We start from the raw sequence: 54,020 nt of genomic DNA on the forward strand, positions 1-54,020 counted from the left end.
GTCGCACCCGGTGTCGACCTGGCCGCGCACGAGAAGTTCGACACCCCGCCGGCCCTGCTCGACGCTGCGTGGCGACGGCGCTGACGCCCGGCGCGCGTCTGGTTACAGCGGCGGGCCGGCGTGCCCGGGCGGCTCGGTGCGGGCGGTGATCCCGGTCAGGATGAAGTCGATGCCAGCCCACCCGTCCCCGGGGCACGTAGAAGGGAGCGCGGGCGAGTCCGGCGTACTGCTCTGGCGGACTCGCCCGCGCCCGCGACCCCTTGGAACGGCTTGACGGGCGCGGCCTTGCGCGGCTACCAGCGCAGCTGCCCGTGTTCGTCCTGAAGGGTGCCGGTGGGGCCGTGCTCGTCGAGCGTGGCCAGGCGCACGACGGTCCTGGCTAGGCGGGCAAGTTCCAGGCGGCCGTCGAGGCTGGGTGCCAGAGGCGACCGCGACCTCGGTGCGTAAGCCGATCCCACCGCCGGGCAGGTTCTGCCCGTACAGGTTGGTGACCGGCGCGAGCGCGGGCACGGTAAACGTGAACGGCACCGACTGACTCGACCCGCCGAGCACCCGCAGCCCACCGGCGACCTGCTGGCGGGCCAGCTCGGTCTCCCCGAACGGGGTGCTGGCGACCAGCAGTAACCAGATCATGGTGATGTCGGTGTCGGACTTCGCACGCAGGTTGACCTGCCCGCCCAGCTGCCCGCCCAGGGTGGGTTTCCGCACCAGCCCTGACTTGATCAACGACCGGTATGGCTGCGGGCCCGATTGTTGGCCCTACGGCGGACCTCTGAGGCATGGGAGTGCCCACCGTCCGAAGGCCACATGTGACCACGACTCGGCAGTGTGCTCCGGTCCGATCGGCTGGAATCACTCGTTCGGCGATGCGGACAACGTGGCGTAATGGTGGTGTAGTGCTCGCTGTGCGTGGCGCTCGCGGCCGTTCCCCGCGTCCATGACCGAGTTGGCGACCAGCGCCGCGAGGGCTGCTTTCCATCCGGCAACGCCGACTACGATCGCCCCGGTAGTCCAACCGACCGCCATGGGCACGGTGAACTTGGCCAGCAGACTTCTGGAGCTGAGTTGGTCAACCTCTTCGGCGGCGGCCTGCATTTCCTGCCTGTACATTCGCCGGGCGTGCGCATCGTTGCCGTCGCCGACGACGGCAAGGGCTGTGCGCTGGCGCGACCGAAACCGAGCGAACACCTCCTCGTGCCTGACTTCGACCATGTGACGGATGTCGATTCCGTCGCTGGCGGGGAGCGCCAGGCCCGCGAGGCGGCGGATGAACCGGCTCTCATCGGCGCGCACCAGGCCCTCGAGCAGGCCGGCAGCCTCGGTAAAGGATGCCTCCTCCGCAGGCGAGGTGAACAGCGGCACCGCCGAGCCGCCGGTGAGGAGCCGGGGGTAGCGCGGATTCGCGCCTCCCCGGCGGCGTTGCTGCCAGCGTGGTGACGGAGTCACCTGTAGGCCACTGATTGTCATGCGGTCCCCGTGGGCATGCTGGATGTGGCTAGTCTGCGGCAAGGGTAGGTCCTGGCAGCATTCCTGTATCCGGATGGGACGGTGTGAAACTTGACTACCTATGGTGATGATGAGCCGGTCATCGGCCGGGCGCGGCCGCCCGCGCTGTCGGCGACCGGCCGGGCCGAGGCCCCCCGAGCCGACGCCCCGGCCCCGGTATCGGGTAGGGAGCAGGCGTCCCGAGCCGGCGTCGCGTCCCCGGCGGGCCGGGCTGGCGGGACGGCGCAGCCCGTGGCCAAGAAGAAGCGCAGCCCGCGGCGTCGGCGGGCGCTGATCGCGGGCATGATCGGCGTCGCCGTCATGCTGTCCGGCGTCGGGCTGATCGCGGGCACCTGGTTCTACAGCAGCGTGCCCCGCCCGGAGCAGCTGCCGCTGAAGGAGAACACCGAGGTGCTGTCCGTCGACGGCAAGGCGATCGCCAAGCTGGGCGCGGAGAACCGGACCCTGATCCAGATCGGCACGCTGCCTGAGCCGGTGCGCAACGCGCTGATCGCGGGCGAGGACAAGAACTTCTACAGCCACGACGGCATCGACCTGGCGGGCATCGCCCGCGCCGCCTGGAACAACCTGACCGGCGGCGAGACCCAGGGCGCGTCGACCATCACCCAGCAGTACGCCCGCGCCGCCGCCGACGACCTGGAGATCACGTACGCGCGCAAGATGCGCGAGGCGGTGATGGCCCGCAAGCTGGAGGACGAGTACGACAAGCTGGAGATCGCCGGGTTCTACCTGAACACCGTCTACTTCGGCCGCGGCTCCTACGGCGTCGGCGCGGCCGCGCAGGCGTTCTTCGGCAAGGAGGCGGCGAAGCTGACCGTGGCCGAGGCGGCGGTGCTGGGCGCGGTCCTGCGCCAGCCCGAGCCCAGCGACGACCACGGCGGCTACGACCCGCAGAACAATCCCGAAGCGGCCAAGGCCCGCTGGGGGTACGTGCTGGACAACATGGTCGAGATGGGCTGGCTGAGCGCCGCCGACCGGGCGGCCGCGGCCTATCCGGACCAGACGCTGAAGGCGTACAAGGCGGGTCAGAACGCGGGGGAGTGGGGCTACCAGGACAGCGGCACCGGTAACGTGATCAACTATGTGGGCGCGGAGATGCGCGCCTGGAACGTGCCGGACTGGCGCAGCGGCGGCTACCGCATCACCACCTCGATCGACAGCCGCGCGCAGAAGGCGCTGGAGAGCCAGGTCTACCGCGCGCACCAGTTCGAACGCACCTGCCAGACCAAGGAAGGCAAGGAGACCTGCACCGAGACCCTGAAAGCGGCTGTCGACGGCAAGGGCACCCTGCTGCAGGGCCAGCCGAAGAATCTGATGGCCGCGGCGGTCGCGATCGACCCGAACAACGGCCGCGTGATCGCGTACTACGGCGGCAACAGCGGCACCGGCGTCGACTACGCGGGACGCAACGCCATCGGCACCGAGAAGGAGTACGGCGGCCACCCGCCCGCGTCCTCGTTCAAGATCTACACCTTGGCGGCGGCGCTGGAGGACGGCTACTCCATCAAGAGCCACTTCGACCCGACGCCGCTGTCCAAAGCCAACGGCGACCCGGACAACGTGCAGAACGCGGGCCGGGACAACGACGCCAGCTGCGGCAAGTTCTGCACGCTGGAGCAGATGACGGTGAAGTCGTACAACGTGCCGTTCTACAAGATCACGCGGGACATCGGTCAGGACAAGGTCGTCGACATGGCCCGCCGCGCCGGGGTCACCACAGTCTGGGGCACCGACGGCAAGCCGATGCGCCTGGCCGGGGCCGATGCCGGCCGCATCAAGAGCACGTTCGGCTACCAGGTCGGCTTCGGGCAGTACCCGATCACCGTGCTCGACCACGCCTCCGGCGCGGCCACCTTCGCCGCGCACGGCGTCTGGCGCAAGCCGCACTTCGTCGTGAAGGTCGAGAAGAAGGACAAGGACACCGGCGAGTGGAAGCCGGTCGATGGCCTCGGCGAGAAGGTCGAGTCCCGGCAGGCGATGCGCGCCGAGATCGCCGACGAGGTCACCTCGGTGCTCCGGCAGATCCCCGGCGCGCACGCGTTGTCCGGCCGCCAGTCCGCCGCCAAGACCGGCACGTGGGAGAACGGCCGCCTCAAGCCCAACGGCCAGAAGATGTTCCCCGGCGAGAACGCGCACGCGTGGTTCATCGGATACACCCCCCAGATCGCCACCGCGGTCTGGGTCGGCAACGTCCGCGAGGAGCTGCCGCTGCGCGACCGCGACAAGGACAAGATCGGCGGATCGGCGCTGCCTGGGCAGATCTGGGAGCAGTTCATGAACGACGCGCACAAGGCGATGAACCTCAAGGCCCAGCCGCTGGCCGACGGCAGCGACGGCAACCTCGGCGACCCCGACCGCGGCGCCGGCGCGTCGCCCGCCCCGTCGGCAGCCCCTTCCAGCGCGGCCCCCGAGCCCTCACCCTCCTGCGGCCCGGACCAGCCCTGCGGCGGCGACCCTTCCCCCGAGCCCAGCCCCGAGCCCAGCCCGAAACCCAGCCCGTCGACCAGCCCCAAACCATCCCCGTCCCCCCGGCGCCCGTGACCGTCCAGCGGCCTCGCGACGCTTGAGGCGATCGGTGTCCGTGGCCAGAACGTCGTGTCACACCACGTGTTCCGGCCACGGACGCCGATCCTCGTCAAAGAGGCGGAGGTAGAGGCAGGGAGGCAGACGGCCTGTTTCGTTCGAGCCGGTTGACGCCGCACTCGACGACGTGGCGCTGCTGGTACACGGCCGTCGGATGACTCGATTTGATCTCAACCTGGGTTGAGGTTCTACGCTGCGGCAGTGTCACCGGAACCGATCTCGCATCCCAACGACCTACTCACCGTGCGGGAGGTCGTCGCCCGTACCGGGGTGGTGCCGTCTGCGTTGCGGTTCTACGAAGCGCGGGGGCTCATCACGGCCGAGCGCAACAGTGGCAATCAGCGGCTGTACCGGCGGCACATGCTGCGCCGCATCGCGCTCGTTCTCGCAGCCCGCCGTCTGGGCATCCCGCTCGCCGACGTCGCGGAGATTTTCACCACGCTGCCGGCGGACGGACCGCCGAGCCACCGGGACTGGGTGCGGGTCTCGCGGATATGGAAACGCCAGCTCGCGGACCAGCGACGCTACCTTGTCAATCTTGAGCGCCAGCTCACCGCCTGCATCGGCTGCGGCTGCCTGTCCATGAAACTGTGCGATCTGCTCAACCCGGATGACCGGCTTCGGGCGCGCGGCCAGGGCCCGGTCCGGCTGCACGACGCGAGCGAGCGCGACGATCCGGCGTGACCTCAAGCGAAGGTGCTGTCGTTGAGCTGCGGCGGCAGGGCCGCCACGAGCGCGTGGTCGCCCGCGACGGGTCCTGCTTCGCGCGGGGCGCCTCCGGGTGAGCCGATCGAGGTGAAGAACTCGGCGTTGACAGCGGTGTACCCGGTGAACTCGGCGGGTAGGTCGTCTTCGAAGAAGATGGCTTCGACGGGGCAGGCGGGCTCGCAGGCGCCGCAGTCGATGCACTCGTCGGGCTGGATGTACAGCATCCGGTCGCCTTCGTAGATGCAGTCGATCGGGCATTCGTCGAGGCATGCCTTGTCCATCACATCCACGCATGGCAGCGCGATCACGTAGGTCATGCTGCCCAAGGCTAGGAGCTCAACCGCACTTGAGCGCAAGTCCGGCGCAGCGCTGCAGGCGTAGCCGGACCGCGATGCTTCCGGACCTGCGGCCGGACGGCAGCCAACGGTCATCCCGTCCATGCCTGCCGTGCGTCGCCTTGTCAAGTAGAACTGGGAGAAGCGCTTGCCGGGCAACGGCTCGAGGCAACTTGACGTCGACCTGGATCCGGTGGCCGGGGGGCTGATTCTCGTAGCGCTTCCAGCGCCGGTCGTGGCGTTTGTGGCGCTGCGAGGCGGGCAGTCGGCCCACGCCGAGGCGGTGCAGGATGCGCAAGACGCCGGACTTGCTGACGGTCAGGCTGGCGCTCACGCGCATGACTGTCGACGGTTGGCGGTGCGCCGCCTGAGTGTCGCCGAGCTGGCGAAGGTCTAGTCCGTGTTTCAGAAGTCGGTGGCGGTGCTTGACTGCCTGGTGAAGCGGCCTGTGGCTGCGAGCCAGATGGTGAGGTCTTTGGCGATCTTGCCGCGGTCGGTCTCGGTGGTGAGTTCGTGGATGCGCCGTTCAGGGTGGTTGCGTTCGACCTCGTAGACGCCGTTTTCCAGCAGTGACACCGACGCGTACCAGGCGGGCTCCTCGCCGGGAGGCTCGATGGTCAGGAACGTGTTGTCGGTGGCGTTGAGGTCCTCGATCAGCATGAACAGCGCGTCCTCGGACGGGTCGACGATGTAGTCGCCGTTCTCGGTGTCGGCGTGGTAGTACTCCGCTGCCATCACAGTCCCTCGTCGCTGGTAGAGGGTCCAGGATTGCATGTAATCGCCCGGCCGGTCAGAGCCATTCGTTGATCACGGCGACGTGCACGCCGGCTTCGAACCGCACGGCGAGCTTGTCGTACCGGGTGGCCACCGCCCGGTGCCGTTTGAGGCGGCTGATGCCGCACTCCACCGCGTGGCGGGCTTTGTAGTCGTCGCGGTCGAAAGCGGAGGCCTGCCAACCGGCACGGCCGCGTCTCTTCTGGTTGCGGGCCTGGTCGGCGGGCTCGGCGATGGTGGCCTTGATGCCGCGGCGGCGTAGATAGGCGCGGTTGGCTCGCGATGAGTACGCCTTGTCACCGCGGACCACGACCGGCCGGGTGCGCGGCCTGCCCGGACCTTGTCGCGGAACTCGGATAGCCTCCAGGACCGCGATGAACTGCGGTGAGTCTCCGTACTGACCAGGCGTGATCACCACAGACAGCGGCTTCTGCCCCTGCTCACAGGCCAAGTGAATCTTTGTCGAGAAACCGCCTCGCGACCGGCCCAGACCGTGATCAGCGGGCTCGGTCCTCACCCCGCCGGGCGGCTCCTTCTGCTGGCCGCCGTCCCTGCGGGCACCGGCGGCGTGTTGATGAGCTCGGCAGATCGTGGAGTCGACGTTAACCTCCCACCGGATCTGTCCGGCAGCGTCAGCGCGCGACTGCAGCGAGCCACCCGTACGCGATCGCCGACCGCGGTCGATCACGCGACAGATCTGTCGCTGACCGGCGACGGGCCGGCGCGGTGAGGGCGTCTCAGGCGGCGCACGACCTCGCGGTGACCGCGCGGCGCCCAGCATCCGCAGACCCTGGCCGCCGGCACGAACCTGGCCCTGGACCTGATCGGCGTCGGCAAACCAGCCGATGACCCGCGCGAACGCATGCTCGTCGGCTTGGCAGGAGCTGCTCGGCGAGCACGAGTTCGTCGCCCGCTGGGCGCGCGGCTCCCGGGTCGAATGTGATCTTGACCTGTTGCCGATCTGAGGCGCTCGCCTGGACGCCTGACCGGCGCTGGTTCCATGATTGCCAAAATCTTGCCAAGTCATCTGCTGACATGTGCTCAACGCTGTACCGGGGCCTATCTTGAGTCGTCCGACCACATCCCGATATGGACCATGAATCTACGGAGCGCGCCGTCACGCAGCCCTCCTCGTTGAGGCGATGCTTAAGACCCAACACGGACTGGGCGACCGAATGGTCGTTTCTTGGACTGCCCGCTACCACTACTTCACAGCCTGGACCAACGACGCCATCTTCACCCAGCTCAACTACGACCTGACCGGCCTGGTCCGCACCCAGGCCGGGCGCGAGGCCACCCCGACCGCCGGCGTGATCGACATCCAGAGCGTGAAGACATCGACCAACGTCCCGCTGCAAACCCAGGGCATCGACGCCGGCAAAAGATCGTCGGACGCAAACGCGGCATCGTCACCGACACCCTCGGACTACTACTGGCCGTCATCGTCACCACGGCCGCCGCCAGCGACAACACCATCGGCATCGACCTGTTCGACCAGGCCAAAGCCGCCCACCCCGACTTGGCCAAGACCTGGGTCGACGCCGGATTCAAGAACCGAGTCATCGAACACGGCACCACCTTGGGCATCGACGTCGAGGTTGTCACCAAGGACCCCCAGATCAGAGGGTTCTCCGTGGTCAAAGCAGGTGGGTCGTGGAGCGGACGATCGGATGGATCATGCAGCACCGACGCCTGGCCCGCGACTACGAAGCCCTACCCGACAACTCGACCAGCCTGATCCTCGTCGCGATGATCGACAGCCTTGCCAGACGAGCCACCGGCGAAAACACCCCAACCTGGCGAGACACCTGAACCGGCATCACTCGCAAAATTCGTGAATCAGACGCCCTCTTAGGCCGTCCTGTGTGGTTGCGGCTTGACGCAAGAAGGCATCCTAATTATTTTGGACGTCTGAGATCTGAGGGACATCCTTCTGTTGTGGGGAGTGGTTGTGTCGCGTATCGAGTCAGGTCGAGTTCCGGGATTCCCGTTCCAGGCGCTGGTGCGGGCGGTGCTGGCTGAGCAGCAGGACGGTCGAGAGTGGGCGATGACCGACGACGACTTCTGGTGCCGGGTCACCCCCGACGACGCAACCCCACGCGTGCAGGGCTGGAAACTCCACCTGTCGGCGACGCCGCTGTCTGCCCCGGAGGTCCTGCACCGCGCCGCCACCGTCCTGGCACGACACGGCTGCGCTTTCAAGTTCGTCATGCAAGCCGAGATCCTCGAAGAAGTGACGTCGGGTCGCTATGACCGGGCGCAGTGCGGCAAGTTCATAGCGGCCTACCCCCGCGACGACGACCAGTTCCGGGAGCTGGCCGAACTGCTGGACCGGGCGACGGCCGGGCTGCCCGGCCCGGCGATCCTGTCGGACCGGGCCTACCGCGCCGGCGGTGTCGTCTACTACCGCTACGGCGCGTTCAAAGGCGTGCCGCACCTGAGCAACGAGGGCGTGCAGCAGGTACGGCTGCAGGCGCCGGACGGCGGCGCCGTGGAGGATCTGCGCAAACCGTGGTTCTGCCCGCCGTCCTGGGCTGCGCTGCCTCTGCCCGGCCCGGCCGGCCGGCCGGGCAAGGCACCGGCCCAGCCGAAGTCTGTGCTCCTCAACGGCAGGTACGTCGTCCGCGAGGCGATCCTGCACTCCTCCCGCGGCGGGGTCTACCGCGCCCTCGACCAGCACACCGGCGACGACGTCATCGTCAAGCAGGCCCGCGCCCACGTCGGCGGCACCTACACCGGCCAGGACGCCCGCGACGGGCTGCGCCGTGAAGCGGCGATGCTGACCGCGTTGTCGGGCCTCGGCCCGGACCTGATCGAAGTCTTCGACCAGGACGTCCACACCTTCCTCGTCGAAACCGTCGTCCCCGGATCCACACTCACCCGCTGGGTCCAGGAACAGTTCTCCGCACTGACCGAGCGCGACACAGGCCTGCCCTGGGCCACGGCCGCCCGGGTCGCGGCGGGCCTGGCCGCGCTGCTCGCCGACATCCACGGCCGCGGCCTGGTGTACCGGGACCTGAGCCCCAACAACGTGATGGTCGGCCCCGACGGTGGCCTGCGGCTCATCGACCCCGAGTACGTCGCAGCGCGGGGCACCTGGGGCCAGCGCGTCCACACCCCGGGGTTCGGCGCCCCCGAATACGTGACCACCGCCAGATACGGGCCGGTGCCGGAGCAGGAAGCCGACCTGTACTCCCTGGGCGCGATGCTGTTCTACCTCGCGACCGGCATCGGCCTGGCGACTGCCGAGGACACGCCCACGGCCAGGCCCGCGCTCGAGCGGTTGGAGTTGCTGCTCACCCCGCTCAGCCGCCGCAATCACACCGTCGCAGCGCTGGCCCCGGCCATCCGCGGCCTGTGCGCCGAGGACCCGGCGCAGCGCTGGTCACTGCAGCGGCTCCAGGACTTCCTCGCCGACCCGCCCGCCGCGCACGACCCGCACATGCCCGCCGCGGCCCCGGTACCGCTGGACCGACTCATCGACGACGGCCTGGCGCACCTGCTGGCGGCCATGACCGACGGCGACACCGAACGGCTGTGGCCCAGCACCGGCTTCGGGAGCACCAACGACCCCTGCAACGTCCAGCACGGCGCCGCAGGCGTGCTCGGCGTACTCACCCGGGCCGCCGAACTGACCGGACGCGACGACCTGCGCACCGCCACAGCACAGGTCGCCGCATGGATCGACGAACGCGTCGACCACGCGCCGCGGGTCCTGCCGGGACTGTACTTCGGCCGGGCCGGCACGGCGTGGGCGCTGCAAGAGGCCGCCACCCTGCTCGCCGACGACAGGCTCGCCGAACGTGCCGCCGACCTGGCGCTGGCGCTGCCGGTGCGCTGGCCCAATCCCGACCTGTTCCATGGCGCGGCCGGCGCAGGCCTCACGCAGCTGCGTTTCTGGCGCGCGACCGGACGCGGGCAGTTCCTCGACCGGGCCGTCGAATGCGCCGACGGGCTGCTCGCCTGCGCGCAACGCGGTGACGACGGGGTGTTCTGGCCGGTCCCGGCCGACTTCGACTCCGATCTGGCGGGCATCACCCACCTCGGCTACGCCCACGGGGTGGCCGGTGTGGGCACGTTCCTGCTCGACGCCGCCCTGGCGACCGGCCGCGCCGACTACCTCGACGCCGCACGGCAGGCCGGCGCGACGCTGGCCGCGGCCGCCGAACGCGTCGACGGGGAGGCGCGCTGGCGTACCGACCGTAACGGCAAGCAGGGCGAGGGCATGCTCTACCACCTGTGCAGCGGCGCGTCGGGTGCCGGTACGTTCCTGGTGCGGCTGTGGCAGGCCACCGGGGACGCGGCCGTGCTGGAGCTGGCGCAGCACGCGGCCGTGGCGGTGTACCGGACGCGCTGGTTCGCCGGGTCGGCGGTGTGCCACGGGCTGGCCGGCAACGGCGAGTTCCTGCTCGACCTGGCCGAAGCCGCCGGCGGCCCGTACCACGGCTGGGCCGCGGACCTGGCCGAGTGCCTGTACGCGCGGCACGCGCTGCGCGACGGGCGGATGGTCGTCCCCGACGAGACCGGTATGCAGGTCGTCGCCGACTTCGGCGTCGGTCTCAGCGGGGTCGTGGCGTTCCTGCTGCGGCTACGCGACGGCGGCCCCCGCCTGTGGACACCGGACGTCGCACCGGCCGGCGCACAGCTCCCGGCGGCACCGGTCGCCGAACTGGCGGGCCGGCGATGAGCACCGCGCGCGTGGCGCACACCGTGTCGCGTGGCGGCGCCCGGTTCTCCCCGAACGGCCTGCGCGCGGGCTGCCTGGCCGCAGACGACGACGGCGTCCAGCACCTCGAGGGGTGGGAGCTGACCGCGGGCGGGCCGGTCCTGCGGCTGCGGACCGAGGTCGCGTGCGAAGCGTCCGTGGCGCAGGTCGTGGCGCTGGACGACGGTCGGCTGCTCCTGTCCTGGCACACACCGGACCAGCAGCTGTTCGCGCTGTTCGACACGGCCGGGCACGGCCGTGCCCTCGGCACGAGCACGGTGCCGCTGCGCCTGGTGCCCGCACCGGCCCGTTCCGGCTGGCTGGCCGCGGCCGTGTCCGTCGACGACGGCGGCGGCTCGACCCTGCACCGGCTGAACGGAACCGGCGACTGGCTGACGACCGTGGCCCGCTTCCCGGGCCGGCTGGGCAGCGCGGTCGTAGCGGGGGAGCAGCTCGTCGTCACCGCCGTGCTCGACGGCCTCGCCACGCCCGTCGCCGTCGACCCGGACACCGGCGCGACCACCCGGCTGCTGGACGCCGGCCAGGCACCGGCTGTGCACGCGCTGGCGGCCGGTGGCGGGCAGATCCTCGTCGCCGCCGAGACCGGCGACACGCGCCGGCTCGGGCTGGTCGCGGCCGCCCCGGGCAGCAGCTTGCACCTGCTGGACGTGCCCGGCGACCTCGGCGGCGCGGTCACCCCGGTCGCCGTGGACCCGGCCGGTGCCGTGCTCGCCATCGTCGTCACCGCCGGCGCGCGATCGAAACTCGCCCTGTTCGACACCACGGCGGGCTCGGCCGTGTTCGCCGACGTCCCCGCCGGGCAGCTGGTGCCGGTGGCAGCCTGGCCGCCGCAGGGGCTGTGGCTGCCCTGCTCGGCCCCGACACTGCCGACCGACTTCGGCTGGCTGCCCGCGGGCCAGACCCGGCTGCGGGTACGCGCCGACACCGTGCCCGGCCTGCACGCGGCGCAGACCGTGACGCTGCCGGGCCCGGCCGGGCCGATCGAAGCGGTCGTGTACGGAGACTGGCGCACCAGCGACCGGGTGGTCGTGGCCCTGCACGGCGGACCGCAGTCGCGGTGGAGCCTCGACTACGACCCGCTGCTGCAGACCTTCGCCGCGGCGGGACTGGCCGTGGTCGCGCCGAACCAGCGCGGCAGCACCGGCTACGGCCCGGCGCACGCCCACGCGATCCACGGCGCGTGGGGCGGCCCTGACCTGGCTGACGTCACCGCTCTCAACGAGCACCTGACCGCGGGCCGTGCGCCCGGCGCGCAACGCCCCGCCTTGTACGGCAGCAGCTACGGCGCGTTCCTCGCGCTGCTGGCCGCCGCGGCCGAGCCCGACGCGTGGTCGGCGTGCGTGGCGGTGGCCCCGTTCCGGTCCGCCGCGTCGCTGTACGCCCAAGCCGGCGATCCCGTCCGGCACCTGATCGACCGCATGCGCGCCCACACCCCGCTCACCGACGAACTCGGGCCGCGGGACCTGGACCGGCTCGCCGACCGTATCCGGTGCCCGGTGCTGATCGTGCACGGCCGGCGCGACGAGACGATCCCGGTCGACCAGTCCCGGCACCTGGTGCGACACCTGATCGAGCACGGGCATCCCGCCGTCACCTACCGCGAACCGGACGACCGCGGCCACCTGGCGATCTCCGGCACCGCCGGGGACCGGGTCGCCGAGCAGGTCACCGATTTCCTCGCCCGACACGACGCCTGCGTCAGCAGCACCGGGTCGACGGCGAGGTGAACCCGACTGTCTCTGATCTGGACGGAGGTGAAATACGAATGGATTCCCAGTGGGAGCTGCACGTCGACGCGCTGCAGCTGCTCGAGGCCGAGGAGGCCGACCTGCAGATCATCAAGTGCACGTTTACCTGCGGCGGCGGCAGCTGCAACACCTCGTGCGGCGTGAGCTGCTACGTGACGCAGTACTGACCGCAGCCGCCACCGGCCGCTGCCAGCGATGAAAGGAGGTGAGGAATGGATCTCGACCTCGATGTCGACGCCCTGCAGCTGCTCGGCGGCGAAGAAGCCCATCTGATCATCCAGCGGTGCACGACCAGCTGCCTGATCACATGCACCAACACGTGCCCCGGATCTTGCGACGTCTCCGTCGGCACGTACTGACCTGCCGCGCACAACGACCGGTGCGGGCCCGACCCGCACCGGTCACCCCAGCCGATGAAGGGACATAGGCATGGACCTCGAGCTCGACGTCGAAGCTCTGCAGCTGTTCGGTGCCGAGGAAGCGCTTCTGATCGTGCAACCGTGCACGGTCAGCTGCGTCAAGTCGTGCAGCGTGACGTGCTTCCAGACCGGTGGCGATTAGAACTGATCCGCTCCGATACATGACAGGTGCGGGCTCGGCCCGCACCTGTCATGCCCGCCGTTGACGAACCGGAACCGGTCCGAAGGAGACGTACGTGCACACCGATGGCGCAACCCGGCTGCTGTGGCACACCGCCGCAGAGGTACGCAGCCGGCTGATCCTGCTCGTGACCCTCATGGCATCACGGGTCGCACTGGTCCTGGCCGTGCCCGCGCTGCTCGCCGCCGCGCTGGCCGCCGTCCTCGGCACGCGCGACACCACCTGGCCCGTGACCTGGCTCGGCCTGACACTGATCGCGATCGCGGCCGCAGAACTCACCCTCGGACAGCTTGCCGCCACGACCGCCGGACGCAGCGCGGTCGGCCTGCAGACCCGCACCGTCGCCCACCTGCTCACCCTGGACTCGCGGCGCCAACTACCCGCCGGCGACGCCGTCGCACGGGTCCTGCAGGCGGCACCGAGCACCGCGAACCTGCCGCTGACGATCGCCGGCCTCACCGTGTCCACCCTGGGCTCCGCGGCCGCACTCGTCGCGCTGTTCTGGATCGACTGGCGGGCAGGGCTGGTGTTCACCCTGGCCGTCCCGGTCGTGCTCGCCATCGCCAGACGGTTCATGAGCCAGACGACCGACGCCCAGCACGGCTACTACCAGACCCAGGCCGAGATCTCCCACGGCCTGCTCGCCGCCCTGACCGGCGCCCGCACGATCCGCGCCTCGGGCACCGTGGCCACCGAGATCTCCCGCGTGCTGCGGCCGCTGCCGAAGCTGTCGGCGGCCGGCCGGACGGTGTGGCAACTACAGCGCGGCGCGGTCTGGCAGCTCCAGCTGCTGCTGCCGCTGACCCAGGTGCTGGTGCTGGCCGTGTCCGGCCTGGGCGTAGCCGCAGGGCGCATCGCACCCGCGCAGCTGCTGGCGATCACCGGATACCTGGCCATCGCATCGGGCGCGTTCGACCACATCGACACCCTGTTCGAGATCGCCCACGCCCGCGCCGGGGCCGGGCGGCTGGCCGACGCACTGGCCCAACCCGCCCCCGCCGACGGCACCCGGCCACTGCCCGCCGGCCCGGGCGCGGTCAGCCTGCGCGGAGTGGCCGTGCACCGCGACGGCCAGGCGCTGCTGCAAGACCTCGACCTCGACATCCCCGCCGACACCTGCCTGGCGCTGGTCGGCCGATCCGGCGCCGGCAAGAGCCTGACCGCGGCGCTGATCGGGCGACTGCTCGACCCGGACTCCGGCCAGGTCACCCTCGACGGCGTCGCCGTGCACGAGATCCGGCTCGATCAACTGCGCCGCGCCGTCGTATACGCGTTCGCCCAACCCGTGCTGATCGGCACGACCATCCACGACACGATCGCCTACGGCCGCCCCGACCTGAGCGCAGCCGACGTCGCCTCGGCCGCGCAAGCCGCCCGCGCGGACACCTTCATCGGCCGCCTGCCCGGCGGATACGCCGCCGAACTGCACGCCGCCCCGATGTCCGGCGGCGAACGCCAGCGCCTCGGCCTGGCCCGCGCGTTCGCCAGGCCCGCCCGGGTGTACATCCTCGACGACGCCACCTCCGGGCTGGACACCGTCACCGAGGCCGAGGTCAGCCAAGCGATCACCAGCCGGCTGGCCGGGCGCACCCGCGTGATCGTCGCCCACCGCGCCGCGACCGCCGCCCGCTGCGACCTCGTGGCCTGGCTCGACGCCGGCCGGATACGCGCCGTCGCCGCCCACGCCGACCTTTGGCACGACCCCGACTACCGCGCCGTGTTCGCCGACAGCCCCCAGCAGCCGACCGAGGCCACCGCCCAACCGGAGACCAGCCATGCGTGACCGCGTCCTCACCACCGACGGCCGGCGGCTGCTGCGCCACGGGCTGCACGGCAGCCGCACCCCGATGCTGCGGATCGCCGCCTGGTCCGTCCTTGAAGCGGCCCCGGCACTGGCCGCAGGCTGGATCACCGCCCAGGCCCTCGACCGCGGCTTCCTGACCGGGCGACCCCTGGACGGGCTGCTGTGGCTGGCCGCGCTCGGCGCGCTGTACCTCGTGCGGGCCTTCGCCGAACGGGCCATGTTCCCGCACCTGGCGCAGATCGTCGAACCGCTGCGCGACGCGCTCGTACGCCGCCTGGTCGACGCCACACTGCGCCAAGCCGCCGCCGGGCGACCCGCCGACGCCGCCGCCGTGTCACGACTGACCCGCCAGGCCGAATCGGTCCGCGACCTGTCCGCAGCACTGCTGCGCACCGCCCGGCCCCTGACCGTGACACTGCTCGCCGCGATGGGCGGCCTGGTGGCGCTCACCCCCACCGCCGCTGCCCTGGTACTGCCGCCGTTCCTGCTGGCCCTGGCCGCCTACCCGCTCGCGCTGGGCGCGCTGCAACGCCGCCGGATGCGGCTGCTGCTGGCCGAGGAACAACTCGCCGCGCAGACCGGGACGGTTCTGGTCGCCGCCCGCGACATCGTCGCACTGGCCGCCGAACCGCACGCGGTCGCCACCGTCGACACCGCGGCCCGCGACTATGCCCGGATCACCGCGAAGGTCGCGCTGGCAGGCTCCGCGCGCTCACTGCTGGTGCTGCTCGGCGGATACGCGCCGCTGCTGGTGCTGCTGATCGCCGGGCCGCGGCTGGTCGCCGCCGGCGCGCTGAGCGCCGGTGCGCTCGTCGGCGCGGCCACCTACGTCACCGGATACCTGCTGCCGGCGCTGCAGATGCTGACCGGCATGGTCGGCGGCCTGTGGGCGCAGCTCGGGGTCACCCTCACCCGGTTGGCGCAGGTGAGCGCACCACCTCCCGCAGCCGCGGCCACAACCGCCGTCCCCGCAGGGCAGGAACTGACCGTGGACCGGCTGACCTTCGCCTACGGCCCGCACGCCGCACCGGTGATCCGGGACCTGTCCCTGACCGTCGCGCCGGGCGAGCACCTGGCGATCGTCGGTGCCAGCGGGATCGGCAAGTCGACCCTGGCCGACCTGCTGGCGGGCCTGCAGATGCCGGGCCGTGGCGACGTGCGGCTCGGCGGCGTGCCGGTACGTGAACTCGACGAGCCCACCCGGTGCGCCGCGATCGCCCTGGTGCCGCAGGAGGCATACGTGTTCGCAGGCACGGTCCGGGAGAACCTGTGCTACCTCAACCCCTGGGCCACCACCGCCGACCTCGACCACAGCGTCGCCCAACTGGGCCTGGCGGAGCTGATCGACCGGCTCGGCGGATACGACGGGCAGCTCACCGACCCGGGCACCGAACTGTCCAACGGCGAACGCCAACTGCTCGTGCTGGGGCGCGTCCACGTGTCGGCTGCCCGGGTCGTGATCCTGGACGAGGCCACCTGCCACCTGGACCCGGCCGCCGAGGCACAGGCCGAGCGGGCGTTCGCGGGCCGGGCCGGCACGCTGGTCGTCATCGCGCACCGCATCGCGTCGGCTCGCCGGGCCAGGCGGATCCTGCTGCTCGACGGCGCCTGCGCGCACCTGGGCAGCCACGAGCAGCTACTGGAGTCCAGCCCGACCTACGCCGACCTGGTCGGCAGGTGGGCACCCGAACCGGCCGCGGCCGGCCGGGCGGTGGCGGGCGCGGCGGTCTCATGAGACCCGGCGTCACCGACAGGCAGGCAACCGACCGACCGGGCGTACAGGTCCAGGCGCTCGCGCACGTTGAGTTTGAGCGGCGGACACGGCACGGCGCCTTCGCGCCACAGCTTCGGGCAGGACCCGCCACACAGCGGCAGGATCGCACAGCCGCGGCACCCGGTCTCGCCCGCGTCGACGGCGTCGTACCAGTCGTCGAACAGACCAGCCGGCCGCAGGGCGACGACCGGCAGGGTCGCCAGCCGGGTCACATGCCGGTCGTCGTGCCCCGGCACGAGCGGCTGCTCGGTGCAGCTGTAGACGCGCCCGTCAGGTGCGAGCACCTCGCTGTGCCGGGTCACCGCCGCGCAGACCACAGCCCTGGGAGTTGCGGGCAGCAGCGCGGTCCGCAGCCCGTGGCGCAGGTAGGCAGCCAGCCAGGACAGCTCCGCGGTGGCCATGTCCTGCCGGGCCAGCGCGGTGTCGCTGACGTCGTTGCCCCAGGAATGAACCGGGGCGGGATAGCACTGCACCTGCGGGTGGGCCAGCCCGGCGGCGGCGAACGCGGCGGCCGTCTCGTCGGCCAGGTGCGCGTTGCCGACGCCGACGTTGGTGCGGATCGAGATCTGCAGACCCGCCAGGTCGGGTGCGTCCAGCGCGGAGCGCAGCACCGCGGTGATCCGGTCGAAGGAGCCCGCGCCGTTTTTGAGCGGCCGGGTGGTGTCGTGCAGGTCGGCAGGCCCGTCGAGGGTGACCTCGACCCGTCCGATACGGCATTCGTGGTGCAGTGCTCGCAGCTTGCGAAGGTCCAGCAGGGTGCCGTTGGTGACGATCAGCGCGGTGTAGGCGACCGCGGCCCGGTCGGCGGCGTCGATGAACCGCCGCGACAGGTCCCGGATGACGGCGTAGCCCATCATCGGCTCGCCGCCGAACCAGCGCACGTTGATCGAGTCGTGCCGGCCGCCGGCGGCTGCGGCGGCGACACGCTCGGCCAGGATCGTGCGATGCGCGGTGGCGGTGACGGTACGTTCGTGGCTTTGGCCGCAGTAGCCGCAGCCCATGTTGCAGTACGCGCTGGGCATGACGACGAACTCGCGCCGGCGGCTGGTGGCGGCGGCGGTCCGCGACGCCGCGACGACCTCGCCTGCCTCGTCGGCGTCGGCTGCCACCAGCAGCCCGAGGTCGTGGAACTGCTGGTCGGCGGTGTCGGAGCCGGTGGGCGTGGTTTCGCCGGCGAGCCGTGCGGCGGTGTCGAGGTCGACCAGGAAGATCCGCGCCGTCGCGGTGTGCAGCACGGGTCGGACGTGCCGGCCGCTGGGGTGGGCGAATACGGTCCGGCCGACGACCGTGTGGCGGCTTGGTCGCAGCACGGTCAGCCGCCGCAGCCTCCGTTGAACCAGTTCGAGGTGAGCGTGCTTGCTGAGGTGATCTCCTCGACGAACGAGTCCGCGGACTGCGCGAGGGCCTGCACGTGATCAGCTGCTGAGGCAACCTGCTCGGCTGCCCTGGCGGCGAGCTCGAGGACAAGTGCGGGGTCGATGATCATTGATTCCCCAAGTCGGTCACAGTCAATAAGACGTCTGAATTTTGCCAGGCGACCCAGAATAGTCAAGCGTCGGATTTCTGTGCTCCGTCCCCGACGGTTAAGGTTTGACGAAATGGAGACGACAGCCGACCGACGCGAGGTCCAAGACGCCGAGACCCTCAAGGCGCTGGCCGACCCTGCCCGCCTGAAGGTCATCCGGTTCGTGATGGGCGACGTCGAACGCTCCTGGACCGCCCGGGAACTGGCCGAAGTCGCCGACATGGCACCAAAGAAGATCTACTACCACCTCACCCTGCTCGAACAAGCCGGACTGCTCGCCGTACGCAGCACACGTGTCGTCAACGGGATCATCGAGAAGCACTACGGCGCCGCCCAGAAGGTGATCACCTTTCGGCAGGGCGGCGAATCCACCGCTGACGAGCAGGGCGAGCGGCTGGTGACCACCTTGTTCGACCACGTCTCCGCAGAGATCATCAACGGGGTGCGCAGCGGGACCGTGGTCATCGACCGCGACGCGCCCAACGACCGCCGCGCCCTGATCACCCACTCCGTGGTGCGGATGGATCCTGACCGGGCCGGTGAGTTCAGGGACGCCTTGCTGCGGCTGACCAACGAGTTCCGGGCCGCCGCCGCACCCGACGCGCCCGCGTTCGAGCTGCTCATCGCTGTCCACCCGAGCAGCGGCACGGAGCCGGTCTTTCCGGCGTGACAGGCGCCGGGCGGCCCGCAAGGTCTGGATGCGTCGACAGCGGCTCAGCCACTGCGACGTTGACGGTTCGGCAGTCCTCGCGGACCTTCATCGTCAGCACCAGTCTGATCGACCCTTCGTCGACGGGCCTGGACGGGGAGTGGCCGGCAACGCCGACAACCGTTCGCGCCGAGCCGCCGGATCCGTACCTCCACCCGGCTAAGCTGCCTAGAGGTGCCACGTCCAGATGGTGCCGTCCCAGTGACCGGAGATCACGAAGGCACGGCCACCGATGACCGTCGCGGCCATGGAGACGGCGGCAGTGGAAGGCCCCCCGAGGCCGCTGCCATATGGCCGGCCGGTGACCACATCCAGGATTCGTACCGCCGCGTCGTCGCTGCCGCAGATCGCCACCGTGGTGCCGTCGACGGCGGCGGTGGCGATCGACTTGACCGCGACGTTGACGTCGGCGATCGTACGGCTGGACGGTGCAGGCGGGCTGAGGTCCCACACTCGGATCTCGCCGTCCTCGCTGCCGGACACGGCGAAGGCCTTGCCGCCGACGGTGGCGGTCGCCAGCGCCCACACCGCGGCGCGGTGCGCGCCGAGTCGGCCGACGGGTTGCCGGGTCTGCACGTTCCACAGCCAGATCGCCCCGTCCGCGCTGCCGGATACGGCGATCGTCGTGCCGCCCGACACACCGGCAGCGACGCTCGTGACCGCGGCGTCGAGTCTGGTCCCCAGCACGTGGCTCGGAGCGCGTGGGGTGGCGGTGTGCCAGGTCCGGATCGTGCGGTCGTCGCTTGCGGACACCGCGACGATGCGGCCTTCGACCTGGCCGAGCGCGACACTGTTGATGCCCGCGCTGAGCCTCTCGCCGATGATGCCGCTGGTGGGCGGGTCGCCGGTGAGATCCCACAACCGCAGGGCACCGTCGACGCCGGCCGAAACCGCGATGGGGCCGGCGAGCGCGATGGAGTAGACAGGTTTGTCGTGGCCGGCGAGCGGTCGGCTACGGGCCGTGCCCGTGATCGGGTTCCAGAACTGCACGGTGCCGTCGGCTCGGCCCACGACGGCGACGGGCTCGCCGTTCAGGTGGTCGACAGCGACCGACCAAACCGGGTTGTCCGCGGAGGTCGGCGGGCTGATCAGGGTGCCCGCACCGCGGTATCCCGGGCTGGAGTGCGCGGCCGGGCCGGTGGCGCTGCCCGGCTCTGGACCCGCAGTGGAGGCCGGGCCTCGGCGGAGCAGGAACGGGGTTGCCGCGCCGGCCAGTACCAAGGGTGTGGCCAGCAGGATCTGCCTTCTGCTGAGGAACGGCCTGGGCACGGGGGACGAGCCGCCAAGGGCGGCAGGCTGTAGCGGCACGGGCACCGCGGTTTGCTCGGCGTGCGCCGGCGTGCCCTGGCGCTCGAGGCCGTCGGGTGCGCCGGCCGGTGGCGGGATGCCGGGCGGGCGACGGTGCCGGTCGGTGTAGTCGCGCAGGTTCCGGTAGGCCTCGTCCCATGCCCGGCGGTCGCCGAGCCCATCCGGCAGCGCCCGGCGGCGATCGGCGGACACGCGCAGGCAGGTGTCGACGAAGACCTCGAAGTTAGCGGGTTCGGGGCGGACGGGCCGGGTCTGGCCGATCATGTCGGCAATCGTGCTGCGCTTGAGCCGGATGGGCTGTTCGCCGCGCCGCCGCGGTGTCCTGGCGCTCTCGATCTCCAGTTGGCGGATCGACAGCCCTGCGGCCGTCCGCAGCGACTGCAGCCGGGCAGCGAACTCCGCTCGCGGATCGGCGACCTCGTCCACGTGCGCCTCCCCAGGGTTAGGCAGCCGAAGTGTCCGGCACCACCGGACACGCGGACATTGACGATGGTATCCGTCTGCCAGGGGGTTTGCGCGATCCCCGGGGAGATGCGTCCGGTGGCCTTGCCGGACGCCGAACGGCCGCCGAATCGTGGGTGCTGCCCTACCGCGGCCACTTGGCACGCGGTCAGCGGCGCCCCGTCCCCGAAGCCGAGTCGTGGCTTCTACGAGCGAACAGGAGTGAGAGTGCGCAGACGTTTCCGTAAGGTCGCGCCGTTTGGTGCCGCCGTGGCGATGATGGTCAGCTTGCTGGCGGTGATCGCGCCCACGCCGGCATACGCGGCCGACACGCTCAGACAGGAGATCATCAATGTCGGCGGCGGTGGTCTTGCCGACGTGATGTGGGCATCGCAGGACCCGTTCGCGGGTGTGTTCCTGTGGGGCAACAACAGCAGCGCCTCGCAGGAGTTCGACCTGCTCGACAGCGGCGGCGGGTTCTTCCGTATCAGGGCGCGTCATTCGGGCCAGTGCCTGATGCTCGACTGGCGGTCGGGATACCAGGCCAACGGCACGGCGATCATCCAGTATCCGCACTGCGATCCCGGTTACGCCCCGGCCGAATGGTCCATCGGGTGGGTGCTGAAGCCGGCAGACGGCATCTGGGCAGCCGAGTGGCACAAGATCCTCAAGAACCGTCACAGCGGAAGGTGCCTGGACGCGGCCGCGCCCAACGGCCAGCCAGTCCTGCAGGCACGGCTGCAGCAATGGGACTGCATCACGGCCGGCAACCAGTGGAACTCCCGCAACCAGATGTGGTTCGTCCAAGGGGCTTCAAGTCCGCCCCGTTGAGCCGTGACCCGAATGGCTCGGTACGGCTTGTGGTGAGGTGAAGGCCGGTTCGGAAGGTTCGAGCTGGCCTTCACCTCACCACCGACGTCCGTGTCGGCGCCCGCCGGCCCATGGTTCTCGTTCAGTCGTGGTGTGCTCCACCTTGACCATGGCCGGAGATCGTGACCACGGGGTGCGGGCCGACGGTAGACGGGGAGGCAGGTGGGACATGATCTGTGTGTGACAGACAGGTTCGCCGAGCCGCTGCCGATTGGCGGCATGAAGACCAGAGATCGGCTGGATCTTCCTACCAGCCCGAGGCAATGGACATGAGCTTCGCTCCACTGATCGCTGCAATCCTATGTTTCGTAGTGGCGTTCATCTCGCTTCGATATCCAGAGCGCGTCCGGTCCTGGATGCGTCAGAACACGTCAAAAAGAAGCATTACACCCGACGCGTGGAGGAGGCACGCCGAAGAGAACGCACCGATCTTCTTTGCGATCGGGGGGACCCTCTTAGGAGGCGGGTCGCTGATCGCGTTCCTGGATTCCGTCATGTAGGGCGAGCATGGGAACATGCCGTCTCCAGGCCGTCAGAGGTGCCCCAGGCCGTCGCTAGGCCGTCGAACGGCGACCAGCAACGACCAACACCAACCGCCAAGAGGGGCACAAGACAGCAGCTCAGAGCGGCTGTCGGCGGTTTGGCCAGGAGGGCGACGGACGAGCCGGCCTGCCGGTCCTACAGGAGTTCCTTCACGTGCACGCCGGCCATCCCCCAACAGCGATCGTCCTGACCCATCGACCCGCGTTAGGGCGAAGTGGTCTCTTGTGTCAAATTGTATCTCCGGGCTCCGCCACCCATACCGCCTCCAAACCGTCATCAGCGGCATAAAACAGGTGCTGCCGCAACTCAGGGGCGGATCTCAGCTCGCCCCGCACCCTCCATGGCCGGGCTGACCTCGCGGCCAGGAACGGTTGGGCAGCCAGCATGTTCCTGAGATCCGCGACCCGCCAATCCGCATCTAGCAGCTTCCTTGCGCGCATCAGCAGCGCCACTCCATCGACCGGCATCTTGTCTATATAGACGTCGGCGATCAGCGGCATGTCCGGCTCCGGCTCGGACGGCAGGGCGAAACCTGAACGCAGCCACACCTCGAATGCGGGAGCAACAACGTCGAGGTCAGCAGAGCCGAGAGCACCCAGGTCGGCCGAGAACACCGGGCCGACGTCGCCGTCGCATCTGAGGAAGTATCCCCGATCCCCTTCTTGGCCGATCATGAGGCAGCCCGCTAGCCACTCGCCGACTTCGTAGGTCGTGTTGCGCTCCAGCAGGGACTCCCGACAGAACACGGACAGTCCAGTGGCGTCGGCGGCGAAATCGTCGGTGACTTCCGCCAGCCACCGCTGGTAGGCGGCGTCCGCCCGGGAAACCAACTGCTCGATCATCTCCACCGCTGACTCCTTCCTGTCGTCACCATCAACAGCGGCACCCGGCCATACAGTGAGGCCATTTCATCCTGATTCATCGACCCACGTCAGGATGAAATGGCCTCACTGTATGTTGATGACCTTGACGCGGATCTCTCCTGCGCCTCGACGGTTGGCCTTACCGCGAGTCAACGGGCGTTCGACATTCTCAGAGCCCACTGCCGTCACCTCGACGTTTGTGAACTCGACTGATACAACCGCGGTCAAGGCTGCCGGCTCCGCCCCCGCGCTGATCGTCAGCTGACAGCGGGTGTGGCGCGTTCCCCCTATGTTCCCCAGGACTGCCGTAGACAGCTGGACTCAGCCGGACACACCCGGACCCAAAGCGAAACGCGTCTCCGACCGATCTTGCTGGTCAGAGCCGCGTTCTTGCTGTTGGTGGCAGGTAGAGGATTCGAGCCTCTGTAGCTTTCGCGACGGATTTACAGTTCGCTGCCAGCGCTGATGCTCTTGGCGCTCCTTCCGTTCACATACCCTGAACGAAATGGCACTCACATGGTTGCCCCACCAGCTATTCGCGCCTCGCTCATGGTCCATACAGCTTCCGACGACACGGCCAAGTAACGTTCTGCCACTTCCCGTGTCGAGCGCTGTGCCGTGCATTTGTACTGTTGAACGCCTGGTATAGCGCTGTCATCAACTTCGATGAGTTGTGGGGGGTATAATATATTACTCCCCCGCATCTTTATTGGTAGTTCAAAAGATTTGAAGCTGGGGCCAGCGCAAGGCCTAAGTCCCAAGGCTGCCCACTTCCGGTCCAGTTCGATCGAAGCGAGGACCGCCTGAAGCTGTTCGCGCCCCTCATTGACGTCTCGGTGGTATACGAAGTGCCAAACCCAGAACTGCCCATCGGCCAAAACGGCGAGGTGTGGAAGCGCGTCATAGGCATTGACCGCGTCGATTAGAAGTCGGCAATCGGGCCGAGCATGCATGAGCGCCGCTCCACGGAGGGCAATTGCCGTACTTCGCGCCGGGTCATTGGGTTGATCGCCGGTCAGGTCTTCAAACACGGTCTTCAAGTCCTCTTACTGAGATAGGCCCGGTGGTGGTGTTCGGCGGTGGCAACCGTACAGCAGGGAGGTACAGCAACGGGGCTGGCGCTATGCGCCGGGTCTGCTGAATGGATGGGTGACATCTGAGAACGCTATTCATGACGTGCTTGTCGACGTCCGGCGTATCTCCAACGCGGTGACGGCGGCTAGTGCGGTCGGGAAGTTGGCCAGTAGCCGCTGAAGGTCGCTGATGAGGATCTTCCAGTTTTGCACGGGCGATGCTCACCGCACATCCGGGGCTCTGATCAGAGAAAAGGCCTGCACGAAACTGATCCACTCCTCGTCGTGGCAGACCGCGCGCAACTCGAATGGCGCAGCTCGTGCGCTCAGAGGATCCGCGTCCCTTGCGTTGAGAGAATGCAGCCCCGCGAATACGTCTCGAGCTGTCAGGAGCTGTTGTCGCTCTACGGTGACTGCTCCGCGGGCTGGCCATACGACGGCAGGAACGTATGTCAATGCAAGCGAGAGGACCTCCGGCGTGGGCGGACCGTCAACCAAGCCCACTGCGACAGCGCGACTGCTGCCTAGCTCGCCGTATAACGTCGGCGGGGAGGCGTTGATGCTGGCCCGGTGCCACGCGATCGGTGCGTCGAGATCAGCGGATTGGAGGCATTGGCGCCACCGGCTGTACGAGTGGCGTGGGCCAGGTCTGAGCGACGTACTCCAGCGAAGCCTGATGTCGTAGTAGTTCCCCAATCGCACGCCGAGATCCACATCCTCCGGGCGCCACGACACGGCAAGCTCAGCCGGCAGTACGAAATCGATCCAACGTAACGTGAGGTAGGCATCCGCAGACTCGGCCTCTGCCCACGCCACAAGGTTGACCACGCCGCGTTCAACACCGTGTTGCGTCGGCTCGCAGTGGACTATCAGCCTGGATGTCAGGCCGTCCGACCGGTGCCCGATCAACCAGCCTCCGACCTCATCAGGCCAGGTCCCGATCGGGGACATACCCACATCCACGATCAACGTCGCATGCCAAACGTTCTGGTCGTGTGGCGGGCCTGGGGGCTGTGCCGGGGCTGGTTGCCGAGGCTCCGCCATGGGCGCAACGCCGGGTCGTAGCAGAGTCTCGGCCTGGATGCCCAATCGGCGCAGGAGCGGAGAGGCGACGCGGGCGAACTCCGTATGCAACACATCCTTTTCCGGGATCCCCGGAAAGGGCACCGACCCGGTGGCGGGCGACATGCTCGTCAGGCAATCCGAGACCGCGGCGATCACGGCCGCCACCTCATGACGGCGGAGGGTCGACCGCAGAGCCGAGCGAACCTCTGGCGAAATGTCGAACAGCGTCAGCGTCGCTGTTTCCGCCACCGGCACGAGCAAGCCGGCGAGGAAGAGCTCGGCCAGCTGGGTAGGGCCTGTTTTCGGCAGGAAAACGCTCTGGATGTGGCGCATCACGGGAACGACCAGCGGTGCCGCGGCCGCGAGCAGCCCGGCCAGGCGGTAGGCGTCGGGGCCTACGGACGCACGCAACGCCAATGCGCGCTCGCCCGGGGCGTCCAGGCGTGCCATGGGTTCGGGTTCGAAGTGCCGCTGCGGACCGTGTTTGGCGACCATCGTCACCGCCACGTCGGCACCCCGCGATGACGTGCCAGCCGTCAGATGCGACCACGGGCGCAGCCAGTGCTCGTCCAGTTCCAGTACCGGGATCGGCGAGCCGGCGACCGCAGAGCCTGCGGTGTGGCGGCGTCCGTCAAGGCGCAGCGCCGCGCTCGGCGCACCACGATGCGGCGCATCGAGATGCCCGCTCACGGTTCCGAGGAAGGTGTGGCGCCACAACCTCTCGGGCAGCGGCTGGACCACTGCTACCGGAACGTCGTTGGCCCACCATGCGATCGCTTGCTGCGCCGCGCCGCTCGTCCACGTGGCTCCCAGAGCATCGGTGAAGACCAGAATAATCTGCTGACGGGCACCGTTGGTTACCAGAGATCGCGCCGGGTGAAGTCCTCCCTGTTTTTGTCTTCCTGGTGCGAGCACGATCCGTCCGTCGGCGTAGCGCAGATAGTGAATGCCGATCGTGCGAAACGCACCGAGGTAGCGGCATGTTTCGAGGAAATCGTCGATGGTGTCGTGCCAGAGTCCGGAGAGCGGGCTGTCGTCCACCACCAGTGACAGGTCGAGCCAGCGATCCCTCACCGGCCTCATCGCCGGTGGCACCAGTTGTCCGCGCGCGATCTGATCGACGGTCAGTGCCTCATCCACCTCTAGCCGCTGCTGCGATGGCGTACGTCGTTTGAGCGGCCGCATCGACCTGAGGACCCGTAGGGAACCGGCTCGTCCCGGTTGGGAAGGTGAACCTGTACGAAGCGGGATGGTGGCGGACTCCGGTGACGACACCGCTGTGATGCGTCCGGTCACCCGCGTGCGGTGAATGCCCACCGCAGGGTTCCGCGTCCGGCTCCGCGGCGCAACGTCCGATTCCTCCTCTGCGGCCGACGGCACCGTCGACTCCGCCGGGCGGCCGGGAAGGAACTGGGCCAACCACAGAGTGTCGGCGACATCCGTAGCCGTCACGGGGCCGATCACCTGTTCAAGGGCCCGCTGAAGGCGCTCGAGAGTCATGATCGAAACCGCCTCAGTCCAGCTCGCTGAGCCGCTGCAGGACCCGATCGGCGAGGTGGCGCGAGTCAATCGCATCATGTACGCCGAGGCTGTTGGCTAAGTAGACGGCGTTGAGAAGCTGGTCGGTCGCCAGCTCGGAGTACTCGCCGCGGGCTATGAATTCAATGATGAGAGATTCGCTCTGCGCGGCTAGGTCTGCGCCCAGGTGCGATTCGATGATCTGCGTCAGCATCGCCTCGTCCGGACGGGGAAGGGCGAGCCGGATACAGCGGCGCAGGAAGGCCGGCGGAAAGTCACGCTCACCGTTGCTCGTCATCACGACTATCGGGAACGCGGCGCACGCCACCATGCCATGCCGAACTGCGGCGCGTTGGTTGATGTCGTGCACGAACACCTGCGCGTCGGCGTCGTCGGCCGAACGTGCGAGTTCCGGGATCCGGAAACTGCCTTCTTCGAAGATCTCCAGCAGGTCGTTCGGCAGGTCGATGTCGCTCTTGTCGAGCTCGTCGATGAGCAGGACGCGCGGGCGAACGGTCGGCAGCATGGCCGTGCCGAGCGGCCCCAGGCGGACGAACGGCCCGACGTCGCTGTGCTGTCCGAGCTGCGCCTGTTCAAGCCGACCGACGGCGTCGTACCGGTACAACCCGTCCTGCAGGGTGGTCCGGCTCGTGATCGGCCACCGCAGGACGGGCCCGAGCATGAGTTCGTGCGCGATGGCGTATGCCAGTGTGGTCTTTCCCGTGCCCGGACTGCCCATCACGAGCAGCGGCCGCCGCAGATACAGCGCCGTGTTGACCATCTCCACGGTCGTCTGGCTGACGATGTAGCGCCCGGACAGCGCGGCCGCGGGCGGCTTGCCGGCCGTCGTGAGGTCAGGCCGGTATAGCGGCAGGTCGGTGCTGTACGTTCGCCACGGCGGAGGTGGCGGAAGCCGTGCGATCTCATCATGCGGGTCGCCATTGCCCCGGTAGAGCAGCCATTCGGTCATGGACGGGGTCCACCTCCTCCAACGGTGCGTCATCGTCGAGAGCACGGCGCATCGGCGGTGGTTGGCGGTATGGGTTATCCCACACCACCACCAGGTCGCGCCCGCAATGATCGGCGGCGTCAGGCTTGGCGGCCGCGCTGCGCAGCTCCCGCACGCGCTCAGGTAGCTCGTCCAGCGGCGTCCCGCGAAGCTCTTCCGCCAGGCCCTGGAGAAAGTCAGCCCCGGGGCAGCCGGTGCCGCCCGCCGAAGGGCAGCTCTGACATTGGCGGCGCGGCCAGAGCAGTACCGGCACGCCGGCGGGCAACGCCACTTCCAGCGCGGAGCGTGTAGGGGACTTGAACGGGGATGCCGCCAGAGCCAGAGCGCCCAGCATCGGGTCCGCCTCGATGAGCCCTTCATGTTCCTCGTGCGCCCGGTCGGCACAGTCGACCGGTGTCAAGGCGGTGCCGACCGGTTCGGTCGCCAGGCTGTCCCAGCGGGTCTGCCAGACGCCCAGGACACGGCGGTCGTAGCGACGTTCGACATCACGCAGAACCACGGCGTACCTTCGGCCCAGGGCCGACCAGCCGGCGCTCGGCCACAATCGCCAATCCGCAAGGTTCTCGTTCATGAGACCCAACGCGGCGAACACCTCGACCATCACGCGGCGCTTGGAACCGCCGACCTCGTCCAGTTCCTTCGGCAGCAGGGACTGGAGGTCCAGCCAGGCCCTATGCGGGGTCGTCGGCGTCGAGCCCAGGTGCACCGGCACGGACTCACCGTTGCTCAGGTGCCGCCAGACGTTCAATCGCACGAGGCTGTGATCGGTGCTGGCCGGCGTCAGTTCGGCCATCAGCGAAACCACATGCGGCGCGGTCGGCGCCTCAGCCAGTCGGGCCGTGGCCTCACCTGCGTGGCGACGCTGTCCGGAAACCTGGAGAACCCACTGCCGAAGACCGGCGGCGTGCGGCTCGTCTCCATCCCTGGCGAGGTCTGCGGCATAGGCGACAGCACGCGGAAGGGCATCGTCGCTCTCCAGGAACAGCTCGCCAAGCTCATCCACGACGTCTCGATAGTCGAGCAAGGGCGTGTCCGGCGTGCCGGTCTGTGGACCGGCCACAACAGTCCACGCAGCGCGATGCTCATCACGCTCGGGCAGCGAGGCGAGCAGCCTGCGCAGCGCACGCCCGGCACTGTGCTCAAGCCCGGACACCCCGATCGTGTGCATCGCGTCGATGCTCCGCAGCCAGAGCGAGTCCTCCGCATGGTAGAGGTCGTGGGCGCGCCAAAGACGTCGATACAGCGCCGGATCCATGCCACGGATCGCCTTCAGCGGTATAGCCAGTCCGCCCATGGCCGCTTTCGGTGTGCGCTGGGTCTTCGCGATGGCGCGTACGACGCCGGTAGACAGGTCCAGCACCGGACCGCCGGACATCCCCGCAGGAAGCTCACCAGCATCCAGTTGCAGAACCTTGTCGCCGTAGAGGCCGTGCAGCCCGCCGTACGTGGTTAGAGCCGGCTTCACATCCAGATGATCCTTGACGTAGACCCCTGAGTGGCCGTAAACATGCATCTGCGTGCCAAGAATGGGATATGCCTGCTCCACGTACGCACATTCGTGACTGTGGGGTCCGCCCTCAAGCTCCACGATCGCAAGATCGGGATAGGGCCAGATCGACCCCGCCACGGCGGGTGGTTGCGACGCCCACTGGACCGTCGCTTCCGCCTCCCCCTGAGGCCCGGTGATGGTGACTCGTCGACCCTTCTCGCTGCCTGCGACGTGCGCACAGGTGATAACGAAGCCCGGCGCGGCGAAGAAGCCGCTCCCCTTCGACAGGCCGGACACCTGCACCAGACAACGGTCACGCAGGATCGTGGAGATCCGGTCAGCGATGGGACTGATCACCGTCGGGCTTCCCGCCCGCCGCTGGCGACTCATTGCCCCAGCTCGCGGTCACCTTCACCGTAGCATTGCCAGACAGGCCGACAATTGCGGCGACCACGCCGCTGTCTGTCAGCGCGAATTCCAGGCCGAACTCCACCGAGACATGATCCGGCGAGGCCGCCTTCAGGCCGGTACGCACGTTCGATGCGACGCTCGACAGCGCCTCACGCAGCCCGAGCAATGCGGTCCGGTCGATGATGCCTACGTCTGAAGGACCGTCGTCCTGGGACTCTTCAACGACCGCGACTCGGGCCCATACAGGTGTGCCGTCGGGCATGGTAAGACGCATCAAGTCGTTCAACGTTACTACCTCTGCAGGGGGAGCGGGACGCTGTGCAGGCATCCTTGCGCAGATGTCGATGTCATACAACTGGAGGTACGGCTCGTCGTAGCCCCTCCGAGTGGCCCTGCGCCCTGCCACGAACTGTGATGACCTGGCTCTTCTTGGCCCCCCGGGCAACCCGGCGAACCTGCATGTCCTGCGGGGGATCGTGGCTTGTCCATACAGGTGGTACAAACGCCTGATCCGGTGACTACTGATTGCTGACCGGCTGATTACGCTTGGTTCCGCCGAAAGTCGCCCTCAATCGCTCCCCGCCGGCGACCGGCCGACCGTGCGACATCGTCACGGAGATTCGGCCGCTGGGGCGAGCATCGACTTCAGCGCGGCCAGGGTGTTGGCGGTGCCCTTGCGGCGCCGGTAGACGCCCCAGAGCCTGTCATCGCCGACGGCGTAGCAGCCGTGGAAGTAGCGGATGCCGTGGGTGCCGTGGGCGCGGCGGTAGGTGGCCGGCAGCCGCTGCGGCCGGCCCCGCTGGGCCCAGGCCGCTCCGGCGGTAGGTCGGATCCGGAGCGGCCCGAACTCGTCGAACGCGAGGACCTGCTGCGGGAACCGGTCCAGGACATGCTCGATCCGGTCGAGCTTGGTGTCGCGGTCGGGGACCGGGGACTCCTTCCACGTCTTGGTCCGCTGGAACGTGACACCGCGGCGGGCCAGCAGGCGACGCAGGGCTTCGCGGCCGATGGGGATGACCCGTCCGTGGACTCTGCGCAGGTATGCGGTGAGTTTGCGCAGTGACCAGCGGGTGAAGGGCTGGCCGAGCTTGGCCGGGCGGGTGGTGGCCGTCGTGACGACGAACTGTTCGTCGTCAGGGCTGAGCAGGCGGGGACGGCCTCCCGCCCAATGAGGGTCCAGGCAGGCCAGGCCGATCTCGTTGAACCGGTGGGTCACGTCACGGACGGTGTCCTCGTCGGCTTGGATCAGCTGGGCGATCACCGGGACCCGGTTGCCGCCTGCGGAGGCCAGCAGCATCATCGCCTGCCGGTAGCGCACCGAGCTGGTGCTACCCCGGCGCACGATCTGCTGCAGCTTCTGCCCTTCCTGGTCGGTCAACCTACGCACACGGACAGGCTCGGCCACCTTGCCTCCAGCTGTCGGATCGGATGCCGTGCTAGATCCAATCGCGACTGCCGCCAACCCGGAGAACCTTCCCGGTTAGAGCACTAGATCAACTGGATTGACGTAGCTAGGATCGGACCCGGTTGGGTTTTTGGGTCGTGTGGCCCCTCCGACACAAACACATCGCGAGCCGGGTGCCGCGCCCTACATGCGCCGGCTTCGGACGGCGGCGACGGTCACAGTCGGCCCCCTGAGCTGCCGGCACGTGGTTCGGATTCTGCCTGGTATGGTCCACCCATACAATACGGACATTCCATGGGTACAGGCATGGGGTGGGAATCCCTGGTCGGAATTCCTGCCCCGGATTTTGTTATTGCCGACTCGTGCGCTCAGTTGCGGGTCAGGATCGAGTCCAGCGCTGATTGCTGCCGCCGTGGCATGTCCACAGCACTACGGCCGTGCCGTTGCCGGTGCCCGCGCCGGTCACGTCCAGGCAGAGGCCGGACTGAACGCCGGTGATGGTGCCGTCGGAGTTGAGCCGCCACTGCTGGTTGGCTCCGCCGTGACAGGTCCAGATCTGGAGCCGGGTCCCGGTGGCGGTGCCCGCGGCATCGAGGCACTTGTTGCCGTAGGCAGTCAGCTGGTTGCTGGATGTCGCCGTCCAGGTCTGGTTGGTACCGCCATTGCAGTCCCAAATCTGCGTGAGCGCCCCGTCGGACTGACTGCGCCCGCTGACATCCAGGCAACGGTTCGATGCGACGCCGCGGAGTGGACCGGTGGAGCCAGGTGGCGGGCTGCTCGGCGGCGGGCTGCTGGGCGGCGGGCTGCTCGGCGGGGTGCCGAGGGTGAGGTTCTTCTGCAGCACCTGCCACTGGGTACCGCACAGCCCGCAGTTGGAGCCGACGAAGTTGCTGCCGGCGGTGGTGTCGCCCTTCAGCCGCCACTTGAGGTAGAGCACCGCGACGCGGCCGAACTCGCCGCCGTTGGTCTGGCCGTAGGTACCACCGTGTCCGACGTTGAGATTGCCCATGAACGCGGGCAGGCCGGACGGCAACTTGCCCCAGTCGTCCATGGCGTTGCCGTAGGCGATGTCGCTGGGTCCGCCGATGAAGTAGGCGATCGGCGTGGTCAGTCGCCGTAGCTGGTAGTCATCGGCGTCGTGTATGGCTGCACAGACTTCGACCTCCTCCGCAAACGAGTACTCCCCGCTCACTAGTACCAGGCAAGATCATTCGCGGAGATTGCGCCAGAACCGAGGACGGGGGCCAGATGCTCGTCAGTTCGGGAGCCGCCTCGCCGACGATTCGCGGAGAATGTTCGTGAGAACCGGCACCAGTTGTGGATCACGGCTTGGCTCGGGTCGCCGAGTAGGCCGACCGGATCTGTTCCTTCCCGTAGGGGTGATCAGCGTGCCGTCCGTTTGGCGTGTACACGAAACTGGCCGATGAGCGGGCGCCCGCTGACGTGGAGATGGCGGAAACCGAGTGGCGTGCTGTGCGGCTGCGCTGCTACACACTTCTGGTGAACGCCGTTGAGCCGTAGCCTGCACACCGACCCGTACCCGATGCGCGCCAGCCGTCGGGCCGGGGCACCCGTACCCGTACGAGTCAGCCCGCCGCGACGCGGGTTCGCGCATCCAGCCGACCCTGCCGACATCGTTGAGGCGCTCACCTTCTTCGGGCCCACCGCGGCGTACGGCCTGCGCGGTATCGAGCTGCGGCAGCAGCCGGCGGCCGGCGCCGGTCCGGCTGTCGCGGCGCTGCGCGTGCCAGGACTCGTGCTGCTGTTCGAGCAGCCCGTGCCCCCGTGGGATCTGCCCGGTCGGCTTACCGAAGTCGCCACGACACGCCTGCTGCGCGCCGGCGCCCAGGTCGCGACCGGCCAGGCCGGCACCAAAGTCGACTGGCCCGGCAACACCCTGCGCGACTTCATGCTCTTCGACGGCCTCATGCACGAGATCGGCCACCACATGATCCAACACGCCGCCCGCAAGCACCGTACCCGTGCGATGCGCACCGCCGACCACGAACGCCGTGCGGACGCCTACGCCGTGCGCGCACGGCACGCCTGGGCGACGCAGCGGTGAGCCCGCGCGCCCGCCTGGTCGGCGACGGTGTGGAGAACCCCGCTAACGCGCAGGCCCTTACCGAAGCCGCCCAGATGTTTGCAGTACCGTGCACCTTCCGCGACAGCCGCGGTCTCACCGAACAGCTCCCGGGTTTGTCCACCGTGGACACCACCACACTGCTCGGCGGCCCAGGCCAGCTCATCGCCGTGGACAACACCCCAGGGGCCGAGTCGGTGTACCGTGCCGGACCGCCGCACGCCGGAGCATCCATCGTGGTCGGCAACGAACGCCGCGGCATCCGGCCCGACGTCCTGCGCCGCGCAACGAAGACAGTGCAGATCCCGATGCCAGGCCGTAGCGTGAACACCCTCAATGTGGCCACCGCGGCGGCCGTGGCCCTGTACTACCTGCTCGACGCGAACGGCCGCCGCCAGGCACGCGCCCCGCGCCCCGAGTCGCACCGGCCAGCCATACTGCTCGCCGCGCCGCGCGACCACGTCGAGGCCGGAAGTTCACTGCGATCGGCGGCCGCATTCGGCTGGCAGACCGTCACGGTCGACGACCGCGAGAAGGTGTGGTTCGGCACGCCGCGCCCGGTCCGCAACGAGGCCCGCGCCGCCGCTCGCAGCCATCGCAACCCGCTGCGCGTCGTGCCGGCCGGCGACGCCTGGTCGCCGCCGCACGGCAGCCGGGTCGTCGTCTGCGCACCAGACGTCGACGGGCCTGCCCTGCACCGCACCGAGCTGACCGGCGCCGGCACTGTGCTCGTCATCCCGGACGGCGACGGGTGGGAACCTCCGTCGGACGCCGAGTTCGCCCGCGTCGCCGTGCCGGGCGAACCCGGCCGCTACCGCCTGCTCACCGGCATCGTGCTCGCCGAGGCAGCCCGCCAGCTCGGTACGCGAACCAGCACAGCGCTCCGCCCGCCACGGCGCGGCCTGTCGTACGGGAGCATGCTCGGCCAGACGGCCCTGCCAGACACCGACCTGGTTCAACCATGGGAACTCACGCAGTACTGAGCCGCATGGCCCCGGCTCTCGGCTGATCCGGTTCTTTCTTCGCCGGCGCGCAGCGCCTGGTGACGACATTTGTCGCCCTCCGCACTGAGTCGCCGCGACCTGCGGCTCGACAGGGCCAGGTGCGCGCTCATGCCGCGATGCGCGCGGGGCCCGCCGCGTCGGTCGGCCAGAACACCACGCCGACGACGACATCTTCGAGTTCGAGTCTGCGTGCTCGGCCCGGAAGGTGGCGGAGACGCTCAGCCTGGATGTGGTCTGGGGCATGCCCCCTGACGCCGATTTGTGCGGCCAAGTCGTCCTGGCGCGGTCTCGACTGAACTCCCGTGGGACCCACCGGGAGCTGGCCCGAGGCGTAGCCTCGGGCTCAGAACTGACCGTCGCGCACGTAGACTCGGCCCGCCAACTGCCTGCAGGAGCGGTGCAGACTGCGCTGACCCATTCACCGCTTGTCGATCATGAAGGCGTTCGCCGCCTACCAGAGGCAATGCTTCCCGTGTAGCGTCATTCGCTGGAAGCTTTGTCGGCGCGACTGCATCAATTGCGTCTGTGGCCGTGGGCCTGCGGCAGATGTCTCCGATGCTGCTGATCAGTCAATCAGCTGGCGCCAGACCGGTACGGCTCGATGTGGTGCCACCCGAACGGCTCGGTTCCTGTCACGGCTTGGAGGTACGACGGTGCGATACGTCCTGCTCGGATGCGTCGTGTGTCTCGGCGTGGTGTTCGCGGTCTCTGCGATCAGCAAGCTTCGCAGTCGCGCCTCGTACGCAGCCTTCATCGCCTCGACGCGCGAGCTGCTGCCACGACCCTGGCCGCCGGCGGCTCATGTCGCACTGATCGTGCTCGTCGCTGAAGTGGCGATCGTGCCGCTGTTGTTCTCGGTGCCGATGGCGGGACTGACCGTTGCCGCCGTGCTCCTGCTCGCCTTCGGCGGCGCGATCGTGCTGGCGGTGCGGCGGGGTGTGCGTACGTCCTGTCGCTGCTTCGGCTCGTCGACAAAGCCATTGGGTTGGCTGCACGCTCTGCGCAGCGGTGTTCTTGCCGCGCTGGCGGTCACCGGAGCCGTCCTGGCCGGGTCGGTGACGGCCGCGAACATCATCACCGGGCTACACCCCGCTGGTATGGCGATCACCCTGCTGGCCGCAGGGGTTTTCGCAGCGCTTATGATCATGTTCGATGACCTGGTGGGACTCTTCGAGCCCACGGCCACCCCGGATGGACGGGCGAGCATGCCTGCCGCTGTACGGCAACGGCGCACTTCGGAAAAGATCTAGATCCCGAAACTCGTGCCGATCTTGCGGTAAGTACTCATGGACCTTATCCCGCAGAGACAGGCCGACCTGGCCGTTGAGCTCCTCCGCAGCCCTTGCGAATCCAAACCCCGACGACCGGCACGCCAGCACACGTGGCCAACCGCCAGCTCACCGCGCAAGCCGTGAGCCGTGCCTCCGGCGGCGTGGTGGGGCGGAGTGCACGCCGCCACCACGCCGTGCCCCGGTCAGTTGCAGTTGTAGTAGTTGCTGGCGCAACCGTTGTAGACCTTGTAGCAGTTGTACCCGTCGTAGGCGTAGCAGTAGCGGTAACCCTGTGTCCGTGTCCCGCTGCAGTAGCAGCCGGTCACGTAGCACGGCGGGCACGCCGCTGCCGCGTCGGCCTTCGGTACTACGAAGGCGGTCATGCGGTCGCTGATACGCTCGATCAGCTTGATCATTGAAGCTCCTTCCTTCGGGTGCCTGACGCTAACGCCGCGGCGTACATGAACCGGCCGATCGCGCTACGCATCCAGGCATGTATCTGTTTTGTATGTCGCAACGGCATGCTGGGCCGATGTGGACCATCGCCGGTGCCGGATTGCTGATCGTCACCGTCTGCGTCGCGCTGGTGATCCGGCGGATGCGCGGGAGGCTGACCGTGGTGACGGTCCACGGCCAGAGCATGACCCCGGCGCTGCACCCGGGCGACCGCGTCCTCGTCCGCCGCACCTCCCTTGGTGGCGTGCGCAACGGTGACGTGGTCATGGTGGCGCGCCCGTCGCCGGCGGACAGCGCCACCTGGACCGTGCCGGGCGTGGCGAAGTCCGCCGTCGTCGCCGATGACGCCTGGGCCGGCGCGACCGGCGACTGGCTGATCAAGCGGGTGGTCGCCGTCCCGGGTGACGAGGTGCCGCGGGAGACGGTGGAGGCGCTGCGCCACACCGCCGACCAGGCGGTGCCCCCCGGCCGGTTCGTCGCGGTCGGCGACAACGCCGAGCTCAGCTTCGACTCCCGGACCTGCGGCTACTTCACCGACGAGCAGCTGTGGGGCCTGGTGGTCAAGCGGCTGGAACCTGTCGCGCCACCGCACGCCTAGTATCGACATGCGCGACGGGATCGGGAGGCGTGAATGGGTTGGGAGTTCCGCCTGCTCGGTCCGCTGGAACTCAGGCGGGACGGGGTCGCCGTGGCCACGGGCTCCGTCAAACAGCGGATGCTGCTCGCCTCGCTGCTGCTCGACGCCAACCGGGTCGTCTCCGTTAACCGCCTCATCGCGACCCTGTGGGAACGCGATCCGCCCACCTCGGCCATCGCGAACATCCGCACCTACGCCTCGCAGCTGCGCCTGACGCTGACCGACGGCAACGGTGACAGCCGGCTCGCCGGTCGCCCGCCCGGCTATCTGCTGACGACGGCCGACGATGAGCTCGACCTCGCTGTCTTCACCCAGCGCGCGGCGGCCGGGCGGGCCGCGATGAGCCGTGGTGAACTGCGGCAGGCGATCGGTGCCTTCCGGGAGGCGCTGGCGCGATGGCGGGGCGCGGCGGGCGAGGACACCTGCCGGTCGGGCCTGCTCGCGACGCGCCTGGCCGGGCTGGACCAGCAGCGGCTCACCGTCATCGAGGAAATGGTCGCGGCCCGGCAGCAGCTTGGCGAGAACGCGCAGCTCATCCCGGAACTGCGGCAGCTCACTTACGAGCATCCACTGCGGGAGCAGTTCTGGCAGCAGCTCATCGTCTGCCTCTACCGCACCGGCGACATCGCCGGTGCCTTGGACGCCTATGAGCAGGCCCGTTCCGCGCTTGTCCGGGATCTCGGCGTCGACCCCGGTTCGGAGCTGTCCGCCCTCTACCAGGCTGTGCTCAGCCGCGACCCGGCGCTCCTGCCGGAGTCGAGGGCCGCCGACGGAGCGGAGATCCGCCCGCGGGAGCTCCCCTCGGACGTGGCGCGCCTCGTGGGGCGGGACCGAGAGGTCGCGATGGCGACGGACGCGCTGGCGGACGTGCCGACCATCGCCTTCTACGGTGCCGGCGGCGTCGGCAAGTCGGCGCTCGCCGTCCATGTCGCCCACCAGCTGGCGCCATCGTTTCCCGGCGGGCAGATCTACGTGGACCTGGGCGGAGCTGGCACGCAGCCCCAGGCGTCCGTGGACGTGCTGCGGCGGGTCGTCCGGACGTTCGGCGTACCGGCCGATCAGATGCCGCACAGCGAGGCGGAGGCGTCGGCGCGCTACCGGTCCTTCGTGGTGGAGCGCCGGATGCTCGTGCTGCTGGACAACGCGACCAGCGCGGAGCAGGTCCGCCCGCTGCTCGTCGGTGGGGGCGGCACGGTCGTCATGATCACCAGCCGGCGGATGCTCGCGACGATCGACCGCGCCGTCCACATCGAGGTGAACCGCCTCACCGAGCAGGCCGCGGCGCAGCTACTGGCGGCAGTGTGCGGACCCGAGCGCATCGCCGCCGAGCCGGCGGAGACCGCTCGCCTGACGGTGCTGTGCGACCGGTCGCCGCTCGCCCTGCGCATCGCCGGTGCCCGTCTGGCCGCCCGGCCGCTGTGGAGCATCGGCGAACTGGTCCGGCAGCTGTCCGACGAGCGGACCCGGCTCGACACGCTAGCCTTCGGTGACCTTGCTGTCCGCTCCAGTGTCGAGCTGAGCTTGCGCGCGGTCGGTGGCGACGCCGCGACCCTGCTCGGGCTGCTCGGTCTGGTCCGCATCGAAGAGTTCACGCTCACCGCGGTCGCCGCCCTGGGCGACCTGTCGTCCGCTCAGGCGGCGGCGGCGTTCGACCAGCTGATCGAGCATCGCCTGGTCGAGCAGACCGGGCCCGGCCGGTTCCGGATCGGCGACCTGGTCCGGCTGTTCGCCCGGGACCTCACCGTCGCGGGCCGTCCCGAGGCGCTGCACCGCCTGCTGTGCTTCTATCTGTGCACGGCGCGCCGGGCCTGGGAACTGGTGCACCCCGCGTTCCGGCCGGCCCGCGACGACGGGTTCTTCGAGACCGTCCCACGGCTGGAGCTCGCCGACGCGCAAGCGGCGACGGCGTGGCTGGATCAGGAGCGGGCCAACCTGCTGACGCTGGCGCGCCAGGTGGTCGACGAGCCCGCCGCCGTCGCCCGCTTCGTGCCGCTGTTGCTGTCCTGCCTGCACCAGTACCTCGCGGCCAGCGACAGCTGGGACGACCTGGACGAGCTGGCCCAGCTGTCGCGGGCCGTGGCCGTACGTGATGGCGCCTGGCATGCCGAGGCGGAGGCGATGGTGTGCCTGGCCGCCGTCTGCCGGGCCCGCGGCACGTTCGACCAGGCCGTCTCCTATCTGGAGCGGGCGGGCGATCTGCGGCGGCGCTTCGGCGACGAGCGCGGCGTCGCCGAGTGCCTGACGGCGCAGGGTCAGACGCTGATCGGCTCGGGTGACCTCGGGGCGGGACTGGCCCGGCTCCAGGACGGCGCGGCGCTTTACGAACGGCACGGCCTGCGGTCGGCGGCGAGCCGCGCGCTGCACGAGGCCGGGGAGGTCCTGTGCCGCCTTGGCCGCTACGCCGAGGCGGAGACGTCGTTCGAGCAGGCGCTGGCGGTCCGCCGGGCCGAGCAGGACCTCACCGGCGAGGCGGTCACCCTGGCCGCGATGGGCATCACCGACTGCCTGCGCGGCAGCGATCTGCGCGCCGTGGGCAGGCTGACCGATGCGCTCGCCCGGTGCCGGGCCACCGCGGCTCACCGCCACAGCTGGCAGGCGCTGATGTGGCGTGCCGCGGCGCACCAGCGGCTGGGGCGCAGCAGCGAGATGGCGGCCGATCTGCGGTCGGCCTGGGACCTGTCGCGGTCGTACGGGGACGCCGACCGCGAACGTTTCGCCGCCGTGCTGCTGGACAAGCTCAGCAGGGGCGACGACGGCGACCTGAAGCACCGCGTGGCGGCCGAGTTCCTGTTCTAATCGCCGCGGCCCGCCGGCTCCTCCAGCTGGTAGCCGGCGGCCTGCAACTGGAACAGCTGCGCGTAGGCGCGGTCGGCGGCCATCAGCGTCACATGGTCGCCCTGCTCGGCGACGACCCCGTCGGCGAGCACGACGATGCTGTCGGCGTCGCGCAGCGAGCCGAGCCGGTGGGAGATGAGCAGGCTCGTCCGGTCCGCCCGGTGCTCGCGAAGCCGCTGGTGCACCTCGAACTCGGCCTGGGCGTCGAGGCCCGCGCTCGGCTCGTCGAGGATCATCAGGTCCCGCTTGTCCCGCAGGAACGCGCGGGCCAGCGCCAGCCGTTGCCACTGCCCGCCGGAGAAGCGGACTCCGGTCTCGGGATCGCCCTGGTCGGACTCGCCGAAGAACATCCGGCTCAGCATCGTGTCGTACCCTCGGGGCAGCGCCTCGACCGCGGCGTGCACGCCCGCCCGCTGCGCCGCGGCGACCAGCACCGGCCGGTCGCCGATGCTCGCGACGTCGCCGAGCCCGATGTTGTCGGCGGCGGTGAGGTCATAGCTCATGTAGTCCTGGAACACGGCGCCGATGCGCGCGCGCAACTGCGTGATCTCCACGTCGCGCAGGTCCACGCCGTCCCAGGTGATGGTGCCACGGTCGGGGTCGTAGAAGCGGCAGACCAGCTTCACCAGGGTGCTCTTGCCGGCGCCGTTGAGGCCGACCAGCCCGACCGTCGTGCCGTGCGCAATGAACAGGTTCACCCCGCGCAGCACCCACGGGTGCTCGTCGCTGTAGCGGAACCACACGTCGCGCAGCTCGATGCCGCGCCGCAGCGCGGGCAGTGCGCGAGGGTCGGCACGCAGCGGCAGGTCCGGGGCGGCGTTGACGACCGTCGCGTAGTGGTGGAAGACGGTGAGCTGCTGGTGCGTGTGGGCCACCGACACGATCAGCTGCTGCATCGCCCCCAGGACGCCCGGCACGACGACGAGGAACATGGCGACGTCGCCGACCGTGAGCGCCCCGGCCTGCGCCTGCCGAGCGGCCCAGACCAGGCCCGCCCCGGCGACGACCGCGCTCAGCGCGGCGAGCCCGCCCTGGGTGATCAGCTCGCGGCGCTCCATCCGGCGCTTGGCCCCGAACACCTCCCGCAGTTCGGCCAGCATCCGCCCGCGCAGGAAACCGCCGGTGCCGAACAACCGGATCTCCTTGGCGGCGTCGACGCTGCCGAGCAGGTTGCGGTAGAAGAACTCGCGCCGCTCGGTCGGGCCCAGGTCCCAGATCATCGCCGCCCGCCGCCGGGACAGCTGCAGCTCCAGCAGGAGTGTCGGCACCGCCGTCGCGAGGACCGCCAGCGTCATGACCGGGCTGATCACGGCGAGCGAGCCGACGAAGCCGAGCAGTGTCAGCACACCCCGGGTCACGCCGAGGGAGCCGTCGACCACCTGAGCCGGTGCGGCGGCGCCCTGCTGCGCCAGCCGGAGCCGGTCCAGGAAGGCGGGACTCTCGAAGTAGGCCAGCCCGCTGAAGCGCTCCACCGCGCGGTAGAGCTCATCCTGCGCCAGCAGGGCGACGCGCTGGTCGAGCTGCGTGCGAAGGTACTGGGTCAGCTGGGGAAGCGCCGCGGTGGCCAGGCCCGCGACCGCGAGGCCGCAGGCGACCGCCGTGACCGCGGCCAGCGCCCCGCCGGTGGTGATCAGATCGACCAGTGTCTTGGTGAGCCAGGCGCCGGCCACCGGCACCGCCGCCCCGGCGAGGGTGCAGGCGGCGTACGAGGCGGTGGTGCCGGCGGCCCCTCGGCGCGCGATGACGGCCGCGAGCCCGCCCGCGCTCAGCAGCTCCCGGCGGCTGGGCGCGGCGGCCGCGGTGAACTCGGTGGTCATACGGCGGCGGGCCGGGGCAGACCGGAGAGCATGGAGCCGCTCGCCACCATCGTCCCGTCGGCGGAGACGAGGCCGACCGCGGGGAAGCCCTTCACGCCGAAGGCGGCGGCGACCGGTCCCTCGTCCTTCTCCAGCACCACCCGTGCCACGTCGGACAGCTGATCAATGGTGGCGGTCGCCTCGGCGGCCACATCGGCGACGACGACGGCGAAGACCCGGTCCCGGCCGCCGAGCTCGGCGGCGTAGTCGACGAACTCGGGCAGGCGCTCGCGGCAGGGCGCGCAGCCGGGGGAGAAGAAGCCGACGAGTGTCCCGTCGGCGAACGAGGCGGTGGAGACCGCTTCCCCGGCGGTGGTGACGGCTGAGAAGGAGCCGATCTGCGCGCCCGCCGGCAGGATCAGGTCCGTGGTCGTGGGGCCGGTCGGCATCTTGGACAGCAGCGCGGTGTGCTCGCGCAGGCGGCGGATCATGCCGAAGATCAGAAGCAGATTTAGCAGGCAGATGGTGGTGACGACGGCGAGAGCGATCCATAGGTATGCCATCAGCGCAGGCTAGCCAGCACGCATACAAGCGACATACAAACCTGATCCAGATGTGACGATGTTCAGTCCACATTGGCCGCTCTCGCCAGGTAGAATCGAGATTGGTTGATCAATCGAGGGTTGGTGCGACGGTTGTCCCTGCGGTTTCGGTGTCTCGGCTCGCTGGATATCCGCTGCGCGCATGAGTGGCAAGCGGTAGCCGGGGGTAAGGCGCGCACGCTGCTCGCCATCCTCATGATCCATGCCGGCGAGGCGGTCCCGGTCGGCCGCCTCATCGACGAACTCTGGTCCGGTAACCCGCCGGCCTCGGCGCGGTCGCTGCTGCGCGGCTATGTCCTGTCGCTGCGGCGAGCCATCGGCCCGGACGGCACGGCAGTCCTCATCGCCGACGCCAACGCCTACTGCCTCCAGACAGGCCGGGAGTCCGTGGACGCGTACCGGTTCGAGCAGCTCGCCGCCGACGGCCAGGGGGCGCTGCGAGCCGGGGACATCGACCGGGCGGCCCGCCTACTCGGTGCGGCCCTGACCCTGTGGCGCGGTCCGGCCTTCGCCGCCGTGGCCACCTCGCCGCTCATCGCGGCCTATACGTCCCGCCTGCGCGAGCTGCACCTCGCCGCGCTGGAGGCACGGATGGAGGCGGACCTGCTCGCCGGGCGGGCCGAGGAACTCCTCGGCCCGCTGCGCCAGCTCATGCAGGAGCATCCCGCACGGGAACGGATCACCGCGCTGTGGATGCGGGCGCTCAACGCCCAGGGGCGGCGGGCCGAGGCACTCAACGCCTACGTGGACGCACGACGCAGGCTGGCCGAGCAGTTCGGCATCGAACCGGGACCGCACCTGCGGCAGGCCCATCGCGACATCCTCGCCGAGCACGGCGCCGACGATCCGCCCGCCCCGGTTCCGGTGGCGGCTCAGGTGGCCGCCGGCCGAAAGCAGCCCGGTGCGACCCGCGACGCGCCGTGGCAGGCACCGGCCTCCATCGGCGACTTCACCGGACGCGACGCCGAACTCGCCGGCTGCCTGAAGGTCCTCGACCAAGGGCCGGGCACGGCGATGCACCTCGTCGCGATCTCCGGCCGGGCCGGCGTCGGCAAGACCACGCTCACCACGCGCCTGGCCCACCTGCTGCGCGACACCTACCCCGACGGCCAGCTCTACGCCGACCTGCACGGCGACACCGCGGAGCCGACCGCACCAGGCGAGGTGCTCGGACGCTTCCTGCGGGCCCTGGGCGTCCAGGGATCGGAGATGCCGCAGACCACCGACGAACGCTCGGCCCTGCTGCGCAGCCGACTCGCCGGAAGCAGGCTGCTGATACTGCTCGACAACGCCGCCGGCGAGCAGCAGGTCCGGCCGCTGCTGCCCGGCGCCGGCCCCAGCGCCGCCGTCGTGGTGAGCCGCCGCCGGCTCTCCGCACTGGACGTCAGCCACTTCGTCGACCTGGAAGTCTTCAGCCCGGCCTGCGCACTGAGCCTGCTGGAGCAGATAACCGGCACCGAACGAGTCAACGCCGAGCCGGCCGCCGCCAGCACTCTGACCGCCCTGTGCGGCCACCTTCCGCTCGCCGTACGCATCGCCGCCGCCCGCGTCTCGGCGTCACCCGGAACGTCGATGTCATGGCTCGTCCAGCAGCTCATGGACGAGCGAAACAGGCTCGACGAACTCAGCATCGGCGACCTCGACGTGCGCACCACCATCGCCGCCGGATACCAGGGCCTGTCCGCCGTGGAGCAACGGACGCTGTGCCGGCTGGCCCTGCTCGACGCCGCCGACTTCCCGGCCTGGGCAGTGGCCGCGGCCGCCGACCTCACGACGGCTGAGAACCGCCAGGTGCTGCGCGCCCTGGTCGACCGGCGCCTGCTCGACGAGGTCCGCGTCGACCACGTCGGCCAGCTGCGCTACGGACTCCACTGCCTGGTCCGGATCTTCGCGCGAGAGCCGGCCCGGCAGGAACCACCCGCAGCACAGCTCGCGGTGATCGAGCGTGCGCTGGACAGCTGGCTGACGCTCGCCCAGACCGCCGGCGCAGCCATGGCCGCCGCGACCTTGGCCGACATCCGGCCACCCCGCCCGATCACCGCCCGCGGCGACGGGATCGAAGCCGCCGCCGGCTCCCCAGCGGCGTGGTTCGAGGCCGAACGCGCGGCCATCGCCGCGGCGGTGGCGCAGGCGGCCAGACTCGGCCGGGCCGACCTGTCGTGGGGACTCGCCGCGGCGACACACAGCTTCTACGAACTGCGTGACCTCCACGACGACGGCCAACAAACCCACGAGACCGCACTCGCCGCCTGCCGTACCGCCGGCGACCAGCTCGGCGAGGCGGTCATGCTGCGCGACCTCGCGGACCTCTACAGTTCCAAACCCGGCTCCGACATCGGGCGCAAGCTCGAACTCGCCACCGCCGCACTGCATCTCTTCCAACAGGTACGCCACACCCAGGGCGAAGCCGACGCACTCTACCTGTGCGCGACCGTGCACCGGACGCGCGGCGAGCACGCCGAGGCGGTCGCGCGGCTGGAGGAGAGCCTCCAGGCCTGCCGCTCAGCGGACTATCACCTCGGCGAGCTGCACGTCTGGCAGCTACTCGGCATCGTGCGCCGGCAGGAGGGGCGCAACGACGAGGCGCTCACCTACGCCACCCGGGCCCTGACCATCGCCCAGGACCTGGGCAGCTCCCGGGATCAGAGCGTCGCACTGGGCCTGATCGGCATCATCCGGCGCGACCAGGACGAGCCCGACCAGGCCGAGCAGGCGCTGGTGGCGGCGATCGACATCGCCGAGGAGTCCGGGGATCCGGTGCAACTGGCCTTCCTGCACGGGCACCTCGGCGCGCTCTACGTCGGCAGCGGGCACCCGCGGGCGCGGCCGGTCCTCGAACGCGGGCTGGAGCTGAGCAGAGCGAGCCGCTCCGTGTTCGGGCAGGCGCTGGCGCTCAACGCCCTCGGCCGGCTCGATCTCGCCGACGGCGACGCGTCCGCGGCACTGGACCGCCTCAGCACATCGGCACAGCTCTACCGCAAGGCGCAGAACACGTACGCCGAGGCCAAGGCCCTCGCCGCCCTCGCGGAGGCCTATCGGCTGGCCGGCGACGCCGGGCAGGCGCGGGCCAGTGCCCACGCCGCTGTGCTGCTCTTCCGGCAGCTGGGCAACGAGACCGAGGCCGACCAGACGGCGCTGCTCACGGCTGACCTGTAGCAGGCGGCCTGCAATCGCCGCCACCCCCACCGGTGGCCGGACCGGCGGCGGCGACGCCAATACCAGGCTCGGGCCGCGCACTCAGTCCTGCCGAGCCAGCCGTCACTTGCGGGCCTGCGGGTACCCGTACATCGGCTCCCACGTCCAGGGGGTGCGGCTGCAGTTGCCGGCGGTCGCGTGTCCGGTGACGACCAGGGAGTAGAGACCCGGCTTGGTGTAGGTGTGATCGGCGAGGCGGATGGTTCCCATCATGCCTCCGGCAACCTTCACGGTCTGCTTGCGGGTCTTGTCGCCCCAGTCGATGGTGACGGTGAACCTGCAGCCCGCGGTGCCGTCGGACGAATTGACGAGCCGTACCTCAACGCTGGGATCGGTGCTGTGGCAGGTGTCCACGTACCCGTTCACCAGCACGCACTTCTCTGACTGGACCGTGATGACAACCGTGCTGTTGTCGGCGCGCGGCCAGGCGCACAGCAGTACCGCGATCCCGACGACGAGGGTGCCGCTGATGATGCCGAACGTCTTGGGCAGTACGCCGATGAGCGCGACGAGCATACCGCAGAAGGCGATGATCGTCGCGAGCCCGAGTGTGCCGGTGACATGCTGCGATGCTTCGACTGCTTTGTCGCCGCCGCCGAGGCGGTCGATGAAGGTCTGGCGGATCGCCTGCGGGGTGCGGTCGCCGGTGAACTGCCAGATGAAGTAGGCGATGGAGCCCACGCCGGCCATGAGACCGGAGACATCGAACACCAAGTGCGCCAACTTCTGCGCGCCGCTCAGCATGCGGTAGGCCACGTTGAAGTCGATGACGTGCACGACCAGGCCGAGAACGAACATGATGATGATCGATATCAGCATTTCCCGGCAGTTGTAGGGGCCGTTGAAGCCGTTGTACACACCGGCGAAGCCCAGGAGCTGGTCGGCGTAGACGGGCGGGTACCCGGAGCCGGACGGGGGTGAGTATTCCACGCCGTACATACCGGGGATCACGAACCCGATGAATGCGATCACGCTGCCGGCGAGCAGGAACTTGCCGCGTGTGGAGCTGCTCATGGTCGCGCTCGTGCCACCCGGGATCATGTTCATGATCTTGGTGATCAATCCTGGTCCGTCCGGCATCTCATCCTCTTCCACGCTGGTTCCGTGCCGCGGGGGCGCGGTCTGGCTGACCGGCCGGGATTGATACGGGTCGACAGTAGGGTCCCGGGACGTTCGGGGTAACCGCCGAAGGGATCACCGCGACGCACGCTCCGCTACCCATCGCCGACGATTCGAGGTCCGCCGTGCACGAACAGCCATCGACGTGTGGCATCGAGGTCCGCTGATCGAGCAGCCCGGTCGCCGCCGTGTCGTACTGACGGACAGGCCGCGAGGATCATCGCCTCGTCCACGGAACGACATCAAGCCGCAGGCAGACTCAACGCCAAATGAGACGCGCCCTTACTGAGCCGCACATTGGACCACACGTTCTCGGTCGGGCTGGGCCGGTCACAGCAGGCCGCGCTCGCGTAGCCGGGCGAGCCGGTCTGGCGGCAGGCAGTCGGCCAGGTTCCGCTCCAGGTCGACCAGCTCAAGGTCCACCGGGTACACCACGAAGTCCTCGGCGACCGGCAGGACATCTGACCAGTCGCGCAGGTTGAGCCGAGCCGCCACCGCGCACACCAGACGACGGCCAATCTCGGATCCGGCAGCGGCGTCGGGGTCGTCGGCGTCGAGCAGGGTGAGTTCCTGCCGCACCAGCCGTACGGATGCTGCGTCGTCGAGGTCGACGTGGGTGCTGGTCTCGAAGTCTTCCGGCGCCCATGCGGCCTGGGTGTCGATCGCTGCCAGGGCGGCGCGCTCGTCCGGTGTGGCAGCGTAGACCTCGAAGGACAGCTCGTTCGACCGGAAGTAGCCCAGCGCGACACAGGCCGCGGGGCCGTCGACCGCCAGGCGCGCCACGGCGTCCGGGATCAGCGTGAGCAACGCGTCCTCGATGGTGCGGCATGCCGCGTCGAGGTCGAATCCGGCCGGCGGCCGCTCATAGCGCACCTCGGATCGGCGGCCCATGACCTCGACGACCCGGACCAGGCCGTGGTCGTCGTGCTCGGCTGTCAGGGTCGAACGCGCCCGGCCATCGTGTTCGATCTTGACGCTGCTGATCCTCCCCTCGGTGTAGGCGTACGCCTCCCGCCCGGAGCCGCGCCGTGCGATCATGTCGGCCGTGCGCATCAACCCGTCCACGAAGCGGTACTCGTGCAGGTAGATGGGCTCGTTGGTATCGAAGTGCGCCTCCTCGACCACGTCGCCGTCGTAGCGGACGAATGTCTCGTAGTACAGACGGCCGTCGAGGAACCCGCTGTACTCCTCAGTCACCACCGGGCGGTCCTCGGCGTCGAACCCTATGCGCAGCACATCCCGACCGATCGGCGGCCGGACGTCCAACCTGCGGCCGGTTCTGAGCAGGTCCCGTTCGAAGCGCAGCGGACGAGGATCAAGGCCCGGCCAGGTGTACCAATCCCAGCGCCTGACGAGGCTGCTCGCTGCCCTTCGTCGGCAGTCGCGCTCGGAAGCGAGCCGGGCGAAGCGTGCTGCGAGATCGGACACGTCCGGCATCCTACGGGTCGCCCCACCGGACTGGCCGCCACGCAAGGTACCGGGTCAACGTCGAGCTGCTCCCCGCGCACGCGGGGGTGATCTCGGCTTCGTGCCGTGCGGGATGGTCTCGGTCACTGCTCCCCGCGTACGAGGGGTTGATCTCCTGAGATGACCTTCAACGTCATCGGGTCCGGCGGAAGAACGTGCGGGCAGCGCTGGCATCGCGTCGGGCCACCACGCCGGTCGATGACCTGCCCGTGGTGACCCGACAGCCCGGTAGGCGCAGTGGCAAACCACGCTGACCGGTTGATGTGCATCGACCTGCTGAACCTCAACGAAACGGGACTCGGCCGCGCTGTCGGTCGGTCGATTGGTGTCCAACTACAACGGATGATTCGCGGCGGTGCCGTACCTAGTGGACCCTCTCGCCGCGAAGCGAATAGATCCGACGTCGCAACGCCGCGTGCTGTGTCTGCCTACGCGGCGGGTTCGTCGGTGACGTCCCACTGCGCAAGCGGACGACTGTCGACACGCCACTGGTGCTGGCCGGCCGGGATCTTCGGCCAGCCGGCGGGGGAGTCCTCCCACGCCTCCTGCCGGCCGAACACCGTCCGGTCGAGCAGGCTGTAGGACCAGAATCCCGCCTCGTTGCCGCGGTCGGTCGTCCAGTAGGTCTCGTAGACGCGGTCCTGGTCGTCGCGTACGAAGCAGCCGAGCCAGCCGAAATCCCGCCCGGCCAGCAGCCCGTCGCCGGAGTCGCGCGCCGAGTACCAGGGCGCCGTGTAGCCCATGAAGTCCGCGTACTTTCGGCTCTCGTCGTAGGCGCCCTCGCAGAAGTAGGCGAGCGTCACGTCGCGGGCGTGCAGGTGTGCCAGCGGGCCCTGCACCTGGGACGCGAAGTACGTGCAGCCGATGCACTGCCCTTCGGCCGGCTCGCCGTCGTGCCACATGTGGAAGTAGCCGACGAGCATCCGCCGCCCCTCGAAGGCGTCCAGGAAAGGCACCTCGCCCTTCGCGCCGACCACGGTGACGGACCCGGGGATCTCGACCATCGGTTGCCGGCGGCGCTCCGCGGCGATCGCGTCGCCCGCACGGCTGTGCGCCTTCTCTTTGACCAGCAACGCGGCGTGGGCGGCCTCGTACGCTTCGCGGCTGGTGGGGGTCGGCAGGGCCGAGACCGCCAGCGGCTCGGTGGGCAGATGGCGCACAGTCGCTCCTTCTTCTCTCGACAGAAAATGACGTTCGACGATCCGTTCGGGCCTCACCAACCTAGTCCGAATGCGGCACGTGAACCAGTCGGCAGGCGGCCCGGCCGTCAATGTCCTGCACGGGGCACCGGGCGATCATGCACGGCAGGCGGGCACGGACTTCAGGCCCGTGAAGCATCCACACCTGCGGTTCTGGCAAGGTGGCCGACGACCAGGTCGGCGAGTTCCGGGACGAGGATGTCGTCCTCGTCGAGCAGAGGGAACCGCGAGATCCGGTATCCGCGCGGCGGGTCCATCGGGATCACCGGACCCGGTGACGTCGCCTCGAGGCTCAGCACGTCCACCCCCGCCGACAGCGGGGCCGGTCGGGCGTCGGCGCAGGCGACGACGAATGCGAGCCACGCTCGGTAGCGCGAGAGCAGCTCCGTGAACGCGTCGTCCGCGCTCGTCAGGCCGTGTTGCGCGGCAAGCCGGGCGAGCTGCTGCTCGAGTCGCGCCCCCATCCACGCGACCAGGTCCTCGGCGCTGCGGGAGCCGTCGGGCGTCGGCGGATCGGTCTCGCCGAGTCCGAGCAGGTATTCGCGGAACGTCGCGAACGCTGCCGCCCGGTCCTGCGTCGCGGGCCGGACCAGCAGGACCTTGACGCCGCGCGGGCTGTCGCGCTCGAGCAGCCCGGCGACGCGCAGCGCCAGGTCGCCGGCGCTGCAATACCCCACCACCGTGAGACGGTCGGACGGGCCGCGCAGGTCCGCGATCCTCGCCGCGTACTGCTCAGCGAGGACGTCGAGCGGCAGGAACGCGGGGCCGTCGATCATCGGGCGCAGCGGATCGACCTGGTAGAGCGGGCGGTCGCCGATGCGGCCGGTCAGCATCTCGCTCAGTCGCGGCGAGGCGCTGTAGGTCGGGAAGTCGATGACGAAGACGGGATCCGCGCCGCCGTGGCCGAGCCGCGCCACGGCGAAGGGATCCGTCTTGACCTGGTTGATCACTGCTCACCGCCATGGGGGAGGGGTGCGTCCATCCAACAAACGTGGCAGCCCCGAGCCTGCTTCACGTCTTCGAGATTGCGCGGCCTGGTTCGAGGTGGCGACAGGACTGTTTCGAAGAAGACCGGGACGCGACCCGGTGCCAGTCTCGGTGCAGCGGTCCGCCGCCCCCGTGCCGGGCCGCTGATCCAGATCTTCTGCCTTTTCCCGTTCGCTCGCAGATATGAAGGAGTCGATGATGACTACCCCGATCGATCATCAGATGGACGATGCCGTGCACGACATCCGCGCGGATCGGCTGTGCGCCATCTTCGCCGACGTGCTGGGCGTGGCGACGGTCGGCGTCGACGACGACTTCTTCGACCTCGGCGGGCAGTCCCTGCAGGCGATGCTCATCGCCGCCCGGATCAAGTCGGAACTGGGCGCGGTCGTCACGCTGATCGACCTGTTCGACCACCCGACCGTCGGCAGGCTGCTGACGAAGCTAGGCCCATCATCATGATCGACAGCCGAATGAGGGCCGGCGAACGCCCGGCCACGCCGGGCGCGCCGACCGACGAGCACTTCCCCCTGTCTAGCATGCAGGAGGTGTTCTGCTCCGACGAGCGGCACATGACCGACCGGTTCATCGTCGTCAACGCCTGGCGCGTGCGCGGCCACGTCGACACCGCGGCACTGCAGGGCGCGCTCGACGACCTGGTCGCCCGCCACGAGATCCTGCGGTCCGTCTTCGGGCACGACGGCGGCGAACCATACCAGCAGGTACTGCCGCCCTGCCCGGTCCCGCTGCTGGTGACCGACATCGAACCGTTCACCGGCCGCAGCCGCGAGATCCGGGCCGAGGAGCTGATCATCGAGGCCGAGGTCGGCCGGCTCGACCCGCGCGAGCTGCCGCTCATCCGCGCGGAGCTGCACCGCTTCGACGACCAGGACTCGGTGTTCGTCCTCGTGCACCACCACCTGGGCATGGACGGCCGGTCGGTGGGCGTGGGGATACGCGACCTCGCCGAGTTCTACGCGGCCCGGGTCGCCGGCCGCGAACCCGAGCTGCCCGAGGTGAAGCAGGCACGTGAATTCGCGCACTGGCAGCGGGCGCGCAGCCGCGAGTGGGACAGCGCCGAGGGCGCGCAGATCCGGGCGTACTGGGGCGACCGGCTGGCCGGGGCGCAGATGTTCACCCTGCCGACCGACCGGCCGATGCCCGAGCGGTACACGGTGCCCTATTCGGAGCACATTTTCGAGTACGACGAGGAGTTCACCTCGTCGATGGCCGCGCTGGCCAGGCGGGAGCGCTGCTCGCTGTTCATGCTGCTGCTCGCCGCGATGGCCGTGCTGGCGTACGAGATCCGCGGGGTGACCGACGCGTCCTTCCGCGTCCTGACGTCCGGCCGTAACGAGGCCGCGTTCCAGGAGACCGTCGGGCTGCTCATCGACTTCCTGCCGATGCGGGTCGAGATCGCCGACTGCACGAGCTTCCGTGAAGTCCTCGGACGAACTCGTACGGCCGTCGCCGGAGCGTTCACCTACGAGATTCCGATGGGCGAGATCACCAAGGTGGCGCCCGATCTGACGCGGCCGGAGCAGAACCCGTCCGACTGCTTCATGAACTTCATCTTCCACCAGGCGCCCTCGGCGGCCGAGACCTACCCGATCGGCGACGGCGCGGTGGAGATCCGCGAGCGCGTGCTGGAGCCCGATCAGACCGGTGACATGCCGTTCGGCTCGTCCTGGAACCTGGAGGTCCTTCCCTCGGGCCGGTTCGGCGGCGGGATTCTGTACAACCGGGACGAATTCGATGAGTCCACCATCGCGCGCTGGACCGACGCGTACCGCCGCATCCTCGACGGCGCTGTCGCGGATCCCGGCGCTTCGTGGCGCCAGCTCTAGCCCCCTGTCGCGGAATCGAAAGGACCTCCCATGATCGACAAGGATGCGCACCTCGCGTTGCGGCACCGCAATTTCTCGCTCTTCCTGCTCGCGCAGACGATCTCGTTCCTCGGCAACGGGGTGTTCCTCGTCGCGCTGCCGCTCGAGGTGCTCAGACTCACCGACGACCCGCTCGTCGTCGCCATGGCGGTCGGCGCGGACACCCTCGTCACCGTCGTGTTCATGCTCATCGGCGGAGCGTTCGTCGACCGGCTCTCCCGCCGCGTCGTGATGATCACCACGAATGTGATCTGCGGCCTGGCGATCGGGCTGGTGTCGGTGATGAACGCCGTCGGGCAGGCCCACGTGTGGGCGCTGGTCGGCGTGGCGTTCGTCTTCGGCCTGGCCGACGCGTTCTTCCTGCCGGCGTCGACCGCGATCATGCGCGATCTGCTGCCCGCGAACCTGATGGTCGCCGGCAACTCCCTGGTCACCCTCGGCCGGACAGCGACGCTGTTCGTGGCCGGACCGGTGCTCGGCGGCATCATCGTCGTGGCGATCGGACCGGCCTGGGCCTTCGGCCTCGACGCGCTCAGCTTCCTGATCGGCGCCGTCGGCCTGCTCGCCATGCGCGGCGTGAAACGCACCGCGCCTGAGGCAGGGCACGAGGCCGATGGTGCCACGTCCGTGCGCGAGGAGATCAGCATCGGGCTCGCCTACAGCCGCTACCGGCCATGGCTGTGGTGGAACATGATGGCGGTCGGCGTGGCCAGCTTCGTCGGCTTCATCCCGCTCGCCCTGCTCGCGCCGCTGCTGCTGCGCGACGTGCTGCACGCCAGCCCGGTCGCCTACGGCATCAACGTCGCCGTGAGCGGCATCGGCGGCGTGGCCGCCGCAGTGCTGAAGAAATCCCGAGACCCGAAACTGCGCGTGCCCGCGGTCTGGATCGGCTTCGGCGCCTCAGGACTGGCCGTCGTCCTGCTGGCCGTCTCGCCGAACATCGTCGTCGCGACCGTCGCCGGAGTCGCGTACCTGTTCGGCGTCTCCTACGGCAACATCAACTGGTTCGCGCTGATCCAGGAGCAGGTGCCGACCTCACTGCAGGGCCGTGTCTCCTCGCTCGACTGGATGATCTCCCTGCTGCCGGGCCCGTTCGGGCTGGCCGTCGCCGCCATGGCCGTCGACGTCGTCGGCGTGCGCTGGACCATGGCCGCGAGCGGCATCCTCATGGTCCTTGCCGGCTCGGTTGTGCTCAACCGCAAGGTGCGTGACTACACGTACGTGCGCGGCGGGGCCAAGGCCGAGGTCGAGTTCGAGACCGACGGCGCCGAGAAGACGCCGGCGGTCGCCTCTGCGGCGAACCTCGGCTGACCGCACGCCACCCGCCATCGACTACGAGCGAAAGGAGCCGGATCATGTCCAACCCCTTCGACGCCGAGGACGGCGTCTTCCTGGTGCTGTGCAACGACGTCGAGCAGTACAGCCTCTGGCCCGAGGGCGTCGACGTCCCGGCGGGCTGGACGGCAGTCTTCGGCCCCGACAGCCGTACGGCCGCCATCGCCTTCGTGGAGGCGAGCTGGACGGACCGCCTGCTGCGCCCCGTTCGGCACGCCTGATGGTGCGACCTGCGCATTCCGCCGACCTCACCGCCTGCGCGTAGCGCGTACCCATGGAGGAGCCCTCATGTTCGACGACTGCAACACCGGCACCGCCGCCTCAGCGCAGTCACTGGCCGGCCTGTTCGAGGCCCGGGTGCGCACGTCCCCGGAGGCGGTGGCGCTGGCGGACGGGCGGCAGGAGTTGACGTTCGCTGAACTGAACGCACGCGCCAACCGGCTCGCCCGGTATCTGGTGTCGCTGGGTGCGGGGCCGGGCCGGTTCGTGGGGGTGGCGCTGCCGCGGACGGTGGATGCGCTGGTCGCGGTGTTGGGGGTGGTGAAGTCCGGGGCTGCGTACGTGCCGATGGATCCGCGGTGGCCGGCCGAGCGTGTGCAGTTGGTGCGTGACGAGGTCTTGCCGGTCGCCGTGCTGGACGACCCGGGCTTGTTCGCGCGACTGGGGCAGTGGCCGGACACCGACCTGGCGGTGTCGGTGGATGCCGACTGCCCGGCGTATGTGATCTACACGTCGGGTTCCACGGGCCGGCCGAAAGGCGTGCTGGTTTCTCAGGGCAACGTCGTCAGTTTCCTGTCCTGGGTCGTGGGCGAATTCCGCGACGGTGAGTTGTCCCGGGTGCTGGCTTCGACGTCGCTGGGCTTCGACGTGTCGGTGTTCGAGGTGTTCGGCACCTGGGCGTCGGGCGGTTGCGTGGAGTTGGCGCGTGACGTGCTGGCGTTGGGTGAGCTGCCGGCGACGTGGCCCGGGACGCTGGTCTCGGCGGTCCCGTCCGCGTTGAGCCAGGTGCTGCTGGACGTGCCGGTCTTCGCATCGGTGCGAGCCGTGGTACTGGCCGGGGAGGCGTTGCCGCGCAGTGTGCTGGAGCGGGTCCGGTCGGTGTTCCCGTCGGCACGGGTGTTGAACCTGTACGGGCCGACTGAGGCGACGGTGTACGCGACCGGGTGGCGTGCTGACGGCGGGACTCCGTTGATCGGGTCGCCGATCTCGAACACGAGGGTGTTTGTGCTGGATGAGCGGTTGCGGCCGGTGCCGGTCGGGGTGGCTGGTGAGTTGTACATCGCCGGTGGGGGTGTGGCGGCCGGTTATCTGGGGCGGCCGGATCTGACGTCGGCCCGGTTTGTCGCGTGCCCGTTCGGTGC

The 54,020-nt window shown here is 69.5% G+C and carries 43 protein-coding genes and 4 pseudogenes; 24 read left to right on the plus strand and 23 right to left on the minus strand.

The window, feature by feature from the left end:
* Window positions 1-102: 102 nt before the first annotated feature.
* Window positions 103-708, minus strand: coding sequence for a sporulation protein (locus AB0B35_RS38505; protein WP_361055786.1), 606 nt, complete (start codon window positions 706-708; stop codon window positions 103-105).
* 144 nt (window positions 709-852) lie between these two features.
* On the minus strand, window positions 853-1,467 hold the full coding sequence (locus AB0B35_RS38510; RefSeq protein ID WP_361055789.1) for a hypothetical protein: 615 nt from the start codon (window positions 1,465-1,467) through the stop codon (window positions 853-855).
* Between the two features lie 90 nt (window positions 1,468-1,557).
* Between AB0B35_RS38510 and AB0B35_RS38515 the strand changes: the two genes are divergently transcribed.
* Window positions 1,558-4,047, plus strand: coding sequence for a transglycosylase domain-containing protein (locus AB0B35_RS38515; RefSeq protein ID WP_361055792.1), 2,490 nt, complete (start codon window positions 1,558-1,560; stop codon window positions 4,045-4,047).
* 243 nt (window positions 4,048-4,290) lie between these two features.
* On the plus strand, window positions 4,291-4,773 hold the full coding sequence (soxR, locus tag AB0B35_RS38520) for a redox-sensitive transcriptional activator SoxR (RefSeq protein ID WP_361055794.1): 483 nt from the start codon (window positions 4,291-4,293) through the stop codon (window positions 4,771-4,773).
* Between the two features lie 2 nt (window positions 4,774-4,775).
* Here the strand turns inward: soxR and fdxA are convergent, their stop codons facing one another.
* From fdxA to AB0B35_RS38540, 4 genes and pseudogenes are all read right to left on the minus strand, one after another.
* Entirely contained in the window at window positions 4,776-5,114 is a 339-nt protein-coding gene (gene fdxA / locus AB0B35_RS38525; protein ID WP_361055797.1) for a ferredoxin, read from the minus strand.
* A gap of 19 nt (window positions 5,115-5,133) precedes the next feature.
* Window positions 5,134-5,466, minus strand: a complete 333-nt coding sequence (locus AB0B35_RS38530) for a hypothetical protein (RefSeq protein WP_361055799.1) — start codon at window positions 5,464-5,466, stop codon at window positions 5,134-5,136.
* 71 nt (window positions 5,467-5,537) lie between these two features.
* Window positions 5,538-5,867 (minus strand): hypothetical protein, encoded by a 330-nt coding sequence (locus AB0B35_RS38535; RefSeq protein WP_361055802.1) that lies wholly within the window; start codon window positions 5,865-5,867, stop codon window positions 5,538-5,540.
* 55 nt (window positions 5,868-5,922) lie between these two features.
* A pseudogene (locus tag AB0B35_RS38540) lies at window positions 5,923-6,552 on the minus strand (IS5 family transposase); the annotation flags it as partial.
* Between the two features lie 553 nt (window positions 6,553-7,105).
* On the opposite strand from AB0B35_RS38540, the pseudogene AB0B35_RS38545 reads away from it, so the two are divergent.
* The 8 genes and pseudogenes from AB0B35_RS38545 to AB0B35_RS38580 form a co-directional block, all read left to right on the plus strand.
* Window positions 7,106-7,718, plus strand: a pseudogene (locus tag AB0B35_RS38545) (transposase); the annotation flags it as partial.
* A 139-nt stretch (window positions 7,719-7,857) separates the two neighbouring features.
* On the plus strand, window positions 7,858-10,593 hold the full coding sequence (lanL, locus tag AB0B35_RS38550) for a class IV lanthionine synthetase LanL (protein ID WP_361055803.1): 2,736 nt from the start codon (window positions 7,858-7,860) through the stop codon (window positions 10,591-10,593).
* Window positions 10,590-12,359: an alpha/beta fold hydrolase gene (locus tag AB0B35_RS38555; RefSeq protein WP_361055806.1), complete on the plus strand. Its 1,770-nt coding sequence runs from the start codon at window positions 10,590-10,592 to the stop codon at window positions 12,357-12,359. Before lanL ends, AB0B35_RS38555 begins: the two co-directional genes overlap by 4 nt.
* A gap of 38 nt (window positions 12,360-12,397) precedes the next feature.
* Complete coding sequence (locus tag AB0B35_RS38560; RefSeq protein WP_361055808.1) at window positions 12,398-12,547, plus strand: hypothetical protein; 150 nt, start codon at window positions 12,398-12,400, stop codon at window positions 12,545-12,547.
* Window positions 12,548-12,592: 45 nt separating this feature from the next.
* Window positions 12,593-12,739: a hypothetical protein gene (locus AB0B35_RS38565; RefSeq protein WP_361055811.1), complete on the plus strand. Its 147-nt coding sequence runs from the start codon at window positions 12,593-12,595 to the stop codon at window positions 12,737-12,739.
* 70 nt (window positions 12,740-12,809) lie between these two features.
* A complete protein-coding gene (locus tag AB0B35_RS38570) occupies window positions 12,810-12,941 on the plus strand; it encodes a hypothetical protein (protein ID WP_361055813.1) in 132 nt (43 codons plus the stop codon).
* A gap of 94 nt (window positions 12,942-13,035) precedes the next feature.
* Window positions 13,036-14,763 (plus strand): ABC transporter ATP-binding protein, encoded by a 1,728-nt coding sequence (locus tag AB0B35_RS38575; RefSeq protein ID WP_361055816.1) that lies wholly within the window; start codon window positions 13,036-13,038, stop codon window positions 14,761-14,763.
* Window positions 14,756-16,519, plus strand: a complete 1,764-nt coding sequence (locus tag AB0B35_RS38580) for an ABC transporter ATP-binding protein (RefSeq protein ID WP_361055819.1) — start codon at window positions 14,756-14,758, stop codon at window positions 16,517-16,519. Before AB0B35_RS38575 ends, AB0B35_RS38580 begins: the two co-directional genes overlap by 8 nt.
* Here the strand turns inward: AB0B35_RS38580 and AB0B35_RS38585 are convergent.
* Together AB0B35_RS38585 and AB0B35_RS38590 are read right to left on the minus strand one after the other, a co-directional pair.
* On the minus strand, window positions 16,441-17,868 hold the full coding sequence (locus tag AB0B35_RS38585) for a radical SAM protein (RefSeq protein WP_361055822.1): 1,428 nt from the start codon (window positions 17,866-17,868) through the stop codon (window positions 16,441-16,443). The genes AB0B35_RS38580 and AB0B35_RS38585 overlap by 79 nt on opposite strands.
* A gap of 2 nt (window positions 17,869-17,870) precedes the next feature.
* Window positions 17,871-18,044 (minus strand): hypothetical protein, encoded by a 174-nt coding sequence (locus tag AB0B35_RS38590; RefSeq protein WP_361055824.1) that lies wholly within the window; start codon window positions 18,042-18,044, stop codon window positions 17,871-17,873.
* 112 nt (window positions 18,045-18,156) lie between these two features.
* On the opposite strand from AB0B35_RS38590, the gene AB0B35_RS38595 reads away from it, so the two are divergent.
* Window positions 18,157-18,753: a helix-turn-helix domain-containing protein gene (locus AB0B35_RS38595; RefSeq protein ID WP_361055827.1), complete on the plus strand. Its 597-nt coding sequence runs from the start codon at window positions 18,157-18,159 to the stop codon at window positions 18,751-18,753.
* Window positions 18,754-18,960: 207 nt separating this feature from the next.
* Here AB0B35_RS38595 and AB0B35_RS38600 read toward each other — a convergent pair whose 3' ends face one another.
* Window positions 18,961-20,526, minus strand: a complete 1,566-nt coding sequence (locus AB0B35_RS38600; RefSeq protein ID WP_361055830.1) for a hypothetical protein — start codon at window positions 20,524-20,526, stop codon at window positions 18,961-18,963.
* Between the two features lie 243 nt (window positions 20,527-20,769).
* Here AB0B35_RS38600 and AB0B35_RS38605 point away from each other — a divergent pair, with 243 nt between their 5' ends.
* Window positions 20,770-21,372, plus strand: coding sequence for an RICIN domain-containing protein (locus AB0B35_RS38605; protein ID WP_361055833.1), 603 nt, complete (start codon window positions 20,770-20,772; stop codon window positions 21,370-21,372).
* An 809-nt stretch (window positions 21,373-22,181) separates the two neighbouring features.
* Here the strand turns inward: AB0B35_RS38605 and AB0B35_RS38610 are convergent.
* The 7 genes and pseudogenes from AB0B35_RS38610 to AB0B35_RS38640 form a co-directional block, all read right to left on the minus strand.
* Window positions 22,182-22,802: a hypothetical protein gene (locus AB0B35_RS38610; protein WP_361055836.1), complete on the minus strand. Its 621-nt coding sequence runs from the start codon at window positions 22,800-22,802 to the stop codon at window positions 22,182-22,184.
* 1,310 nt (window positions 22,803-24,112) lie between these two features.
* Window positions 24,113-26,533, minus strand: a complete 2,421-nt coding sequence (locus AB0B35_RS38615; protein WP_361055839.1) for an SAV_2336 N-terminal domain-related protein — start codon at window positions 26,531-26,533, stop codon at window positions 24,113-24,115.
* The gene (locus AB0B35_RS38620; RefSeq protein WP_361055842.1) at window positions 26,469-27,443 is read right to left on the minus strand and encodes a MoxR family ATPase; all 975 of its coding nucleotides are present in this window, start codon (window positions 27,441-27,443) and stop codon (window positions 26,469-26,471) included. The genes AB0B35_RS38615 and AB0B35_RS38620 overlap by 65 nt, the downstream gene beginning before the upstream one ends.
* Complete coding sequence (locus AB0B35_RS38625) at window positions 27,400-29,328, minus strand: trypsin-like peptidase domain-containing protein (protein WP_361055844.1); 1,929 nt, start codon at window positions 29,326-29,328, stop codon at window positions 27,400-27,402. The genes AB0B35_RS38620 and AB0B35_RS38625 overlap by 44 nt, the downstream gene beginning before the upstream one ends.
* Window positions 29,309-29,668, minus strand: a complete 360-nt coding sequence (locus tag AB0B35_RS38630) for a CU044_2847 family protein (protein ID WP_361055847.1) — start codon at window positions 29,666-29,668, stop codon at window positions 29,309-29,311. The genes AB0B35_RS38625 and AB0B35_RS38630 overlap by 20 nt, the downstream gene beginning before the upstream one ends.
* Before the next feature lie 351 nt (window positions 29,669-30,019).
* Window positions 30,020-30,787 (minus strand): annotated as a pseudogene (locus tag AB0B35_RS38635) (helix-turn-helix domain-containing protein); the annotation flags it as partial.
* Window positions 30,788-31,166: 379 nt separating this feature from the next.
* Window positions 31,167-31,931: pseudogene (locus tag AB0B35_RS38640) on the minus strand (RICIN domain-containing protein); the annotation flags it as partial.
* A gap of 366 nt (window positions 31,932-32,297) precedes the next feature.
* Between AB0B35_RS38640 and AB0B35_RS38645 the strand changes: the two are divergent.
* The 3 genes from AB0B35_RS38645 (at window position 32,298) to AB0B35_RS38655 (ending at window position 35,124) form a co-directional block, all read left to right on the plus strand.
* Window positions 32,298-32,852: a hypothetical protein gene (locus tag AB0B35_RS38645; RefSeq protein WP_361055850.1), complete on the plus strand. Its 555-nt coding sequence runs from the start codon at window positions 32,298-32,300 to the stop codon at window positions 32,850-32,852.
* A 143-nt stretch (window positions 32,853-32,995) separates the two neighbouring features.
* Window positions 32,996-33,853 carry a TrmH family RNA methyltransferase gene (locus AB0B35_RS38650; RefSeq protein ID WP_361055853.1) on the plus strand — a complete coding sequence of 286 codons (858 nt, stop codon included), beginning with the start codon at window positions 32,996-32,998 and terminating at the stop codon, window positions 33,851-33,853.
* 674 nt (window positions 33,854-34,527) lie between these two features.
* Window positions 34,528-35,124, plus strand: coding sequence for a MauE/DoxX family redox-associated membrane protein (locus AB0B35_RS38655; protein WP_361055856.1), 597 nt, complete (start codon window positions 34,528-34,530; stop codon window positions 35,122-35,124).
* Window positions 35,125-35,348: 224 nt separating this feature from the next.
* On the opposite strand, the gene AB0B35_RS38660 is transcribed toward AB0B35_RS38655, so the two are convergent.
* Complete coding sequence (locus AB0B35_RS38660; protein ID WP_155368595.1) at window positions 35,349-35,528, minus strand: hypothetical protein; 180 nt, start codon at window positions 35,526-35,528, stop codon at window positions 35,349-35,351.
* 149 nt (window positions 35,529-35,677) lie between these two features.
* On the opposite strand from AB0B35_RS38660, the gene AB0B35_RS38665 reads away from it, so the two are divergent.
* Window positions 35,678-36,199, plus strand: a complete 522-nt coding sequence (locus AB0B35_RS38665) for a S26 family signal peptidase (protein ID WP_361055860.1) — start codon at window positions 35,678-35,680, stop codon at window positions 36,197-36,199.
* A 33-nt stretch (window positions 36,200-36,232) separates the two neighbouring features.
* The gene (locus tag AB0B35_RS38670; protein ID WP_361055863.1) at window positions 36,233-39,034 is read left to right on the plus strand and encodes a BTAD domain-containing putative transcriptional regulator; all 2,802 of its coding nucleotides are present in this window, start codon (window positions 36,233-36,235) and stop codon (window positions 39,032-39,034) included.
* Here AB0B35_RS38670 and AB0B35_RS38675 read toward each other — a convergent pair.
* Window positions 39,031-40,890 (minus strand): ABC transporter ATP-binding protein, encoded by a 1,860-nt coding sequence (locus AB0B35_RS38675; RefSeq protein ID WP_361055866.1) that lies wholly within the window; start codon window positions 40,888-40,890, stop codon window positions 39,031-39,033. The genes AB0B35_RS38670 and AB0B35_RS38675 overlap by 4 nt on opposite strands.
* On the minus strand, window positions 40,887-41,432 hold the full coding sequence (locus tag AB0B35_RS38680; RefSeq protein WP_361055869.1) for a redoxin family protein: 546 nt from the start codon (window positions 41,430-41,432) through the stop codon (window positions 40,887-40,889). Before AB0B35_RS38680 ends, AB0B35_RS38675 begins: the two co-directional genes overlap by 4 nt.
* A gap of 234 nt (window positions 41,433-41,666) precedes the next feature.
* Between AB0B35_RS38680 and AB0B35_RS38685 the strand changes: the two genes are divergently transcribed.
* Complete coding sequence (locus AB0B35_RS38685) at window positions 41,667-44,627, plus strand: BTAD domain-containing putative transcriptional regulator (protein WP_361055872.1); 2,961 nt, start codon at window positions 41,667-41,669, stop codon at window positions 44,625-44,627.
* A 102-nt stretch (window positions 44,628-44,729) separates the two neighbouring features.
* Here the strand turns inward: AB0B35_RS38685 and AB0B35_RS38690 are convergent, their stop codons facing one another.
* Window positions 44,730-45,524 (minus strand): hypothetical protein, encoded by a 795-nt coding sequence (locus AB0B35_RS38690; RefSeq protein WP_361055875.1) that lies wholly within the window; start codon window positions 45,522-45,524, stop codon window positions 44,730-44,732.
* A gap of 100 nt (window positions 45,525-45,624) precedes the next feature.
* Between AB0B35_RS38690 and AB0B35_RS38695 the strand changes: the two genes are divergently transcribed.
* The gene (locus AB0B35_RS38695) at window positions 45,625-45,810 is read left to right on the plus strand and encodes a hypothetical protein (protein WP_361055878.1); all 186 of its coding nucleotides are present in this window, start codon (window positions 45,625-45,627) and stop codon (window positions 45,808-45,810) included.
* Between the two features lie 305 nt (window positions 45,811-46,115).
* On the opposite strand, the gene AB0B35_RS38700 is transcribed toward AB0B35_RS38695, so the two are convergent.
* The 3 genes from AB0B35_RS38700 to AB0B35_RS38710 form a co-directional block, all read right to left on the minus strand.
* Window positions 46,116-46,985, minus strand: a complete 870-nt coding sequence (locus AB0B35_RS38700) for a hypothetical protein (RefSeq protein WP_361055881.1) — start codon at window positions 46,983-46,985, stop codon at window positions 46,116-46,118.
* Between the two features lie 695 nt (window positions 46,986-47,680).
* Window positions 47,681-48,412: a DUF899 family protein gene (locus AB0B35_RS38705; RefSeq protein ID WP_361055883.1), complete on the minus strand. Its 732-nt coding sequence runs from the start codon at window positions 48,410-48,412 to the stop codon at window positions 47,681-47,683.
* 161 nt (window positions 48,413-48,573) lie between these two features.
* Window positions 48,574-49,401: a hypothetical protein gene (locus AB0B35_RS38710; protein ID WP_361055886.1), complete on the minus strand. Its 828-nt coding sequence runs from the start codon at window positions 49,399-49,401 to the stop codon at window positions 48,574-48,576.
* A gap of 235 nt (window positions 49,402-49,636) precedes the next feature.
* Between AB0B35_RS38710 and AB0B35_RS38715 the strand changes: the two genes are divergently transcribed.
* From AB0B35_RS38715 to AB0B35_RS38735, 5 genes are all read left to right on the plus strand, one after another.
* Window positions 49,637-49,900 (plus strand): phosphopantetheine-binding protein, encoded by a 264-nt coding sequence (locus tag AB0B35_RS38715; RefSeq protein WP_361055889.1) that lies wholly within the window; start codon window positions 49,637-49,639, stop codon window positions 49,898-49,900.
* Complete coding sequence (locus AB0B35_RS38720; RefSeq protein WP_361055891.1) at window positions 49,897-51,285, plus strand: condensation domain-containing protein; 1,389 nt, start codon at window positions 49,897-49,899, stop codon at window positions 51,283-51,285. The genes AB0B35_RS38715 and AB0B35_RS38720 overlap by 4 nt, the downstream gene beginning before the upstream one ends.
* 30 nt (window positions 51,286-51,315) lie before the next feature.
* Entirely contained in the window at window positions 51,316-52,635 is a 1,320-nt protein-coding gene (locus AB0B35_RS38725) for an MFS transporter (protein ID WP_361055894.1), read from the plus strand.
* A gap of 44 nt (window positions 52,636-52,679) precedes the next feature.
* Window positions 52,680-52,880 (plus strand): MbtH family protein, encoded by a 201-nt coding sequence (locus tag AB0B35_RS38730; protein ID WP_361055897.1) that lies wholly within the window; start codon window positions 52,680-52,682, stop codon window positions 52,878-52,880.
* A 67-nt stretch (window positions 52,881-52,947) separates the two neighbouring features.
* Window positions 52,948-54,020, plus strand: a 1,073-nt coding sequence (locus AB0B35_RS38735) for an amino acid adenylation domain-containing protein (protein WP_361055900.1), incomplete at its 3' end; no start/stop codon positions are given.

The organism is Catellatospora sp. NPDC049133, from assembly GCF_040648455.1.
GTDB lineage: Bacteria > Actinomycetota > Actinomycetes > Mycobacteriales > Micromonosporaceae > Catellatospora > Catellatospora aurea.

What these genes read in the sequence shown, in the direction of transcription:
- AB0B35_RS38510 (WP_361055789.1), bottom strand. Translation starts at nt 1,467, where the DNA reads ATGACAATCAGTGGCCTACAGGTGACTCCGTCACCACGCTGGCAGCAA.
- fdxA (WP_361055797.1), bottom strand. Translation starts at nt 5,114, where the DNA reads ATGACCTACGTGATCGCGCTGCCATGCGTGGATGTGATGGACAAGGCA.
- AB0B35_RS38535 (WP_361055802.1), bottom strand. Translation starts at nt 5,867, where the DNA reads ATGGCAGCGGAGTACTACCACGCCGACACCGAGAACGGCGACTACATC.
- AB0B35_RS38555 (WP_361055806.1), top strand. Translation starts at nt 10,590, where the DNA reads ATGAGCACCGCGCGCGTGGCGCACACCGTGTCGCGTGGCGGCGCCCGG.
- AB0B35_RS38560 (WP_361055808.1), top strand. Translation starts at nt 12,398, where the DNA reads ATGGATTCCCAGTGGGAGCTGCACGTCGACGCGCTGCAGCTGCTCGAG.
- AB0B35_RS38565 (WP_361055811.1), top strand. Translation starts at nt 12,593, where the DNA reads ATGGATCTCGACCTCGATGTCGACGCCCTGCAGCTGCTCGGCGGCGAA.
- AB0B35_RS38570 (WP_361055813.1), top strand. Translation starts at nt 12,810, where the DNA reads ATGGACCTCGAGCTCGACGTCGAAGCTCTGCAGCTGTTCGGTGCCGAG.
- AB0B35_RS38580 (WP_361055819.1), top strand. Translation starts at nt 14,756, where the DNA reads ATGCGTGACCGCGTCCTCACCACCGACGGCCGGCGGCTGCTGCGCCAC.
- AB0B35_RS38590 (WP_361055824.1), bottom strand. Translation starts at nt 18,044, where the DNA reads ATGATCATCGACCCCGCACTTGTCCTCGAGCTCGCCGCCAGGGCAGCC.
- AB0B35_RS38595 (WP_361055827.1), top strand. Translation starts at nt 18,157, where the DNA reads ATGGAGACGACAGCCGACCGACGCGAGGTCCAAGACGCCGAGACCCTC.
- AB0B35_RS38615 (WP_361055839.1), bottom strand. Translation starts at nt 26,533, where the DNA reads ATGATGCGATTGACTCGCGCCACCTCGCCGATCGGGTCCTGCAGCGGC.
- AB0B35_RS38620 (WP_361055842.1), bottom strand. Translation starts at nt 27,443, where the DNA reads ATGACCGAATGGCTGCTCTACCGGGGCAATGGCGACCCGCATGATGAG.
- AB0B35_RS38660 (WP_155368595.1), bottom strand. Translation starts at nt 35,528, where the DNA reads ATGACCGCCTTCGTAGTACCGAAGGCCGACGCGGCAGCGGCGTGCCCG.
- AB0B35_RS38665 (WP_361055860.1), top strand. Translation starts at nt 35,678, where the DNA reads ATGTGGACCATCGCCGGTGCCGGATTGCTGATCGTCACCGTCTGCGTC.
- AB0B35_RS38670 (WP_361055863.1), top strand. Translation starts at nt 36,233, where the DNA reads ATGGGTTGGGAGTTCCGCCTGCTCGGTCCGCTGGAACTCAGGCGGGAC.
- AB0B35_RS38675 (WP_361055866.1), bottom strand. Translation starts at nt 40,890, where the DNA reads ATGACCACCGAGTTCACCGCGGCCGCCGCGCCCAGCCGCCGGGAGCTG.
- AB0B35_RS38680 (WP_361055869.1), bottom strand. Translation starts at nt 41,432, where the DNA reads ATGGCATACCTATGGATCGCTCTCGCCGTCGTCACCACCATCTGCCTG.
- AB0B35_RS38685 (WP_361055872.1), top strand. Translation starts at nt 41,667, where the DNA reads ATGATCCATGCCGGCGAGGCGGTCCCGGTCGGCCGCCTCATCGACGAA.
- AB0B35_RS38695 (WP_361055878.1), top strand. Translation starts at nt 45,625, where the DNA reads ATGAATGCGATCACGCTGCCGGCGAGCAGGAACTTGCCGCGTGTGGAG.
- AB0B35_RS38715 (WP_361055889.1), top strand. Translation starts at nt 49,637, where the DNA reads ATGACTACCCCGATCGATCATCAGATGGACGATGCCGTGCACGACATC.
- AB0B35_RS38720 (WP_361055891.1), top strand. Translation starts at nt 49,897, where the DNA reads ATGATCGACAGCCGAATGAGGGCCGGCGAACGCCCGGCCACGCCGGGC.
- AB0B35_RS38725 (WP_361055894.1), top strand. Translation starts at nt 51,316, where the DNA reads ATGATCGACAAGGATGCGCACCTCGCGTTGCGGCACCGCAATTTCTCG.
- AB0B35_RS38730 (WP_361055897.1), top strand. Translation starts at nt 52,680, where the DNA reads ATGTCCAACCCCTTCGACGCCGAGGACGGCGTCTTCCTGGTGCTGTGC.